This window comes from Pseudomonas extremorientalis (assembly GCF_024584605.1).
GTDB classification, from domain to species: Bacteria; Pseudomonadota; Gammaproteobacteria; order Pseudomonadales; family Pseudomonadaceae; genus Aquipseudomonas; species Aquipseudomonas extremorientalis.
This window is the reverse complement of sequence record NZ_CP089519.1, coordinates 1,599,984-1,656,272: the sequence shown is the minus strand read 5'-3', so window position 1 is coordinate 1,656,272 and position 56,289 is coordinate 1,599,984. Positions and strand designations below refer to the sequence as shown.

55 protein-coding genes (2 of these 55 running past the window's edge) are annotated in these 56,289 nt (G+C 61.8%); 24 read left to right on the top strand and 31 right to left on the bottom strand.

What is annotated here, in order from left to right:
- Window positions 1–182, bottom strand: partial view of a helix-turn-helix domain-containing protein gene (locus LUU92_RS07290; protein WP_257103355.1) — the 5' portion only. Its footprint begins 346 nt before the window's first position; 182 of the gene's 528 nt are visible here — the first part of the coding sequence; it begins with the start codon at window positions 180–182; its stop codon lies beyond the left edge, outside the window.
- Between the two features lie 159 nt (window positions 183–341).
- Here LUU92_RS07290 and LUU92_RS07285 point away from each other — a divergent pair, with 159 nt between their 5' ends.
- Window positions 342–1,124, top strand: a complete 783-nt coding sequence (locus LUU92_RS07285; RefSeq protein WP_071488901.1) for an aldolase — start codon at window positions 342–344, stop codon at window positions 1,122–1,124.
- 28 nt (window positions 1,125–1,152) lie between these two features.
- Entirely contained in the window at window positions 1,153–2,031 is an 879-nt protein-coding gene (locus tag LUU92_RS07280) for a dihydrodipicolinate synthase family protein (protein WP_257103354.1), read from the top strand.
- A 53-nt stretch (window positions 2,032–2,084) separates the two neighbouring features.
- On the opposite strand, the gene LUU92_RS07275 is transcribed toward LUU92_RS07280, so the two are convergent.
- Window positions 2,085–2,417 carry a YegP family protein gene (locus LUU92_RS07275; RefSeq protein ID WP_071488899.1) on the bottom strand — a complete coding sequence of 111 codons (333 nt, stop codon included), beginning with the start codon at window positions 2,415–2,417 and terminating at the stop codon, window positions 2,085–2,087.
- Between the two features lie 174 nt (window positions 2,418–2,591).
- On the opposite strand from LUU92_RS07275, the gene LUU92_RS07270 reads away from it, so the two are divergent.
- The 4 genes from LUU92_RS07270 (at window position 2,592) to LUU92_RS07255 (ending at window position 7,780) form a co-directional block, all read left to right on the top strand.
- Window positions 2,592–3,131 carry an RNA polymerase sigma factor gene (locus LUU92_RS07270; protein WP_071488898.1) on the top strand — a complete coding sequence of 180 codons (540 nt, stop codon included), beginning with the start codon at window positions 2,592–2,594 and terminating at the stop codon, window positions 3,129–3,131.
- On the top strand, window positions 3,128–4,096 hold the full coding sequence (locus LUU92_RS07265; RefSeq protein WP_257103353.1) for a FecR family protein: 969 nt from the start codon (window positions 3,128–3,130) through the stop codon (window positions 4,094–4,096). The genes LUU92_RS07270 and LUU92_RS07265 overlap by 4 nt, the downstream gene beginning before the upstream one ends.
- Before the next feature lie 128 nt (window positions 4,097–4,224).
- Window positions 4,225–6,777, top strand: a complete 2,553-nt coding sequence (locus LUU92_RS07260) for a TonB-dependent receptor (protein WP_257103352.1) — start codon at window positions 4,225–4,227, stop codon at window positions 6,775–6,777.
- 100 nt (window positions 6,778–6,877) lie between these two features.
- Window positions 6,878–7,780 carry a DMT family transporter gene (locus tag LUU92_RS07255; RefSeq protein WP_071488895.1) on the top strand — a complete coding sequence of 301 codons (903 nt, stop codon included), beginning with the start codon at window positions 6,878–6,880 and terminating at the stop codon, window positions 7,778–7,780.
- Here the strand turns inward: LUU92_RS07255 and LUU92_RS07250 are convergent.
- From LUU92_RS07250 to LUU92_RS07230, 4 genes are all read right to left on the bottom strand, one after another.
- On the bottom strand, window positions 7,768–8,970 hold the full coding sequence (locus LUU92_RS07250; RefSeq protein WP_257103351.1) for a class I SAM-dependent methyltransferase: 1,203 nt from the start codon (window positions 8,968–8,970) through the stop codon (window positions 7,768–7,770). The genes LUU92_RS07255 and LUU92_RS07250 overlap by 13 nt on opposite strands.
- Before the next feature lie 249 nt (window positions 8,971–9,219).
- Window positions 9,220–9,837, bottom strand: a complete 618-nt coding sequence (locus LUU92_RS07245) for a TPM domain-containing protein (protein WP_071488893.1) — start codon at window positions 9,835–9,837, stop codon at window positions 9,220–9,222.
- A gap of 28 nt (window positions 9,838–9,865) precedes the next feature.
- A complete protein-coding gene (locus tag LUU92_RS29005) occupies window positions 9,866–10,594 on the bottom strand; it encodes a TPM domain-containing protein (protein WP_305431508.1) in 729 nt (242 codons plus the stop codon).
- Between the two features lie 18 nt (window positions 10,595–10,612).
- On the bottom strand, window positions 10,613–11,224 hold the full coding sequence (locus LUU92_RS07230) for a LemA family protein (RefSeq protein ID WP_058425190.1): 612 nt from the start codon (window positions 11,222–11,224) through the stop codon (window positions 10,613–10,615).
- A gap of 226 nt (window positions 11,225–11,450) precedes the next feature.
- On the opposite strand from LUU92_RS07230, the gene bglX reads away from it, so the two are divergent.
- Entirely contained in the window at window positions 11,451–13,742 is a 2,292-nt protein-coding gene (bglX, locus tag LUU92_RS07225; RefSeq protein ID WP_071488891.1) for a beta-glucosidase BglX, read from the top strand.
- A 113-nt stretch (window positions 13,743–13,855) separates the two neighbouring features.
- On the opposite strand, the gene LUU92_RS07220 is transcribed toward bglX, so the two are convergent.
- From LUU92_RS07220 to LUU92_RS07180, 9 genes are all read right to left on the bottom strand, one after another.
- Window positions 13,856–15,013 (bottom strand): phospholipase D-like domain-containing protein, encoded by a 1,158-nt coding sequence (locus tag LUU92_RS07220; protein ID WP_257103350.1) that lies wholly within the window; start codon window positions 15,011–15,013, stop codon window positions 13,856–13,858.
- 1 nt (window position 15,014) lies between these two features.
- Window positions 15,015–15,605: a YceI family protein gene (locus LUU92_RS07215; RefSeq protein WP_071488889.1), complete on the bottom strand. Its 591-nt coding sequence runs from the start codon at window positions 15,603–15,605 to the stop codon at window positions 15,015–15,017.
- Window positions 15,606–15,657: 52 nt separating this feature from the next.
- Window positions 15,658–16,416 carry an IclR family transcriptional regulator gene (locus LUU92_RS07210; protein ID WP_033902706.1) on the bottom strand — a complete coding sequence of 253 codons (759 nt, stop codon included), beginning with the start codon at window positions 16,414–16,416 and terminating at the stop codon, window positions 15,658–15,660.
- Window positions 16,417–16,480: 64 nt separating this feature from the next.
- Window positions 16,481–17,923, bottom strand: a complete 1,443-nt coding sequence (locus tag LUU92_RS07205) for an amidase (RefSeq protein ID WP_257103349.1) — start codon at window positions 17,921–17,923, stop codon at window positions 16,481–16,483.
- Window positions 17,920–19,230, bottom strand: a complete 1,311-nt coding sequence (locus LUU92_RS07200; protein ID WP_222541151.1) for a citrate-proton symporter — start codon at window positions 19,228–19,230, stop codon at window positions 17,920–17,922. The genes LUU92_RS07205 and LUU92_RS07200 overlap by 4 nt, the downstream gene beginning before the upstream one ends.
- Before the next feature lie 59 nt (window positions 19,231–19,289).
- Window positions 19,290–20,465, bottom strand: coding sequence for a M20 aminoacylase family protein (locus LUU92_RS07195; protein WP_071488886.1), 1,176 nt, complete (start codon window positions 20,463–20,465; stop codon window positions 19,290–19,292).
- Between the two features lie 108 nt (window positions 20,466–20,573).
- Complete coding sequence (locus LUU92_RS07190) at window positions 20,574–20,888, bottom strand: amidase (protein WP_071488885.1); 315 nt, start codon at window positions 20,886–20,888, stop codon at window positions 20,574–20,576.
- Window positions 20,885–21,958 carry a serine hydrolase domain-containing protein gene (locus tag LUU92_RS07185; RefSeq protein ID WP_257103348.1) on the bottom strand — a complete coding sequence of 358 codons (1,074 nt, stop codon included), beginning with the start codon at window positions 21,956–21,958 and terminating at the stop codon, window positions 20,885–20,887. Before LUU92_RS07185 ends, LUU92_RS07190 begins: the two co-directional genes overlap by 4 nt.
- 21 nt (window positions 21,959–21,979) lie before the next feature.
- Window positions 21,980–22,795 (bottom strand): hypothetical protein, encoded by an 816-nt coding sequence (locus LUU92_RS07180; protein WP_130898098.1) that lies wholly within the window; start codon window positions 22,793–22,795, stop codon window positions 21,980–21,982.
- Window positions 22,796–23,046: 251 nt separating this feature from the next.
- On the opposite strand from LUU92_RS07180, the gene olsB reads away from it, so the two are divergent.
- Window positions 23,047–23,802: an L-ornithine N(alpha)-acyltransferase gene (gene olsB, locus LUU92_RS07175; protein ID WP_003172415.1), complete on the top strand. Its 756-nt coding sequence runs from the start codon at window positions 23,047–23,049 to the stop codon at window positions 23,800–23,802.
- The gene (locus LUU92_RS07170; protein WP_071488882.1) at window positions 23,802–24,593 is read left to right on the top strand and encodes a lysophospholipid acyltransferase family protein; all 792 of its coding nucleotides are present in this window, start codon (window positions 23,802–23,804) and stop codon (window positions 24,591–24,593) included. The genes olsB and LUU92_RS07170 overlap by 1 nt, the downstream gene beginning before the upstream one ends.
- A gap of 118 nt (window positions 24,594–24,711) precedes the next feature.
- Here the strand turns inward: LUU92_RS07170 and LUU92_RS07165 are convergent, their stop codons facing one another.
- Window positions 24,712–25,290: an acyl carrier protein phosphodiesterase gene (locus LUU92_RS07165; RefSeq protein ID WP_071488881.1), complete on the bottom strand. Its 579-nt coding sequence runs from the start codon at window positions 25,288–25,290 to the stop codon at window positions 24,712–24,714.
- Window positions 25,291–25,444: 154 nt separating this feature from the next.
- On the opposite strand from LUU92_RS07165, the gene LUU92_RS07160 reads away from it, so the two are divergent.
- Genes LUU92_RS07160 through LUU92_RS07150 form a run of 3 tightly spaced genes read left to right on the top strand, consistent with a single transcriptional unit; the run spans window position 25,445 to window position 28,038 of the window.
- Window positions 25,445–25,771 carry an ArsR/SmtB family transcription factor gene (locus LUU92_RS07160; RefSeq protein WP_016975101.1) on the top strand — a complete coding sequence of 109 codons (327 nt, stop codon included), beginning with the start codon at window positions 25,445–25,447 and terminating at the stop codon, window positions 25,769–25,771.
- 13 nt (window positions 25,772–25,784) lie between these two features.
- The gene (locus LUU92_RS07155) at window positions 25,785–26,951 is read left to right on the top strand and encodes an MFS transporter (protein WP_257103347.1); all 1,167 of its coding nucleotides are present in this window, start codon (window positions 25,785–25,787) and stop codon (window positions 26,949–26,951) included.
- Window positions 26,952–26,982: 31 nt separating this feature from the next.
- Window positions 26,983–28,038, top strand: coding sequence for an alkene reductase (locus LUU92_RS07150; RefSeq protein WP_071488879.1), 1,056 nt, complete (start codon window positions 26,983–26,985; stop codon window positions 28,036–28,038).
- A gap of 315 nt (window positions 28,039–28,353) precedes the next feature.
- Here the strand turns inward: LUU92_RS07150 and LUU92_RS07145 are convergent, their stop codons facing one another.
- On the bottom strand, window positions 28,354–28,986 hold the full coding sequence (locus LUU92_RS07145; protein WP_071488878.1) for a TetR family transcriptional regulator: 633 nt from the start codon (window positions 28,984–28,986) through the stop codon (window positions 28,354–28,356).
- 265 nt (window positions 28,987–29,251) lie between these two features.
- On the opposite strand from LUU92_RS07145, the gene LUU92_RS07140 reads away from it, so the two are divergent.
- The 6 genes from LUU92_RS07140 to LUU92_RS07115 all read left to right on the top strand — a co-directional run bounded on the left by LUU92_RS07140 (window position 29,252) and on the right by LUU92_RS07115 (window position 39,008).
- Complete coding sequence (locus tag LUU92_RS07140) at window positions 29,252–30,400, top strand: efflux RND transporter periplasmic adaptor subunit (RefSeq protein ID WP_058425202.1); 1,149 nt, start codon at window positions 29,252–29,254, stop codon at window positions 30,398–30,400.
- A gap of 3 nt (window positions 30,401–30,403) precedes the next feature.
- Window positions 30,404–33,565: an efflux RND transporter permease subunit gene (locus LUU92_RS07135; protein ID WP_071488877.1), complete on the top strand. Its 3,162-nt coding sequence runs from the start codon at window positions 30,404–30,406 to the stop codon at window positions 33,563–33,565.
- Complete coding sequence (gene adeC, locus LUU92_RS07130; protein WP_071488876.1) at window positions 33,562–35,019, top strand: AdeC/AdeK/OprM family multidrug efflux complex outer membrane factor; 1,458 nt, start codon at window positions 33,562–33,564, stop codon at window positions 35,017–35,019. The genes LUU92_RS07135 and adeC overlap by 4 nt, the downstream gene beginning before the upstream one ends.
- Before the next feature lie 173 nt (window positions 35,020–35,192).
- Window positions 35,193–36,443 (top strand): OprD family porin, encoded by a 1,251-nt coding sequence (locus tag LUU92_RS07125; protein WP_257103346.1) that lies wholly within the window; start codon window positions 35,193–35,195, stop codon window positions 36,441–36,443.
- A 92-nt stretch (window positions 36,444–36,535) separates the two neighbouring features.
- Entirely contained in the window at window positions 36,536–37,990 is a 1,455-nt protein-coding gene (locus LUU92_RS07120; protein ID WP_257103345.1) for a M91 family zinc metallopeptidase, read from the top strand.
- 118 nt (window positions 37,991–38,108) lie between these two features.
- Window positions 38,109–39,008 carry a polysaccharide deacetylase family protein gene (locus LUU92_RS07115; RefSeq protein ID WP_222541145.1) on the top strand — a complete coding sequence of 300 codons (900 nt, stop codon included), beginning with the start codon at window positions 38,109–38,111 and terminating at the stop codon, window positions 39,006–39,008.
- Between the two features lie 3 nt (window positions 39,009–39,011).
- Here the strand turns inward: LUU92_RS07115 and pcaC are convergent, their stop codons facing one another.
- From pcaC to pcaR, 11 genes are all read right to left on the bottom strand, one after another.
- Window positions 39,012–39,404: a 4-carboxymuconolactone decarboxylase gene (gene pcaC / locus LUU92_RS07110; RefSeq protein ID WP_028619276.1), complete on the bottom strand. Its 393-nt coding sequence runs from the start codon at window positions 39,402–39,404 to the stop codon at window positions 39,012–39,014.
- A gap of 10 nt (window positions 39,405–39,414) precedes the next feature.
- Entirely contained in the window at window positions 39,415–40,206 is a 792-nt protein-coding gene (gene pcaD, locus LUU92_RS07105) for a 3-oxoadipate enol-lactonase (RefSeq protein ID WP_257103344.1), read from the bottom strand.
- Window positions 40,207–40,216: 10 nt separating this feature from the next.
- Window positions 40,217–41,572, bottom strand: coding sequence for a 3-carboxy-cis,cis-muconate cycloisomerase (locus LUU92_RS07100; RefSeq protein ID WP_222541143.1), 1,356 nt, complete (start codon window positions 41,570–41,572; stop codon window positions 40,217–40,219).
- 10 nt (window positions 41,573–41,582) lie between these two features.
- The gene (locus LUU92_RS07095) at window positions 41,583–42,878 is read right to left on the bottom strand and encodes an MFS family transporter (RefSeq protein ID WP_071488871.1); all 1,296 of its coding nucleotides are present in this window, start codon (window positions 42,876–42,878) and stop codon (window positions 41,583–41,585) included.
- A 188-nt stretch (window positions 42,879–43,066) separates the two neighbouring features.
- A complete protein-coding gene (gene pcaG / locus LUU92_RS07090; RefSeq protein WP_071488870.1) occupies window positions 43,067–43,633 on the bottom strand; it encodes a protocatechuate 3,4-dioxygenase subunit alpha in 567 nt (188 codons plus the stop codon).
- A gap of 1 nt (window position 43,634) precedes the next feature.
- Window positions 43,635–44,339: a protocatechuate 3,4-dioxygenase subunit beta gene (gene pcaH / locus LUU92_RS07085; RefSeq protein ID WP_092241276.1), complete on the bottom strand. Its 705-nt coding sequence runs from the start codon at window positions 44,337–44,339 to the stop codon at window positions 43,635–43,637.
- A gap of 17 nt (window positions 44,340–44,356) precedes the next feature.
- Window positions 44,357–45,559 carry a 3-oxoadipyl-CoA thiolase gene (pcaF, locus tag LUU92_RS07080; RefSeq protein ID WP_170856036.1) on the bottom strand — a complete coding sequence of 401 codons (1,203 nt, stop codon included), beginning with the start codon at window positions 45,557–45,559 and terminating at the stop codon, window positions 44,357–44,359.
- Window positions 45,556–46,335 carry a CoA-transferase subunit beta gene (locus LUU92_RS07075; protein WP_092241272.1) on the bottom strand — a complete coding sequence of 260 codons (780 nt, stop codon included), beginning with the start codon at window positions 46,333–46,335 and terminating at the stop codon, window positions 45,556–45,558. The genes pcaF and LUU92_RS07075 overlap by 4 nt, the downstream gene beginning before the upstream one ends.
- Window positions 46,335–47,192: a CoA transferase subunit A gene (locus LUU92_RS07070; RefSeq protein WP_092241270.1), complete on the bottom strand. Its 858-nt coding sequence runs from the start codon at window positions 47,190–47,192 to the stop codon at window positions 46,335–46,337. Before LUU92_RS07070 ends, LUU92_RS07075 begins: the two co-directional genes overlap by 1 nt.
- Before the next feature lie 193 nt (window positions 47,193–47,385).
- Window positions 47,386–48,726, bottom strand: coding sequence for a 4-hydroxybenzoate transporter PcaK (gene pcaK, locus LUU92_RS07065; RefSeq protein WP_257103343.1), 1,341 nt, complete (start codon window positions 48,724–48,726; stop codon window positions 47,386–47,388).
- A gap of 144 nt (window positions 48,727–48,870) precedes the next feature.
- Complete coding sequence (gene pcaR, locus LUU92_RS07060; protein WP_071488865.1) at window positions 48,871–49,713, bottom strand: pca regulon transcriptional regulator PcaR; 843 nt, start codon at window positions 49,711–49,713, stop codon at window positions 48,871–48,873.
- Window positions 49,714–50,272: 559 nt separating this feature from the next.
- Here pcaR and LUU92_RS07055 point away from each other — a divergent pair.
- Complete coding sequence (locus tag LUU92_RS07055) at window positions 50,273–50,473, top strand: hypothetical protein (RefSeq protein WP_003189295.1); 201 nt, start codon at window positions 50,273–50,275, stop codon at window positions 50,471–50,473.
- 314 nt (window positions 50,474–50,787) lie between these two features.
- Window positions 50,788–52,263: an inorganic phosphate transporter gene (locus LUU92_RS07050; RefSeq protein ID WP_092241266.1), complete on the top strand. Its 1,476-nt coding sequence runs from the start codon at window positions 50,788–50,790 to the stop codon at window positions 52,261–52,263.
- A 140-nt stretch (window positions 52,264–52,403) separates the two neighbouring features.
- Here the strand turns inward: LUU92_RS07050 and ccoM are convergent, their stop codons facing one another.
- Together ccoM and LUU92_RS07045 are read right to left on the bottom strand one after the other, a co-directional pair.
- Window positions 52,404–52,520: a cytochrome c oxidase subunit CcoM gene (gene ccoM / locus LUU92_RS29000; protein ID WP_010212341.1), complete on the bottom strand. Its 117-nt coding sequence runs from the start codon at window positions 52,518–52,520 to the stop codon at window positions 52,404–52,406.
- Window positions 52,521–52,663: 143 nt separating this feature from the next.
- A complete protein-coding gene (locus LUU92_RS07045) occupies window positions 52,664–52,825 on the bottom strand; it encodes a hypothetical protein (RefSeq protein ID WP_092241264.1) in 162 nt (53 codons plus the stop codon).
- A 130-nt stretch (window positions 52,826–52,955) separates the two neighbouring features.
- Here LUU92_RS07045 and LUU92_RS07040 point away from each other — a divergent pair, with 130 nt between their 5' ends.
- From LUU92_RS07040 to LUU92_RS07030, 3 genes are all read left to right on the top strand, one after another.
- Window positions 52,956–53,822: a LysR substrate-binding domain-containing protein gene (locus LUU92_RS07040; protein ID WP_071488862.1), complete on the top strand. Its 867-nt coding sequence runs from the start codon at window positions 52,956–52,958 to the stop codon at window positions 53,820–53,822.
- Window positions 53,823–53,912: 90 nt separating this feature from the next.
- Window positions 53,913–54,383 carry a RidA family protein gene (locus LUU92_RS07035; RefSeq protein ID WP_071488861.1) on the top strand — a complete coding sequence of 157 codons (471 nt, stop codon included), beginning with the start codon at window positions 53,913–53,915 and terminating at the stop codon, window positions 54,381–54,383.
- A complete protein-coding gene (locus LUU92_RS07030; protein ID WP_071488860.1) occupies window positions 54,380–55,561 on the top strand; it encodes an aminotransferase class V-fold PLP-dependent enzyme in 1,182 nt (393 codons plus the stop codon). Before LUU92_RS07035 ends, LUU92_RS07030 begins: the two co-directional genes overlap by 4 nt.
- Here LUU92_RS07030 and LUU92_RS07025 read toward each other — a convergent pair.
- Complete coding sequence (locus LUU92_RS07025) at window positions 55,558–55,899, bottom strand: aspartate-semialdehyde dehydrogenase (RefSeq protein WP_092241258.1); 342 nt, start codon at window positions 55,897–55,899, stop codon at window positions 55,558–55,560. The genes LUU92_RS07030 and LUU92_RS07025 overlap by 4 nt on opposite strands.
- Window positions 55,900–56,118: 219 nt before the next feature.
- On the opposite strand from LUU92_RS07025, the gene rapA reads away from it, so the two are divergent.
- Window positions 56,119–56,289 carry the start of an RNA polymerase-associated protein RapA gene (rapA, locus tag LUU92_RS07020; protein WP_071488858.1) on the top strand. Its footprint extends 2,676 nt past the window's final position, so only the first 171 of its 2,847 coding nucleotides appear in the window; it begins with the start codon at window positions 56,119–56,121; the stop codon falls past the right edge of the window.

Here is a 56,289-nt window from a genome sequence, read left to right as displayed (position 1 = left end):
CTGAACAGTTCCTCGACCTTCACGTTCAATGCCTTGGCCAGTTTCAGCGCGGCGGCAATCGATGGCGTGTTGAGCCCGCGCTCGACCTTGGACAGGTAACTCTTGGTCATCCCGGACTTTTCGGCCAGGGCCTCCAGGGTGACGCCAAGTTTTTTTCTCAATAATTTCAAACGGATAGACATGCGCCGCGGTTAATCCATGCAGTAAGCGATGAGCTGTGCTTGCCAATGACACAAAGTGTCATATAGCATCTTTAGTGTCATTTGCCTTCACCCAACGACCTTGCGAGCAGCGGGAGACAGCAAATCCGACGTCCATTGAACCCTCCAAAGGACACCGACATGGCCAAGACATTAGCACTCCCGAAAGACCAACTGGTCAAGCAAGCGCTGACCCAGATGCAAAACACCCTGGCGGATAATACGTGGACCGACCGGCAAAAGCTGGCGCTCACGTGTCGCATCCTGTTCGAGAACGGCCACGACTCCGGCCTGGCCGGGCAGATCACCGCGCGCGGGCCGGAACAGGGCACCTATTACACCCAGCAACTGGGCCTGGGGTTTGACGAGATCACCGCCAGCAACCTGTTGCTGGTAAACGAGGATCTTGAGGTGCTGGAAGGCCACGGCATTCCCAACCCGGCCAACCGTTTTCACAGCTGGGTGTACCGTGGGCGGCCGGATGTGAACTGCATCATCCACACGCACCCCACGCACATCGCCGCGCTGTCGATGCTGGAAGTCCCGTTGCAGGTGTCCCATATGGACCTCTGCCCGCTGTACGAAGACTGCGCGTTCCTGGAGACCTGGCCGGGTGTGCCGGTGGGCAACGAAGAAGGTGAAATCATCACCACGGCTTTGGGTGACAAACGCGCGATCCTGCTCTCGCACCACGGCCAGTTGTCCACCGGGGCGAGCATCGAGGAAGCCTGTGTGATCGCGCAGTTGATCGAGCGCGCGGCCAAGTTGCAGTTGCTGGCGATGGCGGCCGGCACCATCAAGCCGATCCTGCCGGCGCTGGGGCGCGAGGCCCATGCCTGGATTTCCCGGCCCAAGCGCCATGGCGCCGCGTTCAACTACTACGCCCGGCAGAACCTGCGCCAACACGCCGATTGCCTGAACTGACCTGCCCTTTTTCGACCGGAGACTTTCCATGTCCAGCCCAACCATCCACGGCATCATCGGCTACACCATCACCCCGTTCAGCGCCGACGGCCAACGCATCGACCTCGACGCCCTGGGCCGTTCCATCGACCGCCTGATCGCCAGCGGCGTACACGCCATCGCGCCGTTGGGCAGCACCGGCGAAGGCGCCTACTTGAGCGATGCCGAGTGGGATGAAGTCAGCGCCTACAGCCTGGCCAAGATTGCCCGGCGCGTACCGACCATCGTCAGCGTGTCCGACCTGACCACCGCCAAGGCCGTGCGCCGCGCGCGCTACGCCGAGGCCAATGGCGCCGATGCGGTGATGGTGCTGCCGGCGTCTTACTGGAAGCTCAGCGAAGCGGAAATCCTCGCCCACTACGCCGCGATCGGCGACAGCATCGGCGTGCCGATCATGCTCTACAACAACCCGGCCACCAGTGGCACGGACATGTCGGTGGACTTGATCCTGCGCATCATCAAGCAAGTGGCCAACGTGACCATGGTCAAGGAGAGCACCGGGGATATCCAGCGCATGCACCAGTTGCATCGCCACAGCGACGTGCCGTTCTACAACGGCTGCAACCCGCTGGCGCTGGAGGCCTTCGTGGCGGGCGCCAAGGGTTGGTGTACGGCGGCGCCGAACCTGATCCCACAGCTCAACCTGGACTTGTACGACGCGGTATTGAGCAATGATCTGAACCAGGCCCAGGCGCTGTTTTACCGCCAGTTGCCATTGCTGGAGTTCATCCTCAAGGGCGGGTTACCGGCGACAATCAAGGCCGGGCTGCGGTTGACCGGGCTGGAAGCGGGTGATCCACGGTTGCCGGTGTTCCCATTGGGTGAAACAGCACGCGATCAATTGAGGGCGTTGCTGGACGTCGCCTGAAAAAAAACGCCCCGGTTCTTGCGAGCCGGGGCATTTTGGTTTTTACGACACTTTCAAGTCTTGTCTTTGATCGTGGTCGTCGGGCCATTGGCCTTTACGCTTGCAATGCCATTGTCCCGTGCCGCTGTCGAGGAATACTGCTCGCTGGTACCAATCACTTGGTGATTGGCAGCCTTGAGGTTAAAAAACGGCTGGCCATTGCTGGCCACTTTTTTCTCATAGCGCTCGTCATGCGGGCTGTTGGTCTGCACGGAAGCAATACCGTTTTCGGCTGCGTTGCGGGTGACGTAAAGCTCGCTGGTCAAAATGGTTTCTGCGTTCGCCGCCTTCAACTCGAAACGGAACTGCCCGTTGCTGCTTTTGCTCAACTCATACCATCCAGCCATGACTCTCTCCTTATCAAGTGGGATTTTGTTCACCTGCTTGTAGGATTAAAGGTCATACCCGGCTGATTACCAGCCATGGACTCAGCGACTGTCATTTATCCGAATGACAAATGACAATAGTTCTCGATATCATTCACGACTTTTCCACGTCGTGCTTCGTCAAGAAGGATATCCATGTCTCGTCCCAAGCCCGACCCGTTGTCGGCCGATGCCTTTCGCGGGTTTTATACAGACATCCTGTATTTCCTGCGCAAACGCACCGACAACGCCAGCGACGCGGCGGACATGACCCAGGATGTCTTCACACAGTGGCTGGACTACCGCGACCGGGCCAAGGTCGAGCAGCCACGGGCGTTTCTGTTCCAGATGGCGCGCAACCTGCTGCGTGATCACTGGCGCAAACAGAAGGTACGGCACACCGTCCACTCTGATCAGGCCGAAATGGATGCGGAGCCTGTCACCGACGAGCAAAACGACCCCATGGCCGCCGCGCAACGCTTGCAACGCCTGGAACAGTTGAAAGAAGTCCTCGCCGAACTCTCGCCCCGCAGGCGAGAAGCCCTTATGCTGCACCGCTTCGAAGGCCTGAGCCAGGCGCAGATCGCCGAGCGCATGGGCATTTCGACCAGCATGGTGGAAAAGCACATCGCTTTTGCCCTGCTGCATTGCAAGCGACGCCTTCAACACGAACCCGGCACGGAGCAGCCAGAATGAACCGCCTGAGCGACACTGACGTGCAGGACATCGAAGACAGCGACGCCATCGATGCCCAAGCCGCCAGCTGGTTTGCGCGCAACCGCAATGGCGTGGGGCGTGCCGAGCGAAAAGCCTTTGCCGCCTGGCAGGCCGAGCCGGCCCATGCCCGCGCCTATGCCGAATTCGAGCAACTATGGGCAGACCTGGCCCAATTGCAGCAACTGAACAAACCCATGGCGCTGCCCAAGCGCAAACCGTCGGTGTGGCGCCCTGCCCTGGCCGTGGCCGCCGCGTTGCTGTGCGCGGTGTTGGCTACCCCTATCGGCGCCCCCCGCGAGCTGTATCACACCCAGGTCGCGGCCCATGCCAAAGGCATGCGCACCCTCAACCTGCCCGATGGCAGCACCTTGTATGTGAATGCCAACACCCGCGTACGCGTGGATTTCACCGCGCACCAGCGCATCCTGCACCTGGACAAGGGCCAGCTGTACATCGAAGTGGCCGCCGACAAGGAACGGCCGCTGTTCGTGCAAGCCGGCGAGGCCAATGTGCGCGTGGTCGGTACCGGCTTCGATGTGCGCCGCAGCCAGCAGCAACTGGTGGTCAGCGTCGCCCATGGCCAGGTCGCCTTCGAGCCGGACGCGAAAAGCCCCATCACCCTGCTGGGCGCCCGGCAACGTGCGATCTTCAGCTACGCCAAGGGCACATTGCAGCAGCAGACCCTCGCCCCCGAAGAGATCGCCGACTGGCGCAGTGGTCACCTGGCGTTTCGCAACCGCGAGCTGGCCAGCCTGGTCGATGAGTTGAGCCTGTATCGCCCCCAGGCGCCACTGCAGGTCAGTAACACCGTGGCGCATCTGAAAGTCTCGGGCAATCTGGATGTGAATGATCCCGACGCCCTGCTCAACGCCTTGCCCGCCTTGCTGCCGGTGAAAACGGTGATGTCGACCGACGGCATCGTGAGGATCGAACCGAGCAAATAACCCCAGTGAATTCTTATTTGAGAATATTTTGCATTCGCAGGTGTGGATTTTTTCAGCTGCACCGTCTTCCTCCGGTCTGAGTTCGATACGCACACCTTTTCGGCCAGTTGGCCATACCGGGGGATTTCATGTTTCGCGCGCCTTGCCACGCTTCGCACCTGTTTCTTCGACCGACCCTCATCGCCAGCTGCCTGGTATTGAGCCTCAGTGCCCAGGCCGAGGCATTCACGCTGCCAGCCCAGGCGCTGGCCACATCCCTGAGCCAGGTGGCGCAGCAGGCTCAGATCCAGTTGCTGTTCGACGAAGAGCTGCTCAAGAACGTGCAGGCGCCCGCGCTCAACGGCGACTTTACGCCGGAAGTGGCGATTCGCACCCTGCTGAAAAACGGCGAGTTCACCCTGATCAAGGTTGGCAGCACTTATGTCGTGCGCCCCGATCAGGGCAAGACCACCAACAGCGGCGCAATCCAACTGGACGCCTTGAGCGTGATAGGCACTGGTACCGAGGTCGACTCCAGCACCGTCGGCCGCTCGACCCTGAGCCAGGAAGACATCGACCGCTACCAGTCCAACAACATCCCCAGCCTGCTGCAGACCCTGCCCGGCGTGAGCCAGGGCGGTTCGCTGAAGCCTGGCGGCCAGACCATCAACATCCGTGGTTTTGGCGATGCCGAAGACGTGCCGCTGACCGTCGATGGCGCCACCAAGAGCGGCTTTGAGCGCTATCAACAAGGCACCGTATTCATCGAGCCCGAGCTGATCAAAAGCATTGAGGTGGAGAAAGGCCCCAACTCGCCATTCACTGGCAACGGCGGTTTCGGCGGCACGGTCAACATGACCACCAAGGACGCCCCCGACCTGCTCAAGGACGGCCGCAACAGCGGTGCGATGCTCAAATACGGTTACTCCAGCAACGACCACGAGCAGGTCTACAGCAGCGCCGTGTATGGTCGCACCGACGACGGACGCTTTGATGCCCTGGCTTACCTGACCCAACGCGACGGCGACGACATGAAGGTGGCCGCCAAATTACCCAACGAGAACAACCAATACCCGATCAACCCCCAGCGCCTGCCGAACTCCGCCCAGAACGTCGACGGCAAGCTGTTCAAGGTCAACGCCCACTTCACCGAAGAGCACGCCGTTGGCTTGTCCTACTCGCGTTCACACAGCGACCGTTGGACACCGTTTTCTGCCGCCAGCTATCCCACGCCGCCCACCCAGGCCAATATTGACCGCTATGGCTACGAAGCGGCACTCAAGCGTTTTCTGGCCCACCGCGACACCGTCGACACCACCTGGTCCGGCAAATATGAATACACCCCGCTGGACAACCCGCTGGTGGACCTGACCGTCAAGTACTCCCAGTCCAACACCGACCAGACCGACGAACGCGACGCCACGGCGTTTTTCCAACTGGCCACCGGCGGGCGCAAGATGGACACCGCCTACACCGACAAGAACCTCGACATACGCAACGTCAGCCTGTTTGATACAGGTCCCTTGCAGCATGCCGTCACGGTCGGCGGCCAAATCCGCAAGCACATCCGCGAAACCGAGATGTGGATGCCGGGTACCACGTACAACACCCCACGCTATAACTATGGGCATTTCCAGCCAGGCTTCATGCCCCATGGCAAGGTCGATACCAACAGTTTCTTCGTACAGGATGCCGTCACGCTGGGCGACGTCACCATCACGCCATCGATGCGCTACGACCATGTCCGCAACCGTGGCGAAGCCAACGATGCGCCGTACTACAGCAATCCCGACCCGTCCGTCGGCCACGATTACAGCGACCGCACCTACACCGGCTGGTCGCCGCGCCTGGCGGTGTTCTGGACCGTCAACCCGAACCTGGGGCTATTCGCCAACTGGAGCAAGACCTGGCGTGCGCCGGTGATCGACGAGCAGTACGAAGTTCAAGGCCTGGGCAACCGCACCGCCACCAGCGTCGACCTCGACCCGGAACGCATCACCTCGATCAGCGTGGGCAGCGTCAGCAGCTTCGACAACCTGATCGCCCATGACGACAACCTGCAGCTGCGCACCACCTTCTTCCACAACAAAGTCGAAGACGAGATTTTCAAGGCCACAGGTGTCGGCTGCCAGAACCAGGCCATCAATGGCGGGACCATCTCCACCGCCTGCCCGCCGGGGGCCATGTCCAACTACCGCAACATCGGCGGGCTGACCATCAAGGGCTTCGAGCTCGAATCGTTCTACAACTCCACCTACCTGTTCGGCTCGGTATCGTTCGCTTATGCCAAGGGTGACCACGAAGGTGCGTACACCAACCCGTGGGGCCCGGACGTGGCCGCGCGCGATATTCCGCCGACCAAATGGGTGCTGGTGGTGGGCACCAATATTCCGGCGTGGGATGCCCAGGTCGGCTGGACGGGCCAGTTCATCGGGGCAACCACACGTTTGCCCAGTGATAAATACTCCGGCGGCCCTGGCAGTAGCGTGGGTGATCTGTTCTACGACCAGTACGGCAACAAGCGCTACAACACCCAGGGCCTGTTCGCCAAATGGAAACCCCAACAGGCTTATCTGAAAGGCACCGAGGTGAACTTCACCGTGGACAACCTGTTCAACAACAACTTCCGCCCGGCACTGAGCGGCGACCGCGCCTACACCAAGGGCCGTGATGCCAAGGTCAGCATCACCCGCTTCTTCTGAAAAACTGTACGGATAAATCCGCACTCAGCTGTAGGCCCGCAACCGGCGGGGGATGTGGCTAGATGGGCTTCCCTTGAAGCCCTCTCGTTTTGGTTGCCCCATGAGTTCGCGCGAAAATACCGGCATGGCCCTCGGCCTGCTGGGCGTCATCATCTTCAGCCTGACCCTGCCCTTCACCCGCATCGTGGTGCAGGAAATCCACCCGTTGCTCAACGGCCTGGGCCGAGCGTTGTTTGCGGCGATCCCGGCGGCGGCGCTGTTGCTGTGGCGCCGCGAACGCTGGCCGACCTGGCGCCAGGTGCGCGGGCTGTGCCTGGTGATCGCGGGGGTGATCCTCGGTTTCCCGGTGCTGTCAGCCTGGGCCATGCAGACCTTGCCGGCGTCCCACGGCGCATTGGTCAACGGCCTGCAACCGCTGTGCGTGGCGCTGTATGCGGCGTGGCTGTCCCATGAGCGGCCATCGAAAGCTTTCTGGGCCTGCGCAGCGCTGGGCAGTGGATTGGTGTTGAGTTACGCGCTGATTACCGGCGCCGGTAGCATCCAGGCCGGTGATTTGCTGATGCTCGGTGCGATTGCGGTGGGCGGCCTGGGGTATGCAGAAGGCGGTCGATTGGCCAAGGAAATGGGCGGCTGGCAGGTGATCTGCTGGGCGCTGGTGCTGTCGACGCCGGTGCTGATCGGCCCGGTGTGGTACCTGGCGGCGCAGCATCAAGGCGCGATTTCGATGCGCGCGTGGTGGGCGTTTGGCTATGTGTCGCTGTTCTCGCAGTTCCTGGGGTTCTTTGCCTGGTACGCCGGGTTGGCCATGGGCGGGATTGCGCGGGTCAGCCAGATCCAGCTGTTGCAGATCTTCTTCACCATCGCGTTTTCGGCGCTGTTTTTTGGTGAACACATCGAGCCGATAACCTGGCTGTTTGCGTGTGGGGTAATCGTGACGGTGATGCTGGGGCGCAAGACGGCGGTGCGACCTGCGCCCGTAGCATTGGCCGATCAGGCCAGGTAACCATCCGCGCGCAGCAGGGTTTCCAGGCAGTGTTCGGTGATGTGGTAGAACGCCTTGAGTTGCTGGATCTTCTCCAGCAACTGCGCGTTGTCCAGTGGCTCTGAGCGCTTTACGGCCAGGATCATCTTGTTCTTGTTGGTGTGCTCCAACGAGATGAACTCGAACACCTTGGTCTCATAACCGCAGGCTTCGAGGAACAACGCCCGCAAACTGTCGGTGACCATTTCGGCCTGCTGGCCCAGGTGCAGGCCGTATTGCAGCATCGGCTTGAGCAGCACCGGGCTCTGGATCTGCAGGCGGATCTGCTTGTGGCAGCACGGCGAGCACATGATGATCGACGCGCCGGAACGGATGCCGGTGTGGATCGCGTAGTCGGTGGCAATGTCGCAGGCATGCAGGGCGATCATCACCTCCAGTTCGCTGGGGGCCACGCTGCGCACGTCGCCACACTTGAACACCAGCCCAGGGTGCTCCAGGCGGGCGGCGGCGGTGTTGCACAGGGTCACCATGTCTTCGCGCAATTCAACGCCGGTCACTTCGCCCTCGGCCTTGAGGGTGTTGCGCAGATAGTCGTGGATGGCGAACGTCAGGTAGCCCTTGCCCGAGCCGAAGTCGGCAACGCGCACCGGCTGGTCCAGCTTCAGCGGTGACGAGGTCAGCGCATGGCTGAACACTTCGATGAACTTGTTGATCTGCTTCCATTTGCGCGACATCGACGGGATCAGCGCCTGCCTGGCGTCAGTCACCCCCAGGTCGGCGAGGAACGGCCGGCTCAGGTCAAGGAAGCGGTTTTTCTCGCGGTTATGCTCAGCCGATGGCGCTTCGCGCAGTTGCTGCGGCTTGCTTCTGAACAGCGAGCTTTTGTTCTTCTTGCTGTATTCCAGCTGGGCTTCGTCGGTCAGCGACAGCAGGTGCGCGTTCTTGAACGGGGCCGGCAGCGACTCGGCAATCGCTGCCACACCCTCGGCCACCGGGAAGTTCTTGGTGATATCGCGGGTCTTGTAGCGGTAGACGAAGGACAGGCACGGCTGCTCCTTGACCGTTACCGGCTTGATGATCAGCCGTTGCAACTCGGCTTCATCGCCGACGTACTTGGCCAGCACCAGCTTGATAAAGGCATTCTGCGCGAGGCTTGCGCTCAGCAGTTCGATGAACTGGGCATGATGATCCGGTTGAGCAGTGACAGACATGAACAAAAACGCCTCGGGCAGGGAATGCCGGGCATTTTAGGGGGGATAGCGATTCAGAGCACGGGGTTATTTGATCAGCGGTCATTGGATGGAACACCACAGAACCCAATGTGGGAGGGGCGGTGCGACGGTTCGACTTGCCCCCGATAGCAGTAGATCAGCCAATGAATCGGGTGACTGACACACCGATCGGGGGCAAGTCGAACCGTCGCACCGCCCCTCCCACATTTTTTTGCCCAACACTGAGTTTTATTCGAGTACGACCAGGCGATTGGGCAGTTCATTGCGGGTTTGCGTCACCGGCACATGCACCTTCAACAACTCGCCACAGGCCTCGATGCACGCCACAAACCCCGCCAGCGTCTGCCCTTGCTTCACCTGCTGGGTAAACGCCTTGACGATCCCATCCCAGTTGCTGTCATCCAGGCGACTGGAGATGCCGTCATCCACCAGGATCTCCACGTACCGCTCGGCCTCACTGACAAAAATCAGCACACCGGTGCTGCCCAGGGTGTGATGCAGGTTCTGCTCGAGGAACTGGCGTCGCGCCAGGTTGGAGGCGCGCCAGTGGCGCACCGAACGCGGGATCAACCGTGTCGTCACCTTGGGCAGGCGGAACACCAGGCACAGCACGATGAAGGTCGCCCATTGCGCCAGCAGCAAGGTGTACATGGTCAGGTAGCCCGACAGGTAGTGCACCACTCCCGGCACCACCAACGCGATCAGGCTGGCCCACAGCAGCGGGATGTAGGCGTAGTCATCGGCGCGGGCGGCCAGCACGGTCACCAGCTCCGCGTCGGTGGTCTTTTCCACGCGGGCGATCGCCTCAGCGACTTGGCGCTGCTCGTGTTCAGTCAGTAATGCCATGGTTGTGCTTGCTCTCTCATTATTATCATCACCAGCCGCCTGAAGCCCCGCCACCGCCAAAGCCGCCACCGCCGCCGCGGAAACCACCGCCGCCGCCCCCGCCACCACCGCCGCGTCCGCTGCTGCTGAGAATCGCCAGCAGGATCGCGCCCACCGGCAGGCCCAGGCGATTGCACAGCCACAACACGCCGATCAGCAGGATAAACAGACCGATGGAAAACCCGGGATTATCCTTGGCAAAGTTGGCGTCCGCCACATGGGCCGGCACGGCCAGCGGTTCGCCGCTCACCACCTGCACCATCGCCGCCACACCGTCGCTGATGCCCTGGCTGAAGTTACCGGCCTTGAACTTGGGTGCAATCACCTGGTTGATGATCACCCACGACTGCGCATCGGTGAGCACACCTTCCAGGCCGTAGCCGACTTCGATGCGCAATTTGCGCTCATCGCGGGCGACGATCAACAGCGCGCCGTTGTCCTTGCCCTTTTGGCCGATGCCCCACTGGCGGCCCAGTTGATAACCGAAGTCCTCAATCGGCACGCCCTGCAGGTCGGGCACGGTGACCACCACGATCTGGTCGCCGGACGTCTGCTCCAGCGCCTGCAATTGCTGGGTCAGTTGCGCACGCGTGGCCGGGTCGATCATCTGGGCGTTGTCCACCACCCGCCCGGTCAGCGCCGGGAAAGTCAGCGCCGCCTGGGCCACGCCCATGCAGGCCAGAAGCCACAGCGCCAGGCCTATCCGTAATAAACGCATCGACACCTCAGCGCAGCCTTATTTGAACTTCACTTGCGGCGCTTTATCGGCATCGGCACTGGTGGCTTCAAACGTGGCGCGGACCGGCAAGTCGCTGTACATCACGCTGTGCCACAGGCGGCCAGGGAAGGTGCGGATCTCGGTGTTGTAGGCCTGCACCGCCTGGATGAAATCGCGACGGGCCACGGCGATACGGTTTTCGGTGCCTTCAAGCTGGGATTGCAGGGCCAGGAAGTTCTGGTTGGCCTTAAGGTCCGGGTAGCGCTCGGACACCACCATCAAACGACTGAGCGCGCCGCTCAAGCCGTCCTGGGCTTGCTGGAACTGCTTGAGTTTTTCCGGGTTGTCGAGGGTGCTGGCATCCACCTGGATCGAGGTGGCCTTGGCCCGCGCTTCGATCACGGCGGTGAGGGTGTCCTGCTCATGGGCGGCATAGCCCTTGACCACTTCCACCAGGTTGGGGATCAGGTCGGCGCGGCGTTGGTACTGGTTCTGCACCTGGCCCCAGGCGGCCTTGGCCTGTTCGTCCAGGGTCGGGATGTTGTTGATGCCGCAACCGCTGAGCACCGTACCGATCAATAGCAAAACCGCGGCTTTCAAGCCCCAGCGGTAACCTTGTGCTGCTTGCATGGTGTTTCTCCTGGCGAACCTTGATGGAATTGGGCACCGGTAAGGCATAATCCGCTGCCACGACTGGATTGCATCGAATCAATCAGCTAAAAAGATGCCCACCGCTAATAAGAGTTCCGAAGTGTGCGGCATTTGTCGGTATAACACTCGAACAACAACATTACGTTCACCACATTTTGGCAGAACAGCGCATTTTCGCTGTGCAGTGAGCCGAAAAAGGATATTCATGAAGAAGCTGTGTTTGCTCGGCCTTGTTGCCACGCTGGCCACCCACCCCGCCTGGGCAGAAACAAAGCCTGCTGCGCTCAAGGACAAGGACGCCTTCGTCAGCGACCTGCTCAAGCAGATGACCCTCGATGAAAAGATCGGCCAATTGCGCCTGATCAGCATCGGCCCCGAAATGCCCCGCGAGCTGATCCGCAAGGAAATCGCCGCCGGCCGCATCGGTGGCACGTTCAACTCCATCACTCGCCCGGAAAACCGTCCAATGCAGGACGCGGCCATGCGCAGCCGCTTGAAGATCCCGATGTTTTTCGCCTACGACGTGATCCACGGCCACCGCACCATCTTCCCGATCAGCCTGGCCCTGGCCTCCAGCTGGGACATGGACGCCATCGGCCGCTCCGGGCGCATCGCTGCCCAGGAAGCCGCCGCCGACAGCCTCGACATCACCTTCGCGCCGATGGTCGACATCTCCCGCGACCCGCGCTGGGGGCGTACCTCCGAAGGTTTCGGTGAAGACACCTACCTGGTCTCGCGCATTGCCGAAGTGATGGTCAAGGCCTTTCAGGGCGTCAGCCCCGCGAATGCCGACAGCATCATGGCCAGCGTCAAACACTTCGCCCTGTATGGCGCAGTGGAAGGCGGCCGCGACTACAACGTGGTCGACATGAGCCCGGTCAAGATGTACCAGGACTACCTGCCGCCGTACCACGCGGCGATCAAGGCCGGTTCCGGCGGCGTAATGGTCGCGCTGAACTCGATCAACGGCGTGCCCGCCACCGCCAATACCTGGCTGATGAACGACCTGCTGCGCAAGGACTGGGGCTTCAAGGGCCTGGCCGTGAGCGACCATGGCGCGATCTTCGAACTGATCAAGCACGGCGTGGCCAAGGATGGGCGTGAAGCCGCGAAACTGGCGATCAAGGCCGGCATCGACATGAGCATGAACGACACGCTGTACGGCAAGGAACTGCCCGGCCTGCTCAAGTCCGGCGAGATCGAACAAAGTGACATCGACAACGCCGTGCGCGAAGTGCTCGGCGCCAAGTACGACATGGGCCTGTTCAAGGACCCGTACCTGCGCATCGGCAAGGCCGAGGATGACCCGGCCGACACCTACGCCGAAAGCCGCCTGCACCGCAGCGAGGCCCGCGACATCGCGCGCCGTAGCCTGGTGTTGCTGAAAAACCGGGACAACACCCTGCCGCTGAAAAAATCCGCGACCATCGCCCTGGTCGGTCCGTTGGCCAAGGCGCCGATCGACATGATGGGCAGCTGGGCCGCCGCCGGCAAACCCGAGCAATCGGTGACCCTGCTCGACGGCATGAACGCGGTGATCGGCGAAAAAGGCAAGATCATCTATGCCCGTGGCGCCAACATCACCAACGACAAGGCAGTGGTCGACTACCTGAACTTCCTCAACTTCGATGCGCCGGAAGTGGTCGATGACACCCGACCAGCCCAAGTGATGATTGACGAAGCGGTCAAGGCTGCCAAGGATGCCGATGTGGTGGTGGCCGCCGTGGGCGAGTCCCGTGGCATGTCCCACGAATCCTCCAGCCGCACCGACCTGAACATCCCGCAAAGCCAGCGCGACCTGATCAAAGCCCTCAAAGCCACCGGCAAGCCGCTGGTCCTGGTGCTGATGAACGGTCGCCCGCTGTCGATTCTGGAAGAGAACCAACAGGCCGACGCCATCCTGGAAACCTGGTTCGCCGGCACCGAAGGCGGCAACGCCATCGCCGACGTGCTGTTCGGCGACTACAACCCGTCGGGCAAGCTGCCGATCACCTTCCCGCGTTCGGTGGGGCAGATTCCGACCTACTACAACCACCTAACCATCGGCCGACCATTCACCCCAGGCAAACCGGGCAACTACACTTCGCAGTACTTCGATGACACCACCGGGCCGCTGTTCCCGTTTGGGTATGGCTTGAGCTACACCACATTCGGCCTGTCGGACATGGCGCTGTCGTCCACCACCCTGAACAAGACCGGCAAGCTCGACGCCAGCGTGACGGTGAAGAACACCGGCAAGGTCGATGGCGAAACCGTGGTGCAGCTGTATATCCAGGACGTGGCCGGTTCGATGATCCGCCCGATCAAGGAGCTGAAGAACTTCCAGAAGGTCATGCTCAAGGCGGGCGAAGAGCGCACCTTGCACTTCACCATCACCGAGGAAGACTTGAAGTTCTACAACACCCAGCTCAAGTACGCGGCCGAGCCAGGCGAGTTCAATGTGCAGATCGGGTTGGATTCCCAGGACGTACAACAGCAAACCTTCGAACTGCTGTAAACATGTGGGAGGGGGCTTGCCCCCGATAGCGGTGGTTCAGTCAATATTTTCAGTGACTGACACCCTGCAATCGGGGGCGAGCCCCCTCCCACATTTGCCTCCCAGTGAACTGGCTAGCCGCGTCTATCCAGAAGGTTCACCACCAACCGATCAATCCACCCCCACACCCGCTGCTTCACCCGCCGCCACAACGGCCGCGACTTCCACGCCTCCAGGCTCACCGCCTGGCTCTGGGCAAAATCCCGCTCGAAACTGCCCGCCACCGCCCGCGTCAATTCAGGGTCCAACGCCTCCAGGTTGGCATCCAGGTTGAAGCGCAGGTTCCAGTGGTCGAAGTTGCACGAGCCCACACTGACCCAGTCATCCACCAGCACCATCTTCAGGTGCAGGAAACACGGCTGATACTCAAAAATCTGCACGCCCGAACGCAGTAAACGTGGGTAGTAACGATGCCCGGCATAGCGCACGGACGGGTGATCGGTACGCGGGCCGGTGAGCAGCAAACGCACTTTCACACCCCGCCCCGCCGCCCGGCGCAGAGCACGACGCACGCCCCAGGTCGGCAGGAAGTACGGAGTCGCCAACCAGATACGCGTCTTGCTGCTGTTCAAGGCACGGATCAACGATTGCAAAATGTCCCGGTGTTGGCGGGCATCGGCATAGGCAACACGCCCCAGACCCGGTCCGGTGGCGGGCATCCTGGGCAAGCGTGGCAAGCCGAAATGGGTGGCGGGTTTCCAGGCGCGGCGCGCGTTGTTGGCGTGCCATTGGCGGTCGAACAGGGCTTGCCAGTCGAGCACCAGGGGGCCGCTGATTTGCACCATCACTTCGTGCCAGTCGGCACTGTCGTTGCCCGGCGTCCAGAATTCATCGGTCACGCCGGTGCCGCCGACAAAGGCGATGTCCTGGTCGATCAACAGCAGTTTGCGATGGTCGCGGTACAGGTTGCGCATCCAGCGGCGCCAGCGCAGGCGATTGTAGAAGCGCAGTTCCACACCGGCATCGGTCAAGCGCCTGCGCAGCCCGAGGGTAAACGCCAGGCTGCCGTAATCATCGAACAGGCAGCGCACCTGCACACCGCGTTCGGCGGCCAGCACCAGCGCCTGCACCATGGCTTCGGCGCAGGCGCCGGCTTCCACCAGGTACAACTCCAGCTCGACTTGCCGCTCGGCGCGGGCGATACCCACCAGCATCTGCGGGAAAAAACTCGGCCCGTCGATCAACAACTCGAAACGGTTGGCGCTGCGCCACGGGAACACCGCGCCACTCACGTCAGCGCGCCGTAAAGATCAGCACCGCACCCACCGGCACCGACAGACTGATCGACTTGAGCCCCGCCGCCTTGCGCAGTGCGGCCACACCCGGCGCCAGGTCGAAGTCCTCGGCATGCACCACCAGCGGCTCCAGGGTGACCACCTGGAAACGCCGGTCATCCAGGCGCGTGGCCAGCAGCTCGGCGCTGTAGGTCTGGGTCTTGCCGTGCAGCGTCACGGATAACGGCAGGCGCAATTCAAGCTGCGCGCCGGGGGCCAGGTCGTTGATGGGTTGCAGGTTGATTTGCGCGTTGATCAGCGCCTCGGGGAACGTCTTGATCTCGAACAGCTGATTGCGCATGCGCTCGTCGCGCAGCGGGATGCCGCTGTTGACGGACTCCAGCTCCACCTCAAGCTGCGCCGCGCCCTTGCTGTCGACCTTGCCATGCAACACCAGGAAGCGATGCACTTCGGCGATTTCGGTGTTCTTGGTGGTGACGAACGACAGCCGCGAGGACTCGTTATCCAGGTACCAGTCGGCATGGGCAGGCACGGCAGCGGCGGCCAACAGGGCGAAAGCCAGGGGTTTGATCACAGAAGCGTTGAACATTGCAGACTCGTGGGGCGAAAAACCTGGACGAACCTTAACCGGATCGCGAGGGTTACGCCAATGCGCGCTGCACTTCGCGCACCGTCTCTTCCAGGCTGGCCAGGTGCAGGTTCAACACCCGCTCAACCGGCGCCTGATGCATCGGCCAATGCAGCGCCATGCTCCCAACCAAGCGACCATTGGCGCGCACTGGCAAGGCCACGGCGCGAATCAGAAACGGCAGGCGCACCGGATACTCCCAATACCCCTCGGTGCGCTGGCCGAAGCCCTGATGCTGGGTTTGTTCGCAGGCCTGGTACTGCTCGTCCGCCGCCACCTGGTCGCGGCCCGCCAAACGTTGAACCTCTTCGGCCGGCAATTGGGTCAGGCAGGCCTTGCCCATCGCTGAATGAAACAGGCTGGCGTGCTGGCCGACGATCTGGCAATTGTTCGGGTAGAGCTTGCGCAACACACTGGGAATCGCGCTTTCCATGACCTCCAGGCGCTCGCCATCAAAACAGGACAAATCCACCACCAACCCGGTGCGCTCACTGAGCTCCAGCAGCCAAGGCGCTGCGCTTTCCACCACCTGGCGCTTGAAGCGTTGCTGGGTGTCGCCGAACAAACGTTGGGCACGCAGGCGGTAACGACGATCGCTCAAGCCGCGATAGACCCAACCCTGCTCCTGCAACGTCAGCAACATGCGCGACACTGTGGCCTTGGGCAGACGTGTGAGGTAATGCAACTCCTCCAGCCCCAGGGCCTGGTGCTCGCCCAGCAACTCGACGATTGCCAGTGCGCGCTCGACCGAGCGTACGGTGCCTGTCTCCATGTTCGATCTCCCTGTTGCCGATGGATGATCATTGTTCACAGCAAGATACAGGCCCGGTCGTGGCTCAACCCGTCGGTTCAAGGCACGTCGGCGGTCGACGCTGCACCCATTGCGTCAGCTGTTCATGAGCATAGGCCAATTGCAACACCGCCCGATCCGCCTGGGCCGGGCCGATGATCTGCAGGCCCATGGGCAGGCCCTGGGGGTTGAAGCCCACCGGGACGCTCATGCTCGGCAGCCCCGCCAGGGTCGGGCCGATTACCACTTCCATCCAGCGGTGATAGGTGTCCATCTCACGCCCGCCAACGTGGCGCGGCCAGGGTTGTTGTGCCTCGAAAGGGAACACTTGGGCAGTCGGTAACAGCAGGAAATCGTACTGCTCGAACAGTTTGGCGAGGGCGCGATACCACACGCTGCGGTCGACCGACGCCTGGTACACCTGCTGGGCCGTCAGATTCAGGCCGCCCTCGACTTCCCATTGCGCTTCGGGCTTGAGCAGCGCACGTTTCTGAGGGTTGGCGTAGGCCGCGCCGAGGTTGCCGTGCACCAGCCAGTGGCGATGCACCAACCAACTGCGCCACAGCCGCGCCATGGAAAAGTCCGGCTGACAGCTTTCCACTGTGCACCCCAACGCGATGAAATCATCGAGGGCTGATTCGCACAGGCTCAGCACACCGTCGTCAATCGGCAGGTAGCCGTTGTAATCCCCCAGCCAACCCAGGCGTGCGCCCTTGAAATCACGCTGCAAAGGTTGGCCGAACACCGTCGGATCGTCCTTGGACGACAATGGCACCCGAGGGTCATAACCCGCCTGGATACCCAGCAACCGCGCTACATCCGTCACGCTGCGGCCCATCGGGCCTTCGGTGCCCAACTGTTGCACGAACACTTCAGGCATAGGCCCGTGAGGTACGCGGCCTTGTGACGGACGCAAGCCAAACACATTGTTGAACGCCGCCGGGTTGCGCAGCGAGCCCATCATGTCGCTGCCATCGGCCACCGGCAGCATGCGCAGCGCCAGGGCCACGGCCGCCCCGCCGCTGCTACCGCCGGCTACCAGGCTGGGGTCGTAGGCATTGACAGTGGTGCCGAACAGCGTGTTGTAGGTCTGCGAACCCAGGCCGAACTCCGGCACGTTGCTCTTGCCGACGAGGATCGCGCCACTGGCCCGCACCCGAGCCACGCTGATGGCGTCTTCAGTGGGCACGTGCTCGGCGAACAAGGGCGAACCCAGCGTCGTACGCAAGCCTTTGGTAGCCGCCAGATCCTTGATCGCCTGGGGCATGCCGTGCATCCAGCCACGTGACTGGCCCTGGTCCAACTCGCGATCACGTTCCCGCGCCTCGGCCAACACGTCATCGGCATCGCGCAGCGACACCAGCGTATTCACCCTCGGATTGAAGCGCTGAATCTGCGCCAGATAGGCCTGCATCACCTCTACGCACGACACTTGTCGCGCGTGGATTGCCCGCGACAGTTCGGTGGCATCCCAATCAACAATACTCAAGGCTTCACCTCTTTGGAAAACGGCAGCGGTCGCTTGGCCCGCGGTGCCTCATGCATGCAGTAAGTGCCCAGCAGTGTCAGCACGCAAGCGAACAAGACATAGAAGGAGGGCGCGACGGGCGTGCCCAGCACTTTGGTCAGCCACGTGACGATCAACGGTGCGAAACCGCCGAACACCATGACCGCCACGTTATAGGCGACCGATACACCGGTCGAGCGAACTTCGATGGGAAACTGTTCGGCCAATGCCGTCGGTGCCGGCCCGAAAAAACCACCGATGGCTGTGCACAGCAGCACCTGCATCGCCAGCAGCCGCTCGATGGACGGTGCGGCGGCGACCCACACGTACAGCGGATAAACCATGACGAAGAATGCGAGGGTGAATGCCATCAACACCGGCCGCCGCCCCAGGCGATCCGAGAGCAGCCCGGACAGTGGAATCACCACGGTCATCAGCGCCACCGCAAACATCTGCACCATCAATACCTGGTCCAGTGGCAGACCAAGGCTTTTGTGGGCGAAGGTCGGCATGTTCACCAGCACCACATAGAACGACACCGTCGCACCACAGGCCAGGCCCATGGAGACGAGGATGCTGCGTCTGTGCTCGCGCACCACCTGCACCAGGCTCGGCGCCGGGCCGCTCGCCTGTTTGCGTGCCTCGATGAACGCCTCTGGATCTTCCATGTGCCGACGAATCCACAGGCCCACCGGGCCAATCAGCAAACCGAACACGAAGGGCAAGCGCCACCCCCACAGGTCGAGGGTTTGCGGCGAAAAGAAATGCGTGACCGCCGCCACCATCGCTGCGCCGCCGAACACGGCCAGGCATTGCCCCACCAATTGCCAGGAGCCATATAAGCCCTTGCGATGGGCCGGAGCGCTTTCCACCAGAAACGCTGTTGCGCTCGCGTATTCACCGCCGGTGGCAAACCCTTGAAGCATGCGCGCCACCACGATCAACAACGGCGCGCCCATGCCGATGGCGGCGTAGTTGGGCGCGAACGCGATCAATGCGATGGACACGGTCATCAGCCGGATAATCAACTGCATCGCGGCCTTGCGGCCTTTGCGGTCGGAATAGATCCCCAGCAGGATGCCCCCCACCGGGCGCATGAAAAAGCCCACGCCAAAAGTAGCCAAGGCCATCAACAGCGACGCGTACTCGTCATCCGAAGGAAAAAACTGCCGGGCAATGATGCTCGCCAGAAAGCCGTAGACAATGAAGTCATACCATTCCAGCGCATTACCGATTACGGCCGCCACCACTTGGCGGGTGCGGGACACACCTGGTTTTGCAGTCTGCATGAGGAACACTCCATTCAACCGATCGAGGGAAAGGGTCCAGCGGCAGAAAAAGAAGGTCGTCAGGCAGGCTTGAGCCAGCTCTCGGCCAGCGCGCCCCAATAGGCGGCCCCCGTCAGCAGGATGTCGTCGTTGAAGTCATAGGCGGGGTTATGCACCATCGGCCGCGACACGCCATTGCCGATGAACAGATAGCTGCCGGGGCAGCGTTGCAGCATCCAGGCGAAGTCTTCGCTGCCCATCAGCGTTCGGGTGTTGCCGTCCACCGCATCGGCGCCGAGCAAGGCGACGCCGACCTGGCGAGCGAACTCGGTTTCTTCGGCGTGATTGACCAACACCGGATAGGCCGGGCGGTGTTCGATCTGCGCCGTGCAGCCAAAGCTGGCGGCCTGGGTGTGGATGATGGCGAGCACGCGCTCCAGCATCTGTTCGCGCACCTTGGGGTTGAGCGCGCGCAGGCTCAGACGCAACAGCGCCTCTTGGGGAATCACATTGGCTGCCTGGCCCGCTTGCAGCGCGCCCACCGTGACCACGGCTGCTTCCTGAGTGTCGATATTGCGCGCCACCACCGTCTGCAACGCCATGACCATGCTCGCCGCCGCTACCAACGGGTCCACCGTCAGATGTGGCATGGAGCCATGGCCGCCAACGCCTTCGAGGGTCACCGTGAGCAAGTCCTGCGACGCCATCATCGGCCCGACGCGCAACCCCAGATGCCCCGCCGGCAGCCCCGGCATGTTGTGCATGCCAAACAATCCATCGCAGGGGAAGCGCTCCAGCAAACCATCGGCCAACATGGCTTCGGCACCACCCTGGCCCTCTTCGGCAGGCTGGAAAATCAGGTTCAACGTGCCGTCGAATTGCCGCGTCGCCGCCAGGTAACGCGCGGCGCCAAGCAGCATGGTGGTGTGGCCGTCATGCCCGCAGGCGTGCATGCAACCGGCGTGCTGGCTGGTGTAGGCCGCGCCGGTAGTTTCGATGATGGGCAACGCATCCATGTCAGCGCGAATGCCAAGGGTGCGCGAGCTGCTGCCATTGCGCAGCACGCCCACCACGCCGGTCTTGCCGATGCCGGTGTGCACCTCATAGCCCCATTCCCTCAGGGACTGCGCCACGAGGGCCGAGGTGCGGTTCTCTTCGAAACCGAGTTCAGGATGGGCGTGAATGTCGTGGCGCACGGCGCGCAAGTCGCCGGCAACGTCGCTGAGCCAATCCAGGATGTGCTGGTGTGGGCGCATGGTGATTCTCCTCACAGGCGGGTGTTCCCGTTCTTGTTTGCTGCACATCGCCAGATAACCGCGAAGTGCGCAGGAGGACAATCAAAGGTGGTTCCACTCTGTGGAACCTCAGGGCTCCAGGCGACACCCCTGGCGGTCGCCCAGCCACCTCGCCGTGTGCGTGCGCCCCAACCCGCTCGCCGCTACCTCACTGCGCTCCGGGTTATCGCTGAACGCACTGGTCGGCACGTACTGCTTCACATACCCGCGGCAATACGCCGCCGGATTGTTCTGCACATACCGGCACGAACAGTATTCCTTGGCCGTATACGCCGCGATGATGTCGGGGAAGGCTTGCAGGTTGACGCGTTCGTGCCAGCCCCACCCCAGCAACGCGAGCAACAGCAACAGCAACAGGCAGGTAAACGGCCGACGACGGATCATGGTTGCACCGCCGCCAGCACGCGCTTGAGCAGTTCGTTATGGTGATAGCTGCCGTCGCGGTCATCGCCGTAGCGCACGATCACTAAATGTTCATCGGGCATCACGTATAACGCCTGGCCCCAGTGGCCGAGGGCGGCGAAGGTGTCGGCGGGGGCGTCGGGCCAGGGTCTTGATGCGCCTTTATTGAGCCACCAATGACCACCGGGGACGGCTTCGTCCTGACCGGACTTGTATTTGTCGAAGGGCTGGCGATTGAAGGCGACCCAGTCTTTGGGCAGCAGTTGTTGATCGCCCCAACGCCCGTCTCGCGCCATCAGCAGGCCGACCCGTGCCAGGTCGCGGGCGGTGAGGTAGGCGTAGGACGAGGCGACGAAGGTTTCGTCGGCGTCGGTTTCCCAGGTGGCGTTGTGAATACCCAGCGGCTTGAACAGCGCATCCCACGGGTAACTCATATAGGCCTTGTGACCGAGCATGCCTTTGAGGGCGGCGGACAGGATATTGGTGTCGCCGCTCGAATAACGGAACACCTGGCCCGGCTCAGCCGTCGCGTCGGTGTCAGCGGCAAAGTCGGCCATGTCACCGCGACCACGGGTGTAGAGCATCGCCACCACTGAGGATTTGAGCGGGGCGTACTCGTAGTCTTCCTGCCAGTCCAGGCCCGAGGCCCAGTGCAGCAGGTCGGCCATGGTCACCTTGGGGTGTTGTTTCATCGGCGGGTAAAAGCGCGCCGCGGGATCGGAGAGTTTGAAGCGGTTCTCGCCGTAGGCCACGCCGAGCACCGTGGCCATCAGGCTTTTGCTGACCGACCAGGTCAGGTGCGGGGTACTGGCGGTGGTGGGCGCGGCGTAGCGCTCATAGAGGATCACACCATCGCGGATCACCAGCAGCGCATCGGTGCGGATGCCTTTGCGGGTGGCATCGTCACGCGGCGGGAACGCGTAGGCATCGAGGGCATCGACAGCGGGGCCTTCGAGCGGCGTGGCCTTGGTCCAGTCCTTGTCAGGCCAGGTTTCGGCATGGGCGGCAACAGTGACAAACAGCAGGGCAACACACAACAGGCCTCTGACCATGGACGCAGACTCAAGGAACGATCAAACCCGGGAGGCTAGCCAACGCCAATGACCGTTTGAAGACACCGCTCTGTTCTTGAAGGCATACGCCACTTCAATAGCCTTTGTTGGTGAAGGCCCTCCCCGCTTGCCCCAACGTTCCTCTCGCCCCTTAAACACCAAAGCGGCGTGGCCGTTTGATTCATAGACGCCCATCCGGCCCTGGGCCAACTGCTCAGGCGGCACACCCTCCACCTCGTCCCAAACACCTAGCCGCCTGAATGCATATTCAAGGCGGCCGCCGCTATTCAGCACGTGCATCGCCTCGGTGAAGCTCGCCGGGCCAGATTCCTGATACCGTTTGGCGCTGACCGCGAACATGAAATTGGCATACAGCACCGTCATCGGATCTTCGCCTTTAAGCTGCGCAACAGCTGCGGCCTGTTTCAATTCGTCCTTCGTCAAGAACGTCGATTCCCCGTTTCTGAGCGTGACATGGTAGCCGTCAGCCGTTTCACGCACCGATTTGAATACGTCCGTAGGACGCTTGCCAAATTGCATCATCACCGCCTTGATCGCCGCAACAGTCGAGCAATTTGCTTTGTTCCACTGACTGAAATCGCCCCAGATATTTCCGACTTTCCCTCCACCGGTGGACGCCGCAGGTTTGTAGTCAAATAGTTTCTCTCCCGAAACATTGGGCTTTTGACTCATCTTTTCCCCATAGGTACGACCATCTTCACCCCGTATACCGGTACCCCCTTCCAGAGGCGCAGGGACTGAAAAGAAAGTCGGCGGGAAGGCCGATGGTGTCGTCTCAGGACGCGGGAAAAACTGCATAGCAACGGGATTTGGCATAGGTCAGCGCTCTGAAAAGCGGAGCCTTTCTGAAGCTCCTGACAGCATGAAGGCCCAACTGCCTTCAAACCCGGCAACTGGGTGGCCAATACCCTTCCTTGGGTTCCCGCAGTCTTCTGCCCTGCGGCTTGCAAGGCGCTGTCATCCAAGCGTCACCATAACTTCATGGAGATGACACCGAGCCTACATAGCCTGAGTTTGGACAACAAAGTCGACCGGCCGAAATCGTGGCCGGCACTCGGAGACTCGCCATGACTCAGATCGCCCGCATCAGCGACACCGGCAATGAACGCCGTCTGCAAGCCGAACGCCTGGTTGGCGCGCAGGCGTTGCAGGAAGCCCAGGCCCTGCGGTTCAACGTGTTCAGCGGCGAGTTCAACGCCAAGCTGAAAGGCGCGGAACTGGGCCTGGACATGGATGACTATGATGTTCACTGCAGCCACATCGGTGTGCGGGACTTGAACAGCGGTCGACTGGTGGCCACCACCCGTTTGCTGGACCATCAGGCGGCCAGCACCCTGGGCCGGTTCTACAGCGAAGAAGAATTCAGCCTGCATGGCCTGCTGCACCTGCAAGGCCCGATCCTGGAGATCGGCCGCACCTGCGTCGACCCGGCTTACCGCAACGGCGGCACCATCGCGGTGTTGTGGGGCGAGTTGGCTGAGGTGCTTAACCAGGGCGGCTACAGCTACCTGATGGGTTGCGCGAGCATTCCGATGCACGACGGCGGCATCCAGGCCCACGCGATCATGCAGCGCCTGCGCGAGCGCTACCTGTGCAACGAACACCTGCGCGCCGAACCGAAAAAGCCGCTGCCGGCGCTGGACTTGCCCTCCAACGTGATCGCGGAGATGCCGCCGTTGCTCAAGGCCTACATGCGCCTGGGTGCGAAGATCTGCGGCGAGCCGTGCTGGGATGAGGATTTCCAGGTGGCCGATGTGTTCATCCTGCTCAAGCGCGATGAACTGTGCCCGCGTTACGCGCGCCACTTCAAGGCTGCAATGTGATGAGCCGCCTGCGGGTTTACGGGCGCATTGCCCGCGTGCTGGTGGTGGTGGCGCTGGGCTTGAGCATGGCCAGTGTGTTTGGGGTGTTCGAGCGTTTGGGGATCGCCAATTCGATGGTGCGGCGCCAGCGTTGGTCGCGGTTTTTCATGGCGCGCCTGACCAACGCCCTGCCCTTTCGCGTGACGGTGCACGGCGAATTGCCAACGCAGCCGATGCTGTGGGTGAGCAATCACGTGTCCTGGACCGATATTCCGCTGCTCGGTGCCGTGGCGCCGATGTCATTCCTGTCCAAGGCCGAAGTGCGCACCTGGCCGGTGGCGGGCTGGTTGGCGGCCAAGGCTGGCAGCTTGTTTATCCGCCGGGGTTCGGGCGACAGCCAGTTGATCCGCAAGCAGATGACCCGCCACCTGGAACAACAGCACCCGCTGTTGATGTTCCCGGAAGGCACCACCACCGACGGGCGCAGCCTGCGTACGTTCCACGGGCGCCTGCTGGCCAGTGCGATCGATGCGGATGTGTCGCTGCAACCCGTGGCGATCCGTTACCTGCGTGATGGGCAAGTGGACCCGCTGGCACCCTTTATTGGCGACGATGATTTGCTCTCGCACTTGATGCGCTTGTTTGCCAATGACCAGGGCGATGTGGAAATCCATGTGCTCACGCCGATTGCCTGTGCCGGGCAGGAGCGTGCGGCGCTGGCGTATCAGGCGCAGCAGGCGGTGCAGAAGGCGTTGTTCGGGCCGGTGCCGGAAGCGGAACATGTGGATGCTCGACCAGCATTCGCTGCCTGAACTCAAGTGAACACCGTTCAAATGTGGGAGGGGGCTTGCCCCCGATTGGGGTGTGTCAGTCACTGCATGCTTTGACTGAACCATTGCTATCGGGGTAAGCCCCCTCCCACATTCAGCTTTACCTTGTCAGTTGGATCTGTGCGAATGCTTGCAGCTCGGGGTAGAACCGTCGGAAATCTTCACTCAGCGGCTCGTACAACTCTCGCAACTCGTGCATGGCATGCCCCAGTTCCTCGGGTTGTGTCAGCCGCCGCGAAATCCCCCGCAACACCTGCTCCATCACTGCAAACTCTCGGTACGAACCCAGCCAATCATCCGCCGCCATATACGGCGCAATCTGCGCCAGTCGCCCCGGCAATTGCGGTTCGGCCGCCAGCACGCGGTACACCTGCGAGGTGAAGTGCTCCAGCGGCTGGTCGGCATACAGCGCCCAGTCCCGCGCCAGGCAGTGGTCGAAAAACACATCGAGGACGATCCCGGCATAACGCCTGCGGGTCAGGCTGAAGCGTGACAACGCCTCCCCCACCAGAGGGTGGCTGTCGGTGAAGCGGTCGATGGAACGATGCAGCTGGATCGCCGATTCGATTTGCGGGCTGAACTGGCCCTGCAGGCGACCTTTGACGAAATCGCCATAGAGGCTGCCCAGCAGTTGCGCAGGAAGTTGGCCGCCCAGGTGCAGATGTGCGAGATAATTCATGGTGCGCAGTCTACCACTGCCCTCAACGTATCGTTATAACCCGATATACCGAATGAGCCTAGGCTCAGACCAAAATCATATTGGTATATCGGGATAGACCGATTTAAAGTTCGCCTCATCGCGATATAACGCTGCAAGACACCGAGCACCTGCCATGTCCATCGACCTCGACGAAATAATAAAAGCCCTGGCACACCCAGTACGACGAGACATCCTCACCTGGCTGAAAGACCCGAAAGTGCAATTCCCCGAGCAACTGCACAACCACGAATACGGCATCTGCGCCGGGCAGATCGACCAGCGCTGCGGCTTGTCCCAGTCGACGGTATCGGCCCACCTGGCCACCCTGCAACGCGCCGGGTTGATCAGCAGCCAGAAGGCCGGCCAGTGGCACTTTTTCAAACGCAACGAGGACACCATCCAGGCCTTCCTCGCGGCGCTCACCACCGAACTCAGCGCGCACGACAGCGCCGCGTTGTAACAAGGAAACGCCAATGCCCCTCTCGCTCCTCATACTGGCCCTCAGCGCCTTCGCCATCGGCACCACCGAGTTCGTCATCATGGGCTTGTTGCCCGATGTGGCGACGGACCTGGGTGTGTCGATTCCCGGCGCCGGCTGGCTGGTGACCGGTTACGCCCTGGGCGTGGCCATCGGCGCGCCCTTCATGGCACTGGCCACCGCCAAACTGCCACGCAAGGCGGCGCTGGTAGCGTTGATGGGCATCTTCATTATCGGCAACCTGCTCTGCGCCCTGGCCAGTGACTACAACGTGCTGATGTTCGCCCGTGTGGTCACCGCGCTGTGCCACGGTGCATTCTTCGGGATTGGTTCAGTGGTGGCGGCCAACCTGGTGCCGGCCAACAAGCGTGCTTCGGCCGTGGCCTTGATGTTCACCGGCCTGACCCTGGCCAATGTGCTCGGCGTGCCGCTGGGCACCGCGCTGGGCCAGGCAGCCGGCTGGCGCTCGACCTTCTGGGCGGTGACGGTGATTGGGGTGGTGGCGTTGATCGGCCTGATCCGCTTCCTGCCGGCCAGGCGTGATGAAGAAAAACTCGACATGCGCGCCGAACTCGCCGCCCTCAAGGGCGCCGGCATCTGGCTGTCGCTGAGCATGACCGCGCTGTTTGCCGCGTCCATGTTCACCCTATTCACCTACGTCGCGCCGCTGCTCGGCGATGTCACCGGCGTGTCGCCCAAGGGCGTGACCTGGACCCTGCTGCTGATCGGCCTGGGCCTCACCGTGGGTAACATCATCGGCGGCAAGCTGGCGGACAAGCGCCTGGCGGCCACTCTGATCGGCGTGTTCATCAGCATGGCGCTGGTCTCCACGGCACTGACCTGGACCAGCGTCGCCGTGATCCCCACCGAAATCACCCTGTTCCTGTGGGCCACCGCCTCGTTTGCCGCCGTGCCTGCGTTGCAGATCAACGTGGTGACCTTCGGCAAGGCCGCACCGAACCTGGTGTCCACCCTGAACATCGGCGCGTTCAACATCGGCAACGCCCTGGGTGCCTGGGTGGGCGGCAGTGTGATCGCCCACGGTTTCGGCCTGACCAGCGTGCCCTTGGCCGCAGCGGCCCTGGCGATTCTCGCGCTGCTGGTGACGCTGATTACTTTCCGTCAGGGCGGCGATGCCGACCTGGCCCTCACTACCCACTGATCAACCACTTAATAGAGAAAGGTGTTATCCCATGACGACTATTTTCGATCCGATCAAACTGGGCGACCTGGAACTGTCGAACCGCATCATCATGGCGCCGCTGACCCGCTGCCGTGCCGATGAAGGTCGCGTGCCCAACGCGCTGATGGCCGAGTACTACGTGCAACGCGCTTCCGCCGGGCTGATCCTCAGCGAAGCCACTTCCGTGACGCCGATGGGCGTGGGCTACCCGGACACCCCAGGCATCTGGTCCAACGACCAGGTGCGCGGCTGGGCCAACGTGACCAAGGCCGTGCACGGCGCGGGCGGCAAGATCTTCCTGCAACTGTGGCACGTGGGCCGTATCTCCCATGAGTCGTACCTGAACGGCGAAAGCCCGGTAGCCCCGAGCGCGATCCAGCCTAAAGGCCACGTCAGCCTGGTGCGTCCACTGGCGGACTACCCGACCCCACGCGCCCTGGAAACCGCGGAAATCGCCGACATCGTCGATGCCTACCGCACCGGTGCCGAGAACGCCAAGGCCGCCGGCTTCGACGGCGTGGAAATCCACGGCGCCAACGGCTACCTGCTCGACCAGTTCCTGCAAAGCAGCACCAACAAGCGCACCGATCAGTACGGCGGCTCCCTGGAAAACCGTGCACGCCTGCTGCTGGAAGTGACCGACGCCGCCATCGACGTCTGGGGCGCTGGCCGCGTGGGTGTGCACCTGGCACCGCGCGCCGACTCCCATGACATGGGCGATGACAACCTGGCGGAAACCTTTACCTACGTTGCCAGCGAACTGGGCAAGCGTGGCATCGCGTTTATCTGCTCCCGTGAGAAAGAAGGTGCGGACAGCCTTGGCCCACAACTGAAGAAAGCCTTTGGCGGCACCTACATCGCCAACGAGCGCTTCACCAAGGACAGCGCCAACGCCTGGCTGGCCTCGGGCAAGGCGGATGCGGTGGCCTTCGGTGTGCCATTCATTGCCAACCCGGACCTGCCGGCGCGCTTGAAAGCCGATGCACCGCTGAACGAAGCGCATCCGGAAACCTTCTATGCCAAAGGCCCGGTCGGCTACATCGACTACCCGACGCTGGCGCTGTAATCGTTATTCCGAAGTAGTACGACCACCCAATGTGGGAGGGGGCTTGCCCCCGATAGCGGCGTGTCAGCCAATGAATCGGGTGACTGACACTGTGCTATCGGGGGCAAGCCCCCTCCCACATTTTTGATTTCTAGCGTCCACGAGGAAACATTCCTTCACAGCCCTGCAACAAAATCGCTACAAAATACTTAGGCGGCTACCTATCAACCGCCCGCCAGCCCGTATATAAAGTCACCCCACCCATCAGGCAGAAGGACGATTGACGGTCCTTGGGCTTTACTGTTGACACAACCTGATGCAATTACGCATTTTGTCTTAATTGCGCAGGCTCGGGCTCCAGCGCAGCATGTCCAGCCCGGCGTCCACCCAGCGTTCGGCTTCCTGATGCAGTTGGAAGCTGTCGGGTACCAGCAGCCACTGGCCGATCAGCCCGTTGATGTAGGCGTGGATGCACACCGCGCCACGGGTGGTATCGAGGTTTTCCGGAAGTTGACCGCGATGGACCGCATTACGCAATGTCAGGCCGATGCGCAGGTTGCATTCCTGGCTGTGGGTCTGGCGCTGGCGACGCATGTCGCACATTTCATCGGTGAATTCGCACTTATGGAACAAGATCTCGTTGATGCGCCGGGTTTTCGGGTCCAGGGCCACTTGATGGAACAAATGAATCAACAACTTGCGCATACAGCCCAGCGGGTCGAGTTCATCCTCGCTTTCACTGGCCCTGGCCAACTCGTCCAGCGGCTCATGCAGCGTGTCGAGCAGCGCCTGGAGCAAATCGGATTTATTGCTGAAATGCCAGTAGATAGCGCCCCGCGTCACACCGGCCAGTGCGGCGATATCCGCCAGCGTGGTCCGCGCAACGCCACGTTCATAGAAGGCTTGCTCGGCGGCCTGGAGAATCTGGCTGCGCGTTTCCTGAGCTTCCTCTTTGGTGCGACGAACCATGGCAGTAAAACCTCAATCGGGACACGGTGGGTGGTGGTTGGCCACCGTCTGAATCATTGTGGGACGACACCGTCATGGGCGCCGAACGTACTAAAATCGAGGCTTTGGGCGTTGCTTTGTCAACATTCCGCGAAGCCTGTCAAGAGTTTACAAACAACCATGAACGTAAGTATATTGCGTAGCAAGCTACTTATCTACTCACAGCTTGTTTTTTACCCTTCCACACTTCTTGTGCGCACCCTGCGCGCCTGACCCGAGGATCTTCATGCAACTTAAGCCAGCTGTTACCGCTCTGGTCACTGCCGTCGCCCTGGCATCGCTGCTCAGCGGATGTAAAAAGGAAGAAGCGGCTCCGCCCGCCCAAACCCCTCAGGTCGGCGTGGTCACCATTCAACCGCAAGCCTATACCCTGACGACCGAGCTGCCAGGCCGCACCACCGCCTACCGCATCGCGGAAGTTCGCCCACAGGTCAACGGCATCATTCTCAAGCGCCTGTTCAAGGAAGGTGGCGACGTGAAGGAAGGGCAACAGCTCTACCAGATCGACCCGTCGGTGTATGACGCCACCCTGAAAAGCGCACAGGCCAGCCTGACCCAGACCAAGTCCATCTCCGACCGCTACAAGCAGTTGGTCGATGAGCAGGCCGTCAGCCGTCAGGAATACGACACCGCCGTCGCCAACCGCATGACCGCGGAAGCAAACGTTCAAACCGCCCAGATCAACGTGCGCTACACCAAAGTGTTCGCGCCGATCTCCGGGCGTATCGGCCGTTCTTCGGTAACCGAAGGCGCGCTGGTCAGCAACGGCCAGGCCGATGCCATGGCCGTCATCCAGCAACTGGACCCGATCTACGTCGACGTCACGCAGTCTTCGGCCGAAATGCTGAAACTGCGCCGCGACCTGGAAAGCGGCCAGCTGGAAAAAGCCGGCGCCAACGCGGCCAAGGTCAAGCTGACCCTGGAAGACGGCACTGCCTATGGCCAGGACGGCAAGCTGGAGTTCTCCGAAGTATCGGTCGACCAGACCACCGGCTCCGTGACCCTGCGCGCCGTGTTCCCCAACCCTGACCACACCCTGCTGCCGGGCATGTTCGTGCACGCCCAGTTGCAAGCCGGCGTGAACAGCAAGGCCATCCTGGCACCGCAACAAGGCGTGACCCGTGATATCAAAGGTATCCCGACCGCCATGGTGGTGAACAAGGACAACAAGGTCGAGCAGCGTCAACTGGTGGCCAACCGCACTGCCGGCGCCTACTGGCTGGTGGAAAAAGGCCTGGACGCCGGTGACCGCGTGATCACCGAAGGCCTGCAATTCATCAAGCCGGGCATTGAAGTCAAGGTCAAGGACGCCGACAACGCCAAGCCTGCCGGTTCTGCTCCCGCTCCTGCCGCCGCTGCTGGCCAGGGGGAGTAACCCATGTCGAAATTTTTTATCGACCGTCCCATTTTCGCCTGGGTAATTGCCCTGGTGATCATGCTGGTCGGGGCATTGTCGATCCTGAAGTTGCCCATCAACCAATACCCGGCCATCGCGCCAACCGCCATCGACATCCAGGTGACCTACCCAGGCGCGTCCGCACAAACCGTGCAGGACACCGTGGTGCAGGTGATCGAGCAACAGCTCAACGGTATCGACAACCTGCGTTATGTCGCCTCGGACAGTAACTCCGACGGCAGCATGACCATCACCGCGACGTTCAACCAGGGTACCAACCCGGACATCGCCCAGGTCCAGGTGCAAAACAAGCTGAACCTGGCGACCCCGCTACTGCCGCAAGAAGTGCAGCAGCAGGGTATCCGTGTGACCAAGTCGGTGAAGAACTTCCTGATGGTGATCGGTCTGGTGTCGGAAGACGGCAGCATGACCAAGGACGACCTGTCCAACTACATCGTGTCCAACATCCAGGACCCGATCTCGCGGACGGCAGGTGTAGGTGACTTCCAGGTGTTCGGTTCGCAGTACGCCATGCGTATCTGGCTCGACCCGGCCAAGTTGAACAACTACCAGTTGACCCCGGTCGACGTCAGCACCGCCATCGCGGCGCAGAACGTCCAGGTGGCCACCGGCCAATTGGGCGGCCTGCCTGCTCTGCCCGGTACCCAGCTGAACGCAACCATCATCGGCAAGACCCGCCTGCAGACCGCTGAAGAGTTCGGCAAGATCCTGATGAAGGTCAATACCGACGGTTCCCAGGTTCGCCTGCGTGACATCGCGCGGATCGAACTGGGTGGCCAGAACTACAGCATCAGCGCACAGTTCAACGGCAAGCCGGCTTCGGGTATGGCGATCAAGCTCGCCTCGGGCGCCAACGCCCTGGACACCGCCAAGGCCATCCGTGCCACCGTGGCGTCCCTGGAACCGTTCTTCCCGCCAGGCATGAAGGCAGTGGTGCCGTATGACACCACGCCGGTGGTGACCGAATCGATCTCCGGTGTAGTCCACACCCTGGTCGAAGCGATCGTGCTGGTGTTCCTGGTGATGTTCCTGTTCCTGCAGAACTTCCGCGCCACCATCATCACCACCATGACCGTACCGGTGGTATTGCTGGGTACCTTCGGGATCCTGGCCGCGTTCGGTTTCACCATCAACACCCTGACCATGTTCGGCATGATCCTGGCCATCGGCCTGCTGGTGGACGATGCCATCGTCGTGGTGGAAAACGTCGAGCGGGTAATGGCCGAGGAACACCTGTCGCCCAAGGAGGCGACGGTCAAGTCCATGGGCCAGATCCAGGGTGCCCTGGTCGGTATTGCCCTGGTGCTGTCGGCGGTACTGTTGCCGATGGCATTCTTCGGTGGCTCCACCGGTGTGATCTACAAACAGTTCTCCATCACCATCGTTTCGGCCATGGCGTTGTCGGTACTGGTTGCCCTGATCTTCACCCCGGCCTTGTGCGCCACCATGCTCAAGCCGATCGACCCTGAGAAGCACGGCCAACCCAAGCGGGGTTTCTTCGGCTGGTTCAACCGCACCTTCGACCGTGGCGTACTGAGCTACGAGCGCGGCGTGGGCAACATGATCAAGCACAAGTTTCCAGCATTCTTCGTGTACCTGATCATCTTCGCCGGCATGATCTGGCTGTTCACCCGCATTCCGAGCGCATTCCTGCCGGAAGAAGACCAGGGCGTGATCTTTGCCCAGGTGCAGACCCCGGTCGGCTCTTCGGCCGAACGTACGCAGAAAGTCATCGACGACATGCGTGCCTTCCTGCTCAACGACAAGGAAGGCGAGCCGGGCGAAGGCAAGGCGGTGAAGTCGGTATTCACCGTAAACGGCTTCAACTTCGCCGGTCGTGGCCAGAGTTCGGGCCTGGCGTTCGTGATGCTCAAGCCGTGGGATGAACGGGATGCGTCCACCTCGGTATTCGAAGTGGCCAAGCGTGCCCAGGGTTACTTCTTCGGAGCGTTCAAGGACGCCATGGTGTTCGCCATCGTGCCGCCTTCGGTACTGGAATTGGGTAACGCCACCGGTTTCGACGTGTTCCTGCAAGACCAGGGCGGCGTTGGCCACCAGAAGCTGATGGATGCACGCAACCAGTTCCTCGGGGCCGCCGCGCAAAGCAAGATCCTGGCGGGTGTGCGCCCCAACGGCGTGAACGATGAGCCGCAGTACGAGCTCACCGTCGACGACGAGAAGGCCAGTGCCCAGGGTATTTCGCTGTCGAGCATCAACCAGACCCTGGCGATCGCCCTGGGTGGCAGCTACGTCAACGACTTCATCGACCGTGGTCGGGTGAAAAAGGTGTACGTGCAAGGTGAAGCCGCTGGCCGCATGTCCCCAGAAGACCTGGACAAATGGTACGTGCGCAGCGACTCCGGGAAGATGGTGCCGATGTCGGCCATTTCCTCGGGCAAATGGATCTACGGTTCGCCCAAGCTCTCGCGCTACAACGGTGTAGCGGCAATGGAAATCCTCGGTACCCCGGCCCCGGGCTACAGTACCGGTGACGCCATGGCCGAAGTCGAACGTATCGCCAAGGAACTGCCGGCCGGTATCGGCTACGCATGGACCGGCCTGTCGTACGAAGAACGTCTGTCCGGCTCCCAGGCGCCTGCGCTGTACGCGTTGTCGCTGCTGGTGGTGTTCCTGTGCCTCGCGGCCCTGTACGAAAGCTGGTCGATCCCGATTGCGGTGGTGCTGGTCGTGCCGCTGGGTGTGGTAGGTGCGTTGATCGCCACCAGCATGCGCGGGTTGTCCAACGACGTGTTCTTCCAGGTGGGCCTGTTGGTGACGGTGGGCCTGGCGGCGAAAAACGCCATCCTGATCGTGGAGTTCGCCAAAGAACTTCACGAACAAGGCAAGGGCATCGTCGAGTCGGCCATCGAAGCCTCGCGGATGCGTCTGCGCCCGATCATCATGACCTCCATGGCGTTCATCCTCGGCGTATTGCCGCTGGCGATCTCCTCGGGTGCAGGTTCGGGCAGCCAGCACGCGATCGGTACCGGTGTAATCGGCGGTATGATCACGGCCACCGTGCTGGCGATCTTCTGGGTGCCCCTGTTCTTCGCAACCGTATCCGCCGCTGGCGAACGTAAAAAGACTGACACAACTGAAACCCCTAAAGAGGCTGGCCAATGAGCAAGTCGCTACTTTCCCTAGCCGTCACCGCATTCGTGCTCAGTGGCTGCTCGCTGATACCTGACTATCAGCGCCCCGAAGCGCCGGTGGCCGCACAGTTCCCGCAGGGGCCGGCGTATTCGTCGGCCCAGGCGCCGAGCCAGGCCGCTGTCGAGCAGGGCTGGAAGCAGTTTTTCCATGATCCGGCCCTGCAACAGCTGATCCAGACCGCGCTGGTGAACAACCGTGACCTGCGTGTCGCGGCCCTGAACATCGACGCCTATGCCGCGCAGTACCAGATCCAGCGCGCCGATCTGTTCCCGGCCGTGTCGGCCACGGGCAGCGGCAGCCGTTCGCGTACCCCGGCCCGCTTGTCGCAGACCGGCGAATCGACCATCAGCAGCCAATACTCGGCCGGTCTCGGGATCAGCTCGTATGAGCTGGACCTGTTCGGTCGCGTACGCAGCCTGAGTGAAGAAGCCCTGCAAAAGTACTTCGCCACCGAAGAAGCACGGCGCAGTACCCAGATCAGCCTGGTGGCCAGCGTGGCCAACGCCTACCTGACCTGGCAGGCCGACAAGGAACTGCTCAAGCTGACCCAGGACACCCTGGACGCGTACGAGCAAAGCTTCAAGCTCACCTCGCGCAGCAACGAAGTCGGCGTGGCCTCGGCCCTCGACCTGAGCCAATCGCGTACCTCGGTGGAAAACGCCCGGGTTGCCCTGGCGCGTTATACCCGCCAGGTGGCCCAGGACGAAAACAGCCTGACCCTGCTGCTGGGCACCGGCCTGCCGGCGAATATCGTCAGCAAGCCGCTGTCGGATAACCTGCTCAGCGAAGTGCCGGCCGGCTTGCCATCGGACCTGCTGCAACGTCGTCCCGACATCATGCAAGCCGAGTACAACCTCAAGGCCGCCAACGCCAACATCGGTGCGGCCCGTGCCGCGTTCTTCCCGAGCATCAGCCTGACCGCCAGCGCCGGTACCGCGAGCCCTAACCTGGGCGGCCTGTTCAAAGGCGGTTCGGGCACCTGGTCGTTCGCCCCGCAGATCAACATCCCGATCTTCAACGCCGGTAGCCTGCGCGCCAGCCTGGACTACTCGAAGATCCAGAAAGAGATCAACGTGGCCAACTACGAGAAGGCGATCCAGACCGGCTTCCAGGAAGTCTCCGACGGCCTTGCCGCACGTGAGACCTACAAGCAGCAACTGGACGCCCAGCGCGGCTTCGTCGCGGCCAACCAGGATTACTACCGCCTGGCCGAGCGTCGCTACCGCATCGGTGTCGACAGCAACCTGACGTTCCTCGATGCCCAGCGCCAACTGTTCAGTGCCCAGCAATCGCTGATCACCGACCGCCTGGCGCAGCTCACCAGCGAGGTCAACCTGTACAAGGCCCTCGGCGGTGGCTGGAGCGAGCAGACCGCGAAGAACGAGCCGTTGAAAGAAGAAGCACCGCCACTGAAGTTGTTCTGATAACACCCGCGTCAACGAAGCCCACCTTTTGGTGGGCTTTTTGCTTTTCTGCAGCGGACAACTTGCGTTCGATCATCGCCCACAACCCGCTCTCCCCCACTTTCATCGCCCCCGCGCCGCCGCGCACCATGGCCGCCACCTGCATAAACCCAATAACAACAGGTCCTTACGCCATGAGCACTTTCCACCCGCGCCAGCTTTTGCTGGCAACCGCTGTCGCCAGTCTTGCCCTGCCCGTCCTCGCCGAGGAACACGGCTTTCTCGAAGACGCCAGCGCCAACCTCAACCTGCGCAATTTCTTCTTCAACCGCAATTACACCAACCCGACCAAGACCCAGGGCGGCGCGCAGGAGTGGACGCAGAGTTTCATCCTCGATGCCAAGTCCGGCTTCACCCAGGGCACGGTGGGTTTCGGGATGGATGTGCTGGGCATGTACTCGTTGAAGCTCGATGGCGGGCGCGGCACCGGCGGCACCCAGTTGTTGCCGCTGGACCACGACGGCCGCCCGGCGGATGAATTCGGGCGTCTGGGCGTGGCGTTCAAGGCGCGTATTTCCAAGACGGAAGTGAAGGTTGGTGAATGGATGCCGGTGCTGCCGATCCTGCGTTCGGACGATGGCCGTTCCCTGCCGCAAACCCTGCGCGGCGGGCAGATCACCTCCAAGGAGATCGACGGACTGACCCTCTACGGTGGCCAGTTCCGCGCCAACAGCCCGCGTGACGACAGCAGCATGAGCGACCTGTCGATGTTCGGCAAAGCCGCGTTCACCTCGGACCGCTTCAACTTCCAGGGCGGCGAATACCTGTTCAACGACAAACTCACCCAGATCGGCCTGTGGAATGCCCAGCTCAAGGACATCTACAGCCAGCAGTTCGTCAACCTGACCCACAGCCAGCCGTTGGGCGACTGGACCCTGGGCGCCAACCTCGGCTTCTTCTATGGCAAGGACGATGGCAGCGCCCGTGCCGGCGAGCTGGACAACAAGACCTGGTCCGGCCTGTTCTCCGCCAGATACGGCGGCAACACCTTCTACGTCGGCCTGCAAAAGCTCACCGGCAACAGCGCCTGGATGCGGGTCAACGGTACCAGCGGCGGCACCCTGGCCAACGACAGCTACAACAGCAGCTACGACAACGCCCAGGAGAAATCCTGGCAAGTGCGTCACGACTACAACTTCGCCGCCCTCGGCGTGCCCGGCCTGACCCTGATGAACCGCTATATCAGCGGCAGCAACGTACACACCGGCACCATCACTGACGGCAAGGAATGGGGCCGCGAAACCGAAGTGGGCTATACAGTGCAAAGCGGCGTGGCCAAAAACCTCAATGTGCGCCTGCGCAATTCCAGCATGCGCCGCGACTACAGCAACAATGAGTTCGACGAGAACCGGTTGATCGTCAGTTACCCGATCAGCCTGCTGTAAAGCCGCATTACATTTATCCAGGGAACGATTTGAAGTGTCCGGTCGACTTCATGAGACAGGGCCAGTGCCTGGCTCTCCCACAGGGATCTCACATGGACGCTTCAAATCGTATTGCATGCTCCAAGGTCTTCAGCAACAGCCACTACACACCCGACCCACCTCCCCGACTGGCGTTCACGCCCGACAATCCGGTTCAAGCTCATCGGCATCCGTTTCTGGATGACGGCAATTTGAAGGCCTGCGGACAATCAGTCTGGGAGCATGACCTGACCTACAGCATCAGCAACAGCCTGATCCTTGAAACCGGTGACAAAGCGGACCAGATCCATATCAGCCAGCACCTTCCAGGCAAGCTGGATGTAAAGGTCAATGACCGGTCGTATCGCTTTGACAGCCACGATGAAAACGGCGAGCCACTGACCTTTCACCTCAAGACCCACGGCGGTAACGACAACATCCGCATTGACGCCAACGTGACCCAGCCGATCACGGTGGACGCCGGGGACGGCGACGATCGGGTGCGCGCCGGCGGTGGCTACACCCGCCTGTTCGGCGGTCCTGGCAACGATGTCCTTCACCTCGGCAGCGGCCTTGGCTACGCCGAAGGTGGCGACGGCGGCGACACGATCGTTGGCGGCAGCGGCGACAACGTGATCTATGGCAACAATGGCAACGACCGCCTTTACGCCGGTGCAGGGCCAAAAAGCAAAACGAGCTACCTGGACGGCGGCAATGGCAATGATCGCCTGTCTGCTGGCAACGGCCATACGGTGTTGCATGGCGGCGCCGATGATGATCGTTTGATCGCCCACGACCGCAGCACTGTCTATACCGGCAGTGGCCGCGACACAGTCATTGCCAATCGTCCCGGCGACCTGATCTACGCTCAATCCGGCGATACGATCCAGCGTCTCAACGGCTCGGTATTGACCACCGTCACGCCTGACCAAGCACCGCTTGAGGGGTTTGTCATAAAAGGCTCGGTCGACTTTATCCAACGGGTCGAAGACGATCTGGCCTTGCTGCGCAGCTCCCCTCAAGGCAAACAGATGCTTGCCGAAATGAACGCGATAGCCCGGCGCAACGGCGCACCGGTAACGTTGGTGGAGGACCTGCTCGACACTGGAAGCAGCTACACCTATGGCAGCGAGGAACTCAAAACCTTGATGCAATACGAACGCCCGCCAGCGGTCGGCGACGATCCCAAGTGGGGGTTCATGGTGGACGGTGTGCCGGGGTCGCGGGCTGACCGGGCTGAAATCACCTATAACCGCTCCGCTCTGGACGTATTGGCCGGCGTGACGTATTCGCCCATCACAATCCTTTATCACGAAATGGTCCACGCCTATAACGCCGGTAACGGCACCGCGTTGACGGGCTCGACCGTGGAGACATTCAAGGGCGAAGCACTGGATGTGCCCAACAGCGAACGTCAAGCGGTGGGGTTGCCTACCACGCCCGAGTCTTCTCCCAACCCCAAACCCTTTACTGAAAACGCCTTGAACGAAGAAATGGGCAAGCCGCTGCGTACCCAATACGTCGGCTGAGCCTGAACAGTGCTCGTTGGTCAGGCGGTAACCTCACACCATCCATCTTCCTGTATGGTGCGCGCCTGCCGCTGCTGATCCACCCAGCAGCGGCCCTCCATTCGAGCCCGTGCCCACCATGAAATCCTTCGCCATCGCATCCGCCGTGCTTGCCCTGGCCCTGAGCCTCAGCGGCTGTATTGGCGCACCTGTCGCCCTGACACCCCAGACCGAGCAACGCCTGCAAGGCCAGGCGCCGATCCGTTTTCTGCTGACCTTCGATGACGGCCCCAGTGCGTCAGGCTATAACAACCCGAGCCGCTCAGTGGTGGCTGACCTGGCGCAAAACCCGATACTGCCGGGGATCAAGGCGGTGTTCTTTCTGCAAACCGAAGCCTCACGCTCCGGTGGCAGTTCGCGGGGTCGCAAGACCATGCAGCGCGAGTATGCGGCCGGTCACATCCTCGCCTTCCACACCGCCACGGCGTTTCATACCAACCATCGCTGGCTGAATGACGCCGAACTGGAACGTACCCTCACCCAGGGTGCCGCTGACATTGCGTCGATCACCGGCAACCCGCCGGTGCTGGTCCGCCCGCCGTTCTGGAATTACGACCGCCGCACCTTCGCCGCCTACCAGCGTCACGGCATGCAGGTGCTGCTCACGGATTTGAGTGCCAATGACGGCAAGATCTGGGGCTTCAACGGCAGCCCACGGCGCCGGGCCAATTTGTATCGGCAACTGTCGGTGGTGCGCGAACACATTGCGTTGGGCGAGTTGCCGACGGTGGATGGCGTGATCCCTGTGGTAGTGACCTTCCACGACATCAACCGCTACACCGCGCGGCATATGCAGGAATACTTGCAGATCCTGTTGGACAGCGCACGGATCACCGGTATGAAGACCGCCGCTGAACCGTTCTACACCGACACGGCCGCCCTGCAACGTGCGGCGCTGGCACGCACGGTGAAGGACGTGAATGAACCGGTGCGTCTGCCGGGCGTGTGGAATTGGGTGTGGGATGCCGATTCCCACTGACCCCTATTCCCGCGACTCAACCCCCAACTCATCCCACACCGACTCAGCCAGATGAAAAGTGGCATTCGCCGCCGGAATCCCGCAGTAGATCGCGCTCTGCATCAGCACTTCCTTGATCTCGGCGCGGGTCACGCCATTGCTGGCGGCGGCGCGCAGGTGCAGCTTGAGTTCTTCACTGCGGTTCATGCCGATCAGCATCGCGATGGTGATCAGGCTGCGGGTGTGCCGTGGCAGGCCGGGGCGGGTCCAGATATCACCCCAGGCGTGGCGGGTGATCATTTCCTGGAACTCGCTGTTGAACTCGGTCAGGGCATTGAGGCTGCGGTCGACATGGGCATCGCCCAGCACTTCGCGGCGCACTTGCAGGCCTTCGGCGTAACGTTGTTTCTCGTCCACAAACAGCTCCTCAGCGGGCCAGCAGGAATTCGATTACGCAGTTGCTGAACGCAGCGCCAGCCTGCACATTGGACAGGTGCGCCGCATAGAACTCGGCGTACTCGGCGCCCCGCACATGGTTCTGGATAAAGTGACCGCCGGCCGGTGGGGTGACCGCATCGTCGGTGCCGGCAATCACTAACGTCGGCACCTTGATCAAGGCCAGTTGCTCACGAAAATCCGCATCGCGCACCGCCGCGCAATTGGCAGCGTAACCTTCAGGCGAGGTCGCCGCGAGCATGTCGGTAATCTGCTTGGCCTGGTGCGGGTTGGCGGCTGCGAAATCAGCCGTGAACCAGCGTGCGATGGACGCATCGCGCAGCGCCACCATCGCCGCTGCGCCGTCACGCAACACCATCTCGATGCGAGGGTTCCACACCTCGGGCGTGCCGATCCTGGCGGCGGTGTTGCACACCACCAGACGGTTCAGGCGCTTGCCCGCGTTGATCCCCAGCCATTGGCCGATCAGGCCGCCCATGGACAAACCGCAGAAATGCGCGCGTTGGATATCCAGCGCATCCAGCAGCGCGATCACGTCCCGGCCGAGCTGTTCGATGCTGTACGGCCCCGGGGTGACCAGGGATTTGCCATGGCCACGGGTGTCGAAACGCAGCACGCGAAAATGCTGGGTGAAGGCCGCAATCTGGATGTCCCACATATGCAGGTCGGTACCCAGTGAGTTGGACAGCACCAGCACTGGCGCATCCACTGGCCCGTCCAGTTGGTAATGCAGGTCGCCTTCGGCGAGTTGTACAAATGCCACGGTGGTCTCCTCAAGCAAAGTGTTCGGCTACGGCGCGGGTGACCCAGGTGCGGGCCTGGCCCAGGTAGTGGGCCGGGTCGAGCAGGCGGTCCAGTTCGGCCGCCGACAGCTCGGCGGTGACTTGCGGCTCATCCGCCAGTACCGCACGCAAATGCCGTTGCTCGGTAACGGCACGCTTGCAGCAGTGTTCCAGCAGGTGGTGCGCAGTTTCCCGGCCCAGGCGTTGGGCGAGCACGCTGCTGACGGCTTCGGCCAGCACCAGGCCTTGGGTCAGGTCGAGGTTTTTGCCCATGCGCTCGGGGTCGACTTCCAACCCTTCGCTCACCAGCAGCGCCTGTTGCAACGCGCCGGAAACCAGGCGGCAAATCTCGGGCAGGGTTTCCCATTCGGCATGCCACAGGCCCAGGCTGCGTTCGTGCTCCTGGGGCATGGCGCTGAACATCGTCGATACCAGGCCCGGCACGCGGGTGGCGGCGCCGATCAGCACGGCCGCGCCCACCGGGTTGCGCTTGTGCGGCATGGTGGACGAGCCACCCTTGCCCGGTGCCGACGGCTCGAACACCTCCGCCGCTTCGGTCTGCATCAACAAGCTGATATCGCGGCCCAGTTTGCCCAGGCTGCCGGCGATCAGGCCAAGCACGGCGGCGAACTCTACCAGCCGATCCCGCTGAGTGTGCCAGGGTTGTTCGGGCAGGGTCAGTTGCAGCTCGTCTGCCAAAGCTTCAGCCACCGGCATGGCCTGTTCGCCCAGTGCGGCCAGGGTTCCGGAGGCACCGCCGAACTGAAGCACCAGCAAGCGCGGCTTCAACTGCGCCAACCGTTGCCGACTGCGCGTCACCGCCCCCAGCCAACCGGCGATCTTCATCCCCAGGGTGACCGGCGTCGCATGTTGCAACCAGGTGCGGCCGGCCAAGGGCACGGCTGCGTAACGCTGGGCCTGGGCGGCCAGGATGTCGCCCAGGCGCGCCAGGTCGCTTTCGATCAACGCCAGCGCCCGGCGCAGTTGCAACACCAGGCCAGTGTCCATCACGTCCTGGCTGGTCGCGCCCAAATGCACATAACGTTCGGCCCCGGCGTCTTCACTGGCAATCAACCTGCCCAGCGCCTTCACCAGCGGGATCGCCGAATTCCCCGCCGTGGCAATCGCCACGCCGAGGGCATCCACGTCGTACAGCGACGCCAGGCAAGCCTGGGCAATCGGTGCGACAGCGGCCTGGGGAATCAACCCGACCCGGGCCTGGGCACGGGCCAATCCGGCTTCGAAATCCAGCATGCCCTGCAGGCGTCCGCTGTCGCAGAATACCTCGGCCATGCTGTCCGCCGTGAAGTAAGCGTCGAACAATTGATTGCTCGTGCGCAGTGTCATAACGCATCCCTTATAGATCGTGGTGCAGGTACGCCGCCTGTTTCGGCAGACGCAGGCTGAACAGGAAAGCGATGGCCATCATCGCCGTCACATACCAATAGAAACTGTTCTCCATGCCGACGGATTTCAGGCTCAGGGCGACGAATTCCGCCGAGCCGCCGAAAATCGCATTGGCCACCGCATAGGCCAGGCCCACGCCCAAGGCACGCACCTGAGGCGGGAACATCTCCGCTTTGACCAGGCCACTGATGGAGGTGTAGAAGCTGACAATCGCCAGGGCCAGAGTAATCAGCACAAAGGCCAGGAACGGGCTGCTGACGGTTTTCAGGGTCAGCAGGATGGGCACGGTGAACAGCGTGCCGAGGCCCGCAAACCACAACATCGAGTTACGCCGGCCGATCTTGTCCGCCAACATGCCGAACACCGGCTGCATGCACATGTAGAGGAACAACGCACCGGTCATGATGTAGCTGGACGTCTTGGCGTGCATGCCCACCGTGTTTACCAGGTACTTCTGCATGTAGGTGGTGAAGGTATAGAAAATCAGCGAGCCGCCGGCGGTGTAACCCAGCACCGTGATGAACGCGGCCTTGTGATCGCGAAACAGTGCGGCAATGCTGCCGGCGTCCTTGTCTTCGCGGGTTTCCTTGCTGGTGGTTTCTTTCAACGTGCGCCGCAGCAACAGGGAGATCACCGCCGCAATGGCGCCGATCACGAACGGAATCCGCCAGCCCCAGGCGCGCAACTCTTCTTCGGTAAGGAACTGTTGCAGGATCACCACCACCAGCACCGCCAGCAACTGGCCGCCGATGAGGGTCACGTACTGGAAGGACGCGAAGAACCCGCGCTGGCCCTTGAGAGCCACCTCACTCATGTAAGTCGCGGTAGTGCCGTACTCGCCACCCACGGACAAGCCTTGGAACAGTCGCGCAATCAGCAGCAGGATCGGCGCCCAGACGCCGATATCGTTGTAGGTCGGCAAAAAGGCGATGACCAGGGAGCCGGCGCACATCATCAGCACCGAAATCATCATTGAGTTCTTACGGCCATGCTTGTCAGCCACTCGGCCAAACAGCCAGCCGCCGATGGGGCGCATCAGGAAACCGGCGGCGAATACCCCCGCCGTATTGACCAACTGGACGGTCGGGTTATCCGACGGGAAAAACGCCGGGGCAAAGTAAATGGCACAGAAGGCGTAGACGTAGAAGTCGAACCATTCGACGAGGTTGCCGGAGGATGCCCCGACAATCGCAAAAATCCGTTTGCTGCGTTCTTCTCCGGTGTAGTGACTCGTTGTTGTTGTCATGTGGTTTCACTCAGTGGGAACGGTTATAGCCTAGACATACTTTGCAACAACCATGTTCCGCAAGAAGACTTTTGGGTAGGTGGTGCCTGAACCGGCCCCATCGGGGGCAAGCCCCCTCCCACATGTTGACCGCACCGCCTATCAAATGTGGGAGGGGGCTTGCCCCCGATGAGGCCCTGAAAAACCACTCAATAATCGAAGAACACCGTTTCCTTTTCCGTCCCCTGCAGAATCACATTCCACTGATACACCCCCGCCGCATCCTGCCGGGCGATCAAGGTACTGCGACGCTCTGCTGGCACACACGCCAGCAACGGGTCCTCCCCATTCAGCGCCTCGCCCTCGAAATAAATCCGCGTGAGCAAGTGCTTCACCAACCCACGGGCAAACACCAGCACCACCAGGTGCGGCGCCTGGGTGGTGCCTTTCAGTCCCGGTACGGCGCCCGGCTTGATGGTGGTAAAGCGGAACCGCCCTTCGGCATCCACCGGCACCCGGCCGAACCCTTCGAAGTTCGGGTCCAGTGCCTTGTCCTGCTCATCTTCCGGGTGATCGTACTTGCCGGCGGCATTGGCCTGCCAGACTTCGAGCATGGCGTCGTTGACGACATCACCATTGCCATCCACCACCTGCCCGCTGATCGCCACGCGCTCGCCAAGGGTGGCAGCCACGGTGAGGTCTTCGCGGTTCAGCCAGGTCAGGCCGATGTGGTAATACGGCCCGACGGTGTGGGACGTGGTCGCATTGAGTGTCATCTCATTTCTCCATCGGCGTGGCGTCGCGGCCGCGCAGGACAATGTCCCAGCGGTAGCCGAGGGCATAGGAAGGAATGGTTTTTTCCAGGTCGAAACGGGCGATCAAACGTTCCTTGGCCGAGGTGTCCGGCACGCAGTTGTAGATCGGGTCGTATTCCAGCAGCGGGTCGCCGGGGAAATACATCTGCGTGACCAGGCGCGTCAGCACGCTCGGGCCGAACAGCGAAAAGTGGACATGCGCCGGGCGCCACGCGTTGTGGTGGTTGCCCCAGGGATACGCGCCGGGCTTGATGGTCTGGAACTGGTACCAGCCGTCGGCGTCGGTGACCGTGCGGCCGGTGCCGGTGAAGTTCGGGTCCAGGGGCGCATCGTGCAGGTCGCGCTTGTGGTTGTAGCGGCCGGCGGCGTTGGCCTGCCAGATCTCCACGAGGATGCCCGGCACCGGCAGGCCGTTTTCGTCGAGCACGCGGCCGTGAATGATGATGCGTTCGCCTTGGGGCTCGCCTTCATGCTGGGCGGTGAGGTCGTTGTCCTTCGGGTTGACCCGCTCGGCGCCGATGGTCGGGCCGGTGATTTCCGACAAGGAATGGGGCAGGAACACCAAAGGCTGCGACGGCGAACGCAGGTTCGTCGACTGGTAGGCCGGGTGCAGGTAATCCGGTTGAGTGCCCGCTTGCGGGCGCCGGTATCCGGGCTTGTCACTCATGGAGCAATCCTCTCTTGTTAGATGCGTTCAATCGCCAGGGCCAGGCCTTGACCGACGCCCACGCACATGGTCGCCAGGCCTTTGCGGCCGCCGGTTTTTTCAAGCTGATGCAACGCCGTCAGCACCAGCCGCGCGCCGCTCATGCCCAGCGGATGGCCAAGGGCAATGGCGCCGCCGTTCGGATTGACCTGGGGTGCGTCGTCGGCAATGCCCAGCTCACGCAAGACGGCCAGGCCTTGGCTGGCGAAGGCCTCGTTGAGTTCGATCACGTCAAAGTCGGTGACGGCCAAGCCAAGGCGCTCGACCAGTTTGCGCACGGCCGGCACCGGGCCGATGCCCATCACCCGTGGCGCGACACCAGCGCTGGCCATGCCCAATACGCGAGCGCGAGCGGTCAGGCCATGTTTCTTGACCGCTTCGGCGGAAGCCAGGATCAGCGCCGCCGCACCGTCATTCACACCCGATGCATTGCCGGCGGTAACCGTTTTGTCAGGACCATTGACTGGCTTGAGTTTGGCCAGGGCTTCCAGGGTGGTGTCCCGTGGATGCTCGTCCTGCTCTACCACGGTTTCGCCTTTTTTATGGGCGACCCGCACCGGCACGATTTCTTCGGCGAAGAAACCGGCGGCTTGCGCGGCGGCAGTGCGTTGCTGGCTGCGCAGGGCAAAGGCGTCCTGGTCGGCACGGGAGACCTTGTAATCGTCGGCGACGTTATCGGCGGTCTGTGGCATCGCATCCACGCCGTACTGCTCTTTCATCAACGGGTTGATAAAACGCCAGCCGATGGTGGTGTCTTCCAGCTTCATGTTGCGCGAGAACGCCGCGTCGGCCTTACCCATCACGAACGGCGCGCGGGACATCGACTCGACGCCACCGGCAATCGCCAGCTCCATTTCGCCGCTGGCAATTGCACGGAAAGCGGTGCCAATCGCGTCCATCCCCGAGGCGCACAAACGGTTGAGGGTCACGCCCGGAATGCTTTCCGGCAACCCCGCCAGCAACAGCGCCATGCGCGCCACGTTGCGGTTGTCTTCACCGGCCTGGTTGGCGCAGCCGAGGAAGACCTCATCGACTGCCGTCCAATCCACCGACGGGTTGCGCTCGATCAAGGCCTTGATCGGCAGCGCCGCCAGGTCATCAGCCCGCACGGTGGACAGGCCACCGCCAAAACGGCCGATGGGGGTACGAATGGCGTCACAGATAAATACATCGCGCATCAGGCTTCTCCCGGTGCTTGGCCATGGGCGGCCGCGGTGCGTGCTTCAAGGTCACGCAGGGCGGTCAGCTCTACATCAGTGGGTTCGGCGGTGGTGTCGACCTGCTCGGCAAACCGAATCGCCCAACCGGTGGCGGCCACCACTTGCTCGCGGGTCACGCCCGGATGCAGCGCGGTGACTACGAACTCATTTGTACCGGCTTCCGGCTCCATGATGCACAGGTCGGTAATGATCCCTACAGGCCCTGCGCCCGGCAGGCCCAGGCGCTTGCGCGAGTCGCCGCCTTCGCCGTGGCCGACCGAGGTGATGAAGTCCAGCTGGTCGACAAACGAACGCGCCGACTGCTTGAGGATGATCAGCACGCTCTTGGCCGAACCGGCGATCTCCGGCGCGCCACCGGCACCCGGCAGGCGCACTTTGGGCTGGTGGTAGTCACCCACCACGGTGGTGTTGATGTTGCCGAAGCGGTCGACCTGGGCGGCACCGAGGAAGCCCACGTCGATGCGCCCGCCCTGCAGCCAGTAGCGGAAGATCTCGCCGGTCGGTACCACGGTGTCGGCGGTTTCCGCCAGTTCGCCATCACCGATGGACAGTGGCAGTACCGATGGCTTGGCGCCAATCGGGCCGGACTCGTAGATCAGCACCACATCTGGCGACGACGTCAGTCGCGCCAGGTTGGCCGCCTTGGACGGCAAGCCGATGCCAACGAAGCACACGGAGCCGTTCTTGAGGCGGCGCGCGGCGGCAACGGTCATCATTTCATTGGTCGAGTAAGCCATTACTTGGCCTCCTGCGCGGTGGCCAGCCTGGCCTGGAATTCGGTGAAATCGGCGGTGCCGTGGATGTATTCGTTGATCCAAGCGGTAAAGGTCCCGCGGTCGCGGGCGATCGGGTCCCACGCCTGGTAGAAGCGGTTATCGCGCTCGTTGTAACCATGAGCGTAGGACGGGTGCGCGCCACCAGGTACATGGCACACCGCCGTCAGGGCCCAGGTCGGCAAGACGCAGCTGTTCATCGGTGCATTCAGGTCATCGACGATTTCTTCGACGGTGACGATGCAGCGCTTGGCCGCCAGGGCCGCTTCCTTCTGCACACCGAGGATGCCCCACAGCAGCACATTGCCCTTGCGGTCGGCTTTTTGCGCGTGGATCACGGTGACGTCCGGTCGCACCGACGGCACCGCCGCCAGCACTTCGCCGGTGAATGGGCAGGTCACGGTCTTGATCAGCGGGTTGACCTTGGGCAGGTCGGAACCGGCGTAGGCACGCAACACCGCAAATGGCAGGCCCGACGCACCGGCGACGTAGGCATTGGCCAGGTCGGCGTGGCTGTGTTCTTCGATTTCCAGCGGTTGCGGCCATTGCTTCTCGACCGCGTCGCGCAAGCGATGCAGGGAACCCACGCCGGGGTTGCCGCCCCAGGAGAAAATCAACTTGCGGGCACAGCCGGCGCCGATCAACTGGTCGTAGATCAGGTCAGGCGTCATACGCACCAGCGTCAGGTCTTTCTTGCCCTGACGAATGATTTCATGACCCGCTGCCGTAGGGATCAGATGGGTAAAGCCTTCGAGGGCGACGGTGTCGCCGTCGTTCACAAATTGCTTCACCGCGTCACGCAGCGCGAGGATTTCAGCCATGGGGTTCGGGCTCCCGGTGTGGATCGAAAAAGGCGCTGAGGTGGCGCCGAAGTGCTTGAAGATTAAGCCGGGGAAATGGGCCAAACAATCCGATAATCGACTCAGCGTTCGATTATCGAACGGATTGTTGCTTGGCTAAGTATTAGGCAAAACTCGATAACTGTGGGAGTGGGCTTGCCCCCTCCCACAGGCCTCAGGTGGCGTCGGCATGGCTGACCATGCCTTTGATCACCACGGCCGTGGTGGCCAATGCGGCGGGGATCACCAGGGCGGTGAGCACTTGCTCGAAGTTCCAGCCCAGGCCCAGCAAGGTCGCACCCATCCACGCGCCGAGGATCGCGCCGAAACGGCCGATGCCGAGCATCCACGACACACCCGTGGCACGGCCTTGAGTGGGGTAGAAACGTGCGGCCAGGGACGGCATCGCCGATTGCGCACCGTTGACACACATCCCGGCAATCAGCACCAGGGTCGCCAGTAAGGTGATATTGCCCAGGCTCTGCCCTACCGCGTAGGCAAACACCCCGGCCAGCAGGTAGAACGTGCCGATGACCTTGTGTGGATTGAACCGGTCCATCGCCCAGCCCACGCCCACCGCGCTCAACACACCACCGAACTGGAACAACGCGCCGATAAACGCGGCCTGCTCCATGCTCGCGCCGCTGTCGCGCATCAGGGTCGGCAGCCAACTGGTGAGCAGGTACACGATCACCAGGCCCATGAAGTAGGTGAGCCACAGCAACAACGTACCGGCGCTGTAGGTGCCGGAGAAGATCACCGCAAACACGTTGCGCGCCTTGACGGTTTTTTGCTCGGGCACACTGAAATTGCTGGCTTGGGCGACGATGTTCGGCTCAATGGGCGACAAGGTTTTGCGCACCTTGTCCGTACCCCGATTGCGCACCACCAGGTAGCGCGCCGATTCCGGCAGCCATACCAGCAACACCAGCGCCAGGATCAACGGCAGGATGCCGCCGATCAGCAGCAGGCTGTGCCAACCGAACGCCGGGATCAGCTTGGCCGAGATAAACCCGCCACCGGCCATGCCCAGGTTGAAGCCACAGAACATGCTGGTCACCAGCAACGACTTGTGGCGCTCAGGGGTGTATTCGGACAGCAGCGTGGTGGCATTCGGCATGCCGGCGCCCAGGCCGAGCCCGGTCAGGAAGCGCAGCACCAGCAGTTGATCGACGTTGCTGCTGTAGGCCGACGCCAGGCTGAACACACCAAACACCAGCACCGCGCCTACCAGCACCACTTTGCGCCCGAAGCGATCCGCCAGTGGGCCGGAGCCGAGTGCGCCGAAGACCATGCCGATCAACGCGGCGCTCATCACCGGACCGAGGCTGGCGCGGTCGATGCCCCAATCCTGGGACAGCGCCGGCGCGATAAAGCCCATGGCGGCAGTGTCGAGGCCATCGAGGAAAACAATCAGGAAACACAGGATCACCACGCGCCACTGGTAACGGGACAGTGGCTGGGTGTTGATGAAGGACTGCACGTCCAAGGAAGTACCGACAGAGGGCTGATTCATTGTTTTTATTTCCACACCGATGGCGGGCTGACGACCTTGGGTCGTCGTTATTATTGAGCGCTCCCTGGAGCGCTGTCGCACAGTAATAAGCCAGGGAAAACAGCGCAATCGACCCAACCGGGATCTGTGCGGTCACCGAACAGCTTAGGCAAACAGCTGCGCACTCAACTCGCGGCTGGCACTGAGCATGCTCGGCAGGAAGCGCTGTTCCAGCTCGCTGCGGCTGACACGGCCGGCGTGGGTGCTGACGTTCAGCGCAGCCAGCACCTGGCCCGAGGCGTCATACACCGGCACCGCGATCGAGCGCAGGCCCTGCTCCAGTTCCTGGTCGACAATGCACCAGCCTTGCTGACGCACCTGTTGCAGGCAGTCGAACAGCGCGGCGGGCGTGGTCAGGGTGCGGCTGGTCTTGGTCTGCAGGTCGGCGTGGTCGAGGTAATCCTGCAGCGAGGCGTCATCCAGCGCCGCGAGCAAGATGCGGCCCATGGAGGTGCAGTAGGCCGGCAGCCGTCCGCCCACCGACAGGTCCACCGAAATCAGGCGCTGGGTGGTGGCCGAACGGGCGATGTAGAGAATGTCGTCGCCTTCGAGGGTCGCCATGTTGCAGGCTTCGTGGAGTTGCTCGCTCATGCGGTCCAGATAAGGCTGGGCCGACACCGCCAGTGGTGTGGAGGACAGGTAGGCATGGCCCAGGGTCAGGACTTTGGGCAACAGCGAATAGGTACGCCCATCGGTAGTGGCGTAGCCGAGCTTGATCAAGGTGTGCAGGCAACGGCGCACGGCGGCGCGGGGGATTTCGGTGCGGTGGCTGATCTGGGCGATGGTGAGGTGGCGCTTGCGCTCCTGGAACGCCTGCACCACGGCCAGGCCACGGGCCAGGGAGGTCATGAAGTCCGGATCACCGGTAAACGCCTGGATACGCTTGGCCGGGGACGCAACGATCGGCGGCGCCACTGACGCGAAAGAGTTGCGCAATTGATCGTTCATGTCGGGATCCTTTGTCTTATTGTCAACCGCAGGGGAGGATTGGCCACTATTACAAGCTGCGTCAGCCGAGATGTACAAGGCAGGGCCGACAACATTGTGCGATTATCGGACGACCATTCGATTATCGCAATTTGCTCGCAACCTCCCCCTTCACCCACGGCGGATTGAAAAAAAACCAGAGGTCTCTTATTAACGTTTGAAGTTTGGATGGATTCATGACACCCGAATGTGTGCAATAACCAATAGGCGCGTGTAACAAAACACTCATACAAAGTTGACGGTTTTTAACTTTATACCGATAGTGTTATTCAAATGCGCCGCTATAATGCACCCTGTGTACTGGTCCACCCGGTTTCATTATCGGCATAGGAGCTGGGCACATGATGCACAGGCCGTGCATCGTCGATAGCAACTATCTGCCTTGAATGACGGCACTAGCAGTGTTCACCCATGTCTGTTTCAAACTTGAACGCTATGGCGGTTCGACTTGAAACACCCTGAGGGCGCATTCCGGCATAACGCTGCAACGTATTGACACTCAACTTAATTAGGTAATGATGTGACGAAAGATGAACTGCGCGCGGAACTTGAGCGCCAGGAGCAACGTTACAAGGACGTTTACGGCGGGGAAGTCACCACCTACGCCGCCCAGCCTGAACCTGAACGCAAACCATGGCGCAAGCGCGCCAGCCTGCTTGACCAGGCATTTGCACAGGAAATCCAAAAGATTGAACAGGAACTCAAAACCGAAGAGCCCTAGGCGATTCGGTTCGAGCCTCAAGGTTTTGGCCCAGGTTGATGGCGCTTAGCCATCACCCAGAAATCTTGCACCCTAACAAGAACGGTAAAATTTCATACAAATGTTTCAGTCGTGACGTTTTTGTGACAATCCCCCGCTTCTGGCGCCCTCTGCCATATAAATCAAAGACTTGCCCAAGCCCCGAAAACCCTGGGATGCGCGCCTTTTTCGGGATTTTTTTCAGGGAAGATTGATACCGATGAGCAGCTAGTGCATCGATTACTGAGGTTTTCTGGCATAATCGCGCCCCCTTACGACCGGGTCAGAAAACCTTCATGATCGATTTATTCAGCGGACTGGATGCTTGGGTTCTCGTGAGCCTGTTGCTCGCCCTGGCCTTTGTCCTCGCCTTCGAGTTCATCAATGGCTTTCATGACACCGCTAACGCGGTGGCCACAGTCATCTATACCAAAGCCATGCCGCCGCACCTGGCCGTGTTCTTCTCCGGGGTGTTCAACTTCCTCGGCGTATTGCTCGGTGGTGTCGGTGTCGCCTACGCCATCGTGCACTTGCTGCCGGTGGAGTTGCTGATCAATGTGAACACCGGCCATGGCCTGGCGATGGTCTTCTCTTTATTGGCGGCAGCGATCACCTGGAACCTGGGCACCTGGTACTTCGGTATCCCGGCCTCCAGCTCCCACACCCTGATCGGCTCGATCCTCGGGGTCGGCCTGGCCAATGCCCTGATCAACGACATTCCCCTGGCTGACGGTGTGAACTGGCAGAAAGCCGTGGATATCGGCGCTTCGCTGGTGTTCTCGCCGATGGCCGGCTTCCTGGTTGCAGCCCTGGTGCTGATCGGCCTGAAGTGGTGGCGTCCGCTGTCCAAGATGCACAAGACCCCGGACCAGCGCCGCAAGCTCGATGACAAGAAACACCCGCCGTTCTGGAACCGCCTGGTGCTGGTGATTTCCGCCATGGCCGTGAGTTTCGTGCACGGCTCCAACGACGGCCAGAAGGGTATCGGCCTGATCATGCTGGTGCTGATCGGTATCGTGCCGGCGCAGTTCGTGCTCGACCTGGGCAGCACCACCTACCAGATCGAACGGACCCGCGACGCCACCGTGCATTTGAGCCAGTTCTACCAGCGTAACAACGCCACGCTCGGCGAGTTCCTGGCCCTGGGCAAAAGCGTGCAGAACGACCTGCCAGGCAAGTTCCAGTGCAATCCACAGCAGACCGAGCCGACCATCAACGCGCTGGTCGACACACTCAAAGGCGTGTCCGACTATCACGCGCTGACGGCGGACCAGCGTATTGAAGTGCGCCGCTACCTGCTCTGCCTGGACGACACCGCGAAGAAAGTCGGCAAGCTGCCAGGCCTGGATGCCCGTGAGAAATCCGACCTCGACAAACTGCGCAAAGACCTGACCGCCACTACCGAATACGCCCCGTTCTGGGTGATCCTTGCCGTCGCACTGGCCTTGGGCCTGGGCACCATGGTGGGCTGGAAGCGTGTGGTACTGACCATCGGCGAGAAGATCGGCAAGCAAGGCATGACCTATGCCCAGGGCATGTCGGCACAGATCACCACCGCGACCATGATTGGCTTTGCCAACATCTTCGCGTTGCCGGTGTCGACTACCCACGTGCTGTCGTCGGGCGTGGCCGGCACCATGGTCGCCAACAAAAGCGGCCTGCAGGGCGGCACCGTGAAGACCATCCTGATGGCCTGGGTACTGACCCTGCCGGCAACCGTGGCCCTGTCGGCCGGGTTGTTCTGGTTGGCTTCCAAGGCGCTGGGCAGCTGATAAGCCGCCTGCGATAAAAAAGGTGCGATCCGCGAGGGACGCACCTTTTTTTATGATCACTATTGCGTTAATTCAGGCGCAAAAAAAAGGGCGACCGAAGTCGCCCAAAATGCCTTGCGTGCTCATGTAACCTGGAAAAACTATGGTTTTTTCCGCTTGTTCGCGTCTTTCCAGATAAAAATTCCAAACCCTACAAAAAACATCACCATCAGGCTTACCGTCAGCACTCCGGCGAACACCACATTATCGATAAACATGACCGGCCTCCTGCGCTTGCCCTGTTGCGATAGGGCTAAGTTAATGGAGAAGGCGGATTGGAAAATTGACGGGGATCAATGTCGCCCGCGACGGGGCGTAAAGAAGGGCACTAACTGACCTGCATCAATGGATGCAGGTACTTTCAACGCTTTTTTGGCTTGTTCTTCGATTTCTTTTTAACTTTGCCGAGTGGCATTGCCTGTTCAAATGCCTGGCGGACTTCATTCAGGCGTTTGTCATTGAGGTCGTGAACGCGCTTGGCGCGCTCGGCATTCAGGTCGATCAGCTTGTCGTCTTCACTCATGGCTTGGCTTACGTCGTGGAGGGAGTGGCCCAATAATGCGGCCTCCCCCGCTCAACGGCAAATCAGCGGGCGACAAAAGGCAGGTCATCGCACAAAATCGCTGTTTTCCCGAACCAGGAGATTCACCCAGGTGGCACTGCACAAGGACCTTCCGCCGCTGCTGGCGCTGCGCGCCTTCGAAGCCGTGGCGCGGCACTTGAGTTTTATCAAGGCCGCCAGCGAGTTGTCAGTGACCCAGAGCGCGCTGAGCCATCAGGTGCAAAAGCTTGAGCAGCACCTGGGCAAACCCTTGTTTATCCGACGCACCCGTGCGATCGATCTGACCACCGACGGCCAACAGTACTACGACGAAATCCGCCCAGCCCTCGATGCCATCGCCGCCGCCACACGCGCCCAGCGGGTCACCCCCAGCGCCACCGTGCTGCGCATCGGCTTGCTGGCCTCCTTCGCGACCCTGTGGCTGGCGCCCCGCCTGGCAGGCTTCCTCAATCGCTACCCACATATCCAAGTGGAATTGTTGCCGGCCATTCAATTGGCAGACGTGGCAGGTGCCGAGGTCGACCTGGCCATCCGTTATGGCAAAGGCGACTGGCCCGATGTGCAGGCCACGCGACTGATGCCGGAAATCATCTCGCCGGTGTGCAGCCCGACGTTCAAGGCAACGCAAGACAGCCCATTGCTGATGGCCACTTCGCACCGCCCCTTTGAATGGACCGACTGGTCCGAGCACTATCAGGTCGACCTCGGTCACCACCCCCGCGTAATGCTGCACGACTACAACATCGTGGTCGAAGCCGCCGTGGCCGGCCAGGGCATCGCCATGGGCCGTCATCGCCTGATCGAACGCAGGCTGCAGGACGGCAGCCTGGTGGAAGCCTTCGATTGGCCGCCCTATCACAGCGACATCGGCTACTGGTTGATCGCACCTCAAGGCACCACCAACGAAGCCGCCGCGTGTTTCAGCCAATGGCTGAGGGAAGCCTGCACCGATACGTGAGTTTTTTCGATACATCGCGTGAGATCTATCCGTTTGTCGCGCCTCGATACAGCCAACATGCTGAAGCCTCCCGACCCAAGAGGATTCATCATGAGCGACTCCCTCCGCCAACGCGTGCAAGCCCTTGGCCTCACGCTGCCAACCCCCAGCCAGCCGATCGCCAACTACATCAACCACGTGGTCAGCCAGAATCACCTGTTCGTCTCCGGGCAAATCCCACTGGTGGATGGTAAACCCGCCTATGTGGGCCGGTTGGGCGAGTCCCTCAGCGATGCAGAAGGTGCACAAGCAGCGGAACTCGCTGCGCTGGGCCTGCTGGGGCAGTTGAGCAATGCCCTTGGCGATGACCTGTCGCGCCTGGTGCGCACCGTGCGCCTGGGAGTATTCATCGCCAGCAGCGGCGACTTCACGCAACAGAGCGTGGTGGCCAACGGTGCCTCCAACCTGCTGGTCAATGCGCTTGGCGAAAAAGGCCGACATGTGCGCACCGCCGTCGGCGTGTCCAGCCTGCCGGCCGGTGTGGCCGTGGAGGTTGATGCGATTTTCGAGCTGCACCCATGAGCCCGCTTGAAGTCCAGCACCTGCGGGATGACACGCCCGGCTGCCAGTCCGGCATCGTGCACTTCAACCATGCCGGCGCCTCGCTGCCCAGCCAGGCAACCCTCGACGCGATCTTCGAACAACTGCAACGGGAGGCTCGCGACGGCCCGATGGAAGCCGGCGAACATGGCGCCGTGCTGGTGGAAAGAGCCCGCCGCGCCGCCGCACAACTGCTCAACGCTCCCGCCTCATCCATCGCGTTTGCCAGCAGTGGTTCGACCGCCTGGAGCCTGGCGTTCCAGGCCCTGGGACCCTGGCAACCCGGCGACCGCATTCTGGTAGGCCGTCACGAATGGGGCGGCAACCTGGCCAGCATGGAACTGGCGGTGCAAGCGGGTGCCCGCGTGGAAGTCATCCCCTGCGATGCAAGCGGCGCGGTCTGCCCGGTGGCGTTGGAGTCGATGCTCGATGCCAGGGTGAAGCTGATCGACCTTACGTGGCTCCCGGCCAACGGCGGCCTGATCAACCCCGCCCAGGCCATCGGTGACCTGGCCAGGCGTCACGCCATCCCCTACTTCATCGACGCCGGCCAGGCCGTCGGCCAGGTGCCGGTGGACGTACAAGCATTGCAGTGCGATGTGCTCAAGTCCGCCGGAAGAAAGCATCTGCGCGGTCCACGCGGGACGGCGCTGTTGTATGTGCGGCCGGATTTCCTCGGGCGCCTGAACCCGGCCCAACGCGATGTGTTTTCGGCGCCCTGGACCGCCCAGGGTTTCGACCTGCGCAATGACGCACGGCGCTTTGAAACCAGCGAGGCATCCTTCGCCTTGCTGGCCGGGCTGGGCAATGCGCTGCAGGAGATGAATCGGCTGGGCATCGAGCGCGCCTGGGAGAGGGTTTCGCAGACCAGCGCGCAAATCCGTGAAGCGTTGCGTGGGATTGCGGGCGTTACCCTGCATGACCTGGGCACTTGCCAATCCGGCTTGATCGCCTTCAACCTCGCCGGCTGGGATGCCTTTGAACTCAAGCGGCGCCTGGGCTTGAAACGCATCAATATCGGCGCCAACGGCGTGGCCTACACCCCGCTGGATATGCAGGCGCGTGGCCTGGAGAGCGTGGCGCGGATCTCGGTGAGCCCGCTCAACAACGAGCATGATATCGAGCTGCTGATAGCGGCTCTGCGCGAGTTGCGCGACTAAACCTCGACGTCCACCCAAAGGCCCTGGCGCGGTGCATCTTCGATCAGCGGCGCCACTGGCACGGTGTTGTCGGCATTCAACAAATCGCCCGGAATGGCCAGGTGCTGCTCCGGGTCTTCATCGGCTTCACGCCGGCGTCTCTGCTGTTCCTGCTGGCGGCGCTGTTCTTCGCGCAGCAAAAAGGTCGACGTCTCGGCATCGCCTTTTTTCAGGTCGATGGTGCTCTCGTTGGAGCCCGGCTGGACGGGCACCACGGGCGGGATGTCCGGCTTCTGGCGCACCGGATCGAGTTGTGACGTGACCGGCACAACGCTGACGGGCAGCATGGGTGGAAGCATAGTGATTATTCTCCTGATCAACAGGCTGTCGGCGGGTTGCAGGGTGACTTGAGCACAGGCTCGCCAACCTGTGACCCAGTCGACACTCCCAAGTGCCCGCCACCCGTCGATTCGGTTTCCGGCCCCCCACGCAAACGGAGTAGTTTTTGTCAGAGTCCTTGGGCGTGGGGGCTTGTTCCGTTAAGATAGTCGGCTTTTTCACGGCGGGAGTCAGGCAGCATGGCGCAGCAGTATCAACCGGGGCAACGCTGGATTAGTGACAGCGAAGCAGAGCTGGGGTTAGGCACCGTTCTGGCACAGGACGGGCGCTTGTTGACCGTGCTCTATCCGGCCACTGGCGACACTCGTCAGTATGCGCTACGGAATGCGCCCCTCACCCGCGTGAGGTTC

Excerpts from the sequence above, each read along its gene's own strand:
- LUU92_RS07285 (WP_071488901.1), top strand. The coding sequence starts at position 342 with ATGGCCAAGACATTAGCACTCCCGAAAGACCAACTGGTCAAGCAAGCG.
- LUU92_RS07280 (WP_257103354.1), top strand. The coding sequence starts at position 1,153 with ATGTCCAGCCCAACCATCCACGGCATCATCGGCTACACCATCACCCCG.
- LUU92_RS07275 (WP_071488899.1), bottom strand. The coding sequence starts at position 2,417 with ATGGCTGGATGGTATGAGTTGAGCAAAAGCAGCAACGGGCAGTTCCGT.
- LUU92_RS07270 (WP_071488898.1), top strand. The coding sequence starts at position 2,592 with ATGTCTCGTCCCAAGCCCGACCCGTTGTCGGCCGATGCCTTTCGCGGG.
- LUU92_RS07265 (WP_257103353.1), top strand. The coding sequence starts at position 3,128 with ATGAACCGCCTGAGCGACACTGACGTGCAGGACATCGAAGACAGCGAC.
- LUU92_RS07260 (WP_257103352.1), top strand. The coding sequence starts at position 4,225 with ATGTTTCGCGCGCCTTGCCACGCTTCGCACCTGTTTCTTCGACCGACC.
- LUU92_RS07255 (WP_071488895.1), top strand. The coding sequence starts at position 6,878 with ATGAGTTCGCGCGAAAATACCGGCATGGCCCTCGGCCTGCTGGGCGTC.
- LUU92_RS07250 (WP_257103351.1), bottom strand. The coding sequence starts at position 8,970 with ATGTCTGTCACTGCTCAACCGGATCATCATGCCCAGTTCATCGAACTG.
- LUU92_RS07245 (WP_071488893.1), bottom strand. The coding sequence starts at position 9,837 with ATGGCATTACTGACTGAACACGAGCAGCGCCAAGTCGCTGAGGCGATC.
- LUU92_RS29005 (WP_305431508.1), bottom strand. The coding sequence starts at position 10,594 with ATGCGTTTATTACGGATAGGCCTGGCGCTGTGGCTTCTGGCCTGCATG.
- LUU92_RS07230 (WP_058425190.1), bottom strand. The coding sequence starts at position 11,224 with ATGCAAGCAGCACAAGGTTACCGCTGGGGCTTGAAAGCCGCGGTTTTG.
- bglX (WP_071488891.1), top strand. The coding sequence starts at position 11,451 with ATGAAGAAGCTGTGTTTGCTCGGCCTTGTTGCCACGCTGGCCACCCAC.
- LUU92_RS07215 (WP_071488889.1), bottom strand. The coding sequence starts at position 15,605 with ATGTTCAACGCTTCTGTGATCAAACCCCTGGCTTTCGCCCTGTTGGCC.
- LUU92_RS07210 (WP_033902706.1), bottom strand. The coding sequence starts at position 16,416 with ATGGAGACAGGCACCGTACGCTCGGTCGAGCGCGCACTGGCAATCGTC.
- LUU92_RS07200 (WP_222541151.1), bottom strand. The coding sequence starts at position 19,230 with ATGCAGACTGCAAAACCAGGTGTGTCCCGCACCCGCCAAGTGGTGGCG.
- LUU92_RS07195 (WP_071488886.1), bottom strand. The coding sequence starts at position 20,465 with ATGCGCCCACACCAGCACATCCTGGATTGGCTCAGCGACGTTGCCGGC.
- LUU92_RS07190 (WP_071488885.1), bottom strand. The coding sequence starts at position 20,888 with ATGATCCGTCGTCGGCCGTTTACCTGCCTGTTGCTGTTGCTGTTGCTC.
- LUU92_RS07185 (WP_257103348.1), bottom strand. The coding sequence starts at position 21,958 with ATGGTCAGAGGCCTGTTGTGTGTTGCCCTGCTGTTTGTCACTGTTGCC.
- LUU92_RS07180 (WP_130898098.1), bottom strand. The coding sequence starts at position 22,795 with ATGCCAAATCCCGTTGCTATGCAGTTTTTCCCGCGTCCTGAGACGACA.
- olsB (WP_003172415.1), top strand. The coding sequence starts at position 23,047 with ATGACTCAGATCGCCCGCATCAGCGACACCGGCAATGAACGCCGTCTG.
- LUU92_RS07170 (WP_071488882.1), top strand. The coding sequence starts at position 23,802 with ATGAGCCGCCTGCGGGTTTACGGGCGCATTGCCCGCGTGCTGGTGGTG.
- LUU92_RS07165 (WP_071488881.1), bottom strand. The coding sequence starts at position 25,290 with ATGAATTATCTCGCACATCTGCACCTGGGCGGCCAACTTCCTGCGCAA.
- LUU92_RS07160 (WP_016975101.1), top strand. The coding sequence starts at position 25,445 with ATGTCCATCGACCTCGACGAAATAATAAAAGCCCTGGCACACCCAGTA.
- LUU92_RS07155 (WP_257103347.1), top strand. The coding sequence starts at position 25,785 with ATGCCCCTCTCGCTCCTCATACTGGCCCTCAGCGCCTTCGCCATCGGC.
- LUU92_RS07150 (WP_071488879.1), top strand. The coding sequence starts at position 26,983 with ATGACGACTATTTTCGATCCGATCAAACTGGGCGACCTGGAACTGTCG.
- LUU92_RS07145 (WP_071488878.1), bottom strand. The coding sequence starts at position 28,986 with ATGGTTCGTCGCACCAAAGAGGAAGCTCAGGAAACGCGCAGCCAGATT.
- LUU92_RS07140 (WP_058425202.1), top strand. The coding sequence starts at position 29,252 with ATGCAACTTAAGCCAGCTGTTACCGCTCTGGTCACTGCCGTCGCCCTG.
- LUU92_RS07135 (WP_071488877.1), top strand. The coding sequence starts at position 30,404 with ATGTCGAAATTTTTTATCGACCGTCCCATTTTCGCCTGGGTAATTGCC.
- adeC (WP_071488876.1), top strand. The coding sequence starts at position 33,562 with ATGAGCAAGTCGCTACTTTCCCTAGCCGTCACCGCATTCGTGCTCAGT.
- LUU92_RS07125 (WP_257103346.1), top strand. The coding sequence starts at position 35,193 with ATGAGCACTTTCCACCCGCGCCAGCTTTTGCTGGCAACCGCTGTCGCC.
- LUU92_RS07120 (WP_257103345.1), top strand. The coding sequence starts at position 36,536 with ATGGACGCTTCAAATCGTATTGCATGCTCCAAGGTCTTCAGCAACAGC.
- LUU92_RS07115 (WP_222541145.1), top strand. The coding sequence starts at position 38,109 with ATGAAATCCTTCGCCATCGCATCCGCCGTGCTTGCCCTGGCCCTGAGC.
- LUU92_RS07100 (WP_222541143.1), bottom strand. The coding sequence starts at position 41,572 with ATGACACTGCGCACGAGCAATCAATTGTTCGACGCTTACTTCACGGCG.
- LUU92_RS07095 (WP_071488871.1), bottom strand. The coding sequence starts at position 42,878 with ATGACAACAACAACGAGTCACTACACCGGAGAAGAACGCAGCAAACGG.
- pcaG (WP_071488870.1), bottom strand. The coding sequence starts at position 43,633 with ATGACACTCAATGCGACCACGTCCCACACCGTCGGGCCGTATTACCAC.
- pcaH (WP_092241276.1), bottom strand. The coding sequence starts at position 44,339 with ATGAGTGACAAGCCCGGATACCGGCGCCCGCAAGCGGGCACTCAACCG.
- LUU92_RS07075 (WP_092241272.1), bottom strand. The coding sequence starts at position 46,335 with ATGGCTTACTCGACCAATGAAATGATGACCGTTGCCGCCGCGCGCCGC.
- LUU92_RS07070 (WP_092241270.1), bottom strand. The coding sequence starts at position 47,192 with ATGGCTGAAATCCTCGCGCTGCGTGACGCGGTGAAGCAATTTGTGAAC.
- pcaK (WP_257103343.1), bottom strand. The coding sequence starts at position 48,726 with ATGAATCAGCCCTCTGTCGGTACTTCCTTGGACGTGCAGTCCTTCATC.
- pcaR (WP_071488865.1), bottom strand. The coding sequence starts at position 49,713 with ATGAACGATCAATTGCGCAACTCTTTCGCGTCAGTGGCGCCGCCGATC.
- LUU92_RS07050 (WP_092241266.1), top strand. The coding sequence starts at position 50,788 with ATGATCGATTTATTCAGCGGACTGGATGCTTGGGTTCTCGTGAGCCTG.
- ccoM (WP_010212341.1), bottom strand. The coding sequence starts at position 52,520 with ATGTTTATCGATAATGTGGTGTTCGCCGGAGTGCTGACGGTAAGCCTG.
- LUU92_RS07045 (WP_092241264.1), bottom strand. The coding sequence starts at position 52,825 with ATGAGTGAAGACGACAAGCTGATCGACCTGAATGCCGAGCGCGCCAAG.
- LUU92_RS07035 (WP_071488861.1), top strand. The coding sequence starts at position 53,913 with ATGAGCGACTCCCTCCGCCAACGCGTGCAAGCCCTTGGCCTCACGCTG.
- LUU92_RS07030 (WP_071488860.1), top strand. The coding sequence starts at position 54,380 with ATGAGCCCGCTTGAAGTCCAGCACCTGCGGGATGACACGCCCGGCTGC.
- LUU92_RS07025 (WP_092241258.1), bottom strand. The coding sequence starts at position 55,899 with ATGCTTCCACCCATGCTGCCCGTCAGCGTTGTGCCGGTCACGTCACAA.